Source organism: Acidobacteriota bacterium (genome assembly GCA_040752915.1).
Taxonomy (GTDB): domain Bacteria; phylum Acidobacteriota; class UBA4820; order UBA4820; family DSQY01; genus JBFLVU01.
Genome location: JBFMHB010000006.1, coordinates 1 through 54729, shown reverse-complemented (window position 1 = coordinate 54729; position 54729 = coordinate 1). Strand labels below are relative to the sequence as shown.

Here is a 54729-nt window from a genome sequence, read left to right as displayed (position 1 = left end):
AGGAATTCGAACCGCCGCAGGGAGAAGGAATGAAAAGGTGGATTCCCGTTCTGGCCGTGCTGCTCCTTCTCGTTCGCCCCGTCTGGGCGGCCAGGGTGCTCGTGCTTCCCGCCGATCTGGAGGCCGGACCTACGGGCGCCGAGTGGATCGGGACCGGTCTGGCCTTCGCCCTGGACGAGGCCATGGCCCGGGCAGGGGTTCCGCACGTCCCCCTGGAACACGTGCGGAGCTTGTACGAGCAGGAGGGGCTCGTGGCGTCCCCCCGCTTCTCAACCCCTTCTCGGGTGGCGCTGGCGAGGCAGTTCGGGGCGGACGTTCTCGTGACGGGGTCCTTTCACGTGGAGGGGGAGAGGCTGACCGTGCGGATGGAAGCCTTGGAGGTCCAGGGCGACTTGCGGCGTCTGGGGCGTTGGGAAGTGCTGAAGCCACTCCACGAGCTCCTCGGCCTCACCGAGACCCTCGGAAGGGGACTGTTCGATGTCCTTGGCCGCGAGTGGCCCGCCCTGCCGGACGTGGGACCGCAGGCCTTCGAAAGTTACGTGCGGGGACGCATCGCCGAGGACCTCACCCTGCAGGAAGTTTACCTCCGCAAGGCCCTGGAACTGGCGCCCGGCTACCTCGAGGCCCAGTGCTACTTGGCCATCGTGCTGAAGGAGACGGGGCGCGTTTCGGAGGCCTCCCAATCCCTGGAAAGGCTTTCCCATGCGTCGTTCTCGCGCAGTTATCTCGCCCTGGCCTCCCTCGCCGAGATTCGCCTGGAGGAGGGACGGCTGAAGGAGGCCTGGTCCCTCTTCATGCGCTCGCTCAAGGCCGGGGAATCCCCCGAAGCCCACCTCGGCCTCGCTCGGCTCTACCTCCGCCAGAAGAAGAACGCCGAGGCCCTGAGGGAGCTCAAGGTGGCCGAGTCCTTTGGGACCCATCAGGAGGAGATCGAGTTCTTGAGAAACCGGACCCAAGCGGCACCCGCCGTTCGGGAGCCCCCTCCCCCCTCCCCATGATGCGGTTCGCCGTCCTCACCCTCGGGTGCAAGCTGAACCAGTACGATTCGGCCAAGGTCGCCGCCCGCCTGGCAAGAGCCGGGGCCGTCCCCTCCTCCCCCGAGTCGGCCGAACTCATCCTCGTGAACACCTGCACCGTCACCCACAAGGCCGACCGGGATTCCAGGAAGGCCGTGCGGTCCCTGAAACGGGCCAACCCCGGGGCCCGCCTCGCGGTTTTCGGGTGCGCCTCCCGGCGGACCCCCGCGGCCTTCTCCGGTCTCGCCGGGGTGGATGCGGTCCTTTCGGATGACGAGTCTCTCCTGCGCTTCCTGGATGACTGGAGGCCCGGGGCCTCGGCTTCCGCGCCGTGCGTGCCGCTCTTCCCGGACCGCACGCGGGCCTTCCTCAAGGTGCAGGAGGGCTGCAACCAGCCCTGCTCCTACTGCATCGTCCCGTCGGTGAGGGGGCCGTCCCGCTCCGTGCCGCCCGAGGAGGTCGAGGCCGAATTCGCGGGCCTGTTGGAGGCTGGTTTTCGAGAGGTGGTTCTCACGGGCATCAACACGGGCGAATACGGAAAGGATTTGGGGTGGAAGGGCGGCCTTACCGCTCTCCTGGAGCGCCTGCTGAGGAGGAACGGGGACTTCCGCCTCCGGCTCAATTCGGTGGAGCCGAGGACGGTGACCCCTGGGCTCGTCCGGCTCCTTCGCGCCGAAGGCCGGCTGGCGCGCCACCTCCAGGTCCCTCTCCAGAGCGGCTCCGACGCCGTGCTGGCGGCCATGCGCCGGAATTACAAGGCGGGCTTCTTCGCGGACCTTCTCCAGCGTCTGGCCGAAGAGGTCCCGGGGATCGGCCTGGGCTGTGACGTCCTGTGCGGCTTTCCCAGCGAGACCCGGGAAGACCACGAGGCCACCCTGAGGCTTCTGGAGGGGAGCCCCGTGGCCTTTCTCCACGCCTTCGCCTATTCGCCGCGGCCCGGGACTCCGGCGGCCTCGATCCCCCCCCTCCCTCCCGGAGAGGTGGCGGCTCGGACCCGGGAACTCGTGGCCCTCGGGCGGTCCAAGAGCGAGGCCTTCGCCCGTTCCCAGATGGGCCGGCCCCTCGAAGCCCTCACCCTTGCCTCCGAGTCGGGGCGCGGTCGGGCCCTCACTTCGAACTTCCTCGACGTCTTGCTCGACGGCGCGGCCCCCCCCAATCGCTGGATCACGGTTCGGCTCACCCGGTGGGAAGGCGGCCTTCCCCGGGGGGAAATCCTGGAGGAAAGGGATCTCAGAACCGGGTCCAGAGGGCGCGTCTGAGGACGCCGGGCACGGAGGGGGCATCGGCCCAGCCCCTCAGCCAGTCCTCCCGGCTGCCCCAACCCTGCGCGTAGCCTTCGGCCAGGAGCCCGGGAAAAGCCCTCGGAAACGGAAGGCGCCTCCTCCACGTTTCCTTGAACACCGACCGGCTCAGGCGGTCCAGGTTGTCCCGCCGCGACGGTGCCGAGGGCGGAGGGCCCTCCCGCCGGGAGTGGCGAAAGTCCAGAAAGAGGATCCCCCCCGAGGGGCCCACCATCACGTTTCCCGCGTTCAGGTCCCCGTGGACGAGGCCCAGCCGGTGCAGGCGGGCCAGGGCCTCTCCGGCCGCCTTCCAGGGCGGCGGCGCCTCGCCGTCCAGGAGGTCCGTCAGGGACCGTCCCCCCGTGACCTCCTCGGTGAGAGTGTAAACGGCGAAAAAAGGACCGGAATGGACGTAGCTCCGGGCGGCCGGGCGCGGGCAGAGGCCCGCCCCGGCGGCGAGGTTCGCGTCGGCCCACTCCCTTTGAAAAGGGGTCCTGCGCGCATACCGATCCGGGAGGAAGCGCCTCGAAAGGCCGCCGCGGGCCTCCCGCTTCAGCACGAAAGCCCAGTCGAGAATCCGCGCCAGGCGGGCCGTTCCCCGGCCCCCGGGGAGCGGGGAGGCTTCGTCCCAGAGGAGGGCGAGGCCCTTCTCCGAGAGCGGGCGCTCGAGGCGCTCCCTCCACGCGTCCGACAGGATCAGACTCTCCGCCATGGGCCCAGGATACGTGCCCGCGGCCCGGCGGCACAAGCCGCGAGGACGGGGGTGAGGATATAATCGTGTCGAAGGAGGTAAGGCATGCCCAGGCTGCTGGTGCTCGGCGGCATGGCGGCGGGGATGAGCGCGGCCAGCAAGGTCCGGCGCCTGGATCCCCGGTGGGAAGCGACGGTCCTGGACGCCGGTCCCGACCGCTCCTACGGCGCCTGCGGCCTCCCCTACGTCGTGGGGGGGGTCACGGCCGACATCGAGGACCTCTTCGCCCTGGACCCCGAAGAAATCGCCCGACGGGGGATCGAGGTCCGGCTCCGGCAAAAGGCCCTCGCCCTGGAGGAGGGCCGCAAGCGGGTGGTCGTGGAGGACCTGCCTTCCGGGGCCCGGTCCGAAGAGCCCTACGACGCGCTGCTGATCAGCACGGGGAGCCGGGCCGTCCTCCCCGATCTGAAAGGTCTCCAGGGGGACAACCTCTTCGGCATGCACGATCTCGCAGACGGCCGGCGGCTCCAGTCTTTCCTGGCCGACGCGCGCCCCCGATCCGCCCTGGTCTGGGGGAGCGGGTACATCGGCATCGAAATGGCCGAGAACCTCGCCGCGCGCGGGGTTTCGGTCACGCTCGTCAACCGGTCCCAGCGGGTGCTCAAGACCCTCGTGGAGCCCCTCAAGGCGCGTGTCCTTCAGGAGCTCGAACGCCGCGGGGTGCGAGTGCTTCTCGGGGTAAGGGTGCTGGAAGTGTTGCGGACCGGGGAGCGGATCCTCGGCCTGAGGACCGACCGGGGGGAGCTGTACGCCGACCTGCTCCTCATCGCCACCGGGGTTCGCCCGGCCACGGACTTCCTGGAGGGCTCGCCGGTCCCTCGGGACGGGCGGGGGGCCATCCTCGTGGATGAGGCCTGCGCCACGGGAGTCCACGCCGTGTGGGCCGCCGGGGACTGCTGCGCCGTCCGGCACCTGGTGACGGGACGCCCCGCCTACCTCCCTCTGGGTACCACGGCCAACAAGATGGGCCGGGTGGCGGGAGCCAACATCGCCGGGCGCCGGGAGCGCTTTCCTGGGGTGGTCGGGACGGCCGTCACCCGCGCCTTCGGCCTGGAAGTGGGCCTGACCGGACTGTCCCCCGTCGAGGCCGCCTCGGCGGGATTCGATCCGGCGGAGGCCGTGGTCGAGGCGGGAAGCCGGGCGGGCTACTATCCGGGAGGAGGGGCCGTCACCGTTCAGCTCACCGCGGACCGCCGGACGGGCCGGCTCCTCGGCGGGCAGGTGGCCGGGCCGGAAGGCACGAAGGGCCGCGTGGACACGCTGGCCGCCGCGGTGACGGCCGGGATGCGGGCAGAGGACTTCGCCCTCCTCGACCTTGCCTACGCTCCCCCCTTCGCCCCGGTCTGGGACCCCCTCCTCGTGGCGGCCGGGGTCCTGGTCTCCCGCTTGAAGGGTTGATCCTGCGTGAAGGTCAGCCCAGGGCCGCGTCCAGGGCTCCGGCGGCGAGAAGGCCGACGGCGATGAATCCGTTCGTCGTGAAGAAGGCGGCGTTGAGTCGGGAGAGGTCGCCGGGGCGGACCAGGAGGTGCTCGAAGACCAGCGCGCCGGCCACCAGCGCGACGGCACCGAGGAAGACGATCCCCGCCCCGGCGGTCTTCGCCGCCACCGCCAGGCACAGCACCGTGACCGCGTGAGCCCCGGCGGAAAGCCAGAGCGTTGCCTCGACGCCGCGGCGGGCGGGGAAGGAGTGCAGGCCCACGGAGCGGTCGAAGGCCAGATCCTGGAGCGCGTACAGGAGGTCGAATCCGGCGATCCAAAAGGTCATGGCGCCGCAGAGCCACCAGGAGGGTCCGGAGCCGTGGAGGGTTCCCGTGACGGCGATCCACGCTCCGGGCGCGGAGATGCCGTCTGCGAATCCCAGGACGAGGTGGCACCAGGACGTGAAGCGCTTGGTGAGGGAGTAGCCGAGCAGGACGGCCAGGGCCAGGGGAGAAAGGGCCAGGCAGAGGGGGTTCAGCCTCCAGGCCGAGAGGACGAGGAGCCCCACGGACGCCACCAGGAACCCCCATGCGAAGGGGACCGAAACTTGCCCGGTCACGAGCGGCCAACCGGAGGTCCGGGGGTTCTCGGCGTCGAACCTGCGGTCCACCAAGCGGTTGAAAGTCATGGCCGCGGACCGCGCGCCCACCATGGCGCCGAGGATCCAGAGGAAGGTCCGCCAGCCGGGCCACCCGCCCGCGGCCCACATCATGGACAGGAGGGCGAAGGGGAGGGCGAAGACCGTGTGCTGGAACTTGATCATCTCCAGCACGACGAACAAGCGATGGACGAACCGCCTCAACGGTCGCTCCCCCCCCAGCGGCCGGCGAGGCGCGTTTCGAGTCCCAGGTGATCGAAGATCCGCATGAGGAAGTGGTCCATGAGATCCTCCACGGAGCGCGGGCCCTGGTAGAAAGCGGGCACGAAGGGGGCCACGACGGCGCCCGCCTCGGCCAGCGTCGCGAGGTTCTTCAGGTGAATCACGGAAAGGGGAGTCTCCCGGGGAACCACGATCAGGGTGCGGCGCTCCTTCAGCGCCACCTCGGCGGCCCTGTGGAGAAGGTTGCGTCCCGCACCGGAAGCGACGGCGCCCACGGTGGCCATGCTCGCCGGGATCAGGACCGTCCCGTCGCAGGGGTAGGATCCGGACGCGACGGGGGCGTCCAGGTCTTCCTCTCGATGGAGGAGGAGCCGGCCGTCCCTCCCGGCCCGGTCCACACAGGAGTCAAGGCTCAGGCCCTCCTCCCGATTCAAGACCAGGGAGAAGGCCCGGGAGGGGACGAAATGGACCCTCCGGACACCCGGATGGGCGAGCAGATGGTCGAGGAACCGGAGGGCCAGGCGCGCACCGCTGGCGCCCGAGGCGGCCACGACCAGGACCTTTCCGAGACCGCCCGGAACCACCCTGTCATCCGACACGCGCGCCTCCCGCCCCGCCCGTCAACGGGGGAGCCTTCGAGGGGTATTCTACCCGAAAGGGCCGATCTCGCGGCCCCGAAGGTTGGCGCTCGGCGGAAGAACGGTACGCGCGCGCGCGTTCTAAGGAGCCTTGCAGGGGAGGAACCCATGATCGAGGCGGGCGACCGATGTCCCCCCTTTGAAGTCCCGGATGAGACGGGCGCCGTCCGGACCCTGAAGGACCTGGCCGGTCCCCGGGGACTGGTCCTCTACTTTTATCCAAAGGACAACACGCCCGGCTGCACCCTGGAGGCCCGGGACTTCCGGGACCTCCTCCCCCGCTTCGAGGCCCTCGGCTACCGTGTGGCGGGGGTATCCCGGGACTCGCAGAAGTCGCACTGCGCCTTCATCACGAAGGAGCGTCTTCCGTTTCCCCTGCTCAGTGACGCCGATGGGCGCCTCTCGGAGGCCGTGGGGGCCTGGGGAGAGAAGGTGATGTACGGGAGGCGGAGCAAGGGGATGATCCGCTCCACGCTGGTTCTCGACCCCGGCGGTACCGTCCTGAGAGCCTATCCGAAGGTCTCCGCCACGGGGCACGCCGCCACCGTCCTCGCTCACCTGGAATCCCAGGGGCGCTGACCTCCGCCTTCTCCCCTTTTCGGGCCTTGCCCCCCGCCGCGCGGCCGTCCGTTGACGGTGCGGCGGCCTCTCCCTACAATGGCCCAACGAGGAGGCCGTCGTGACCCAGCCAGCCGAGGGCGTCGGCTCCAACCCGCTGAACCTCGATCCCGAGGATCTGTTTGTCGTGGCCGGCAAATTCGCGGAGCAAGGCCGCTACGAGGAGGCCGTCGCGCTCTACGAGCGGGGCGTCAAGCTCTTCCCCGGCAGCCTCGCCATGAAGATCGGCCTGGGCAAGATGCGCAACCTCCTCAAGGAGAAAGACGAGCACGAGCGCCACCGCCTCATGGCCAAGTTCAAGGAGGAGCGGGGCCGCCAGGATCGTCAGTCCAGCCAGCTCGCCGCCATCGGGGAGATCTTCGAGCGGAAGGGCCAGTCCGAACGAGCCCGGGAATGCTACCGCATCGCGCTCATCCACAATCCCTCCAACGAGTCCGCCCGGTTCAATCTGGCCAAGCTCGACTACCGGAACAACGATTTCTCGGGCAGCATCCGGGAACTGAAGGCCCTCATCGCCATCAACCCCTTTCACGCCGAGGCCCACGCCCTCATGGGGAGGGCCCTCTTCTATCTCAAGAGCTACAAGGCTTCCCTGGCGAGCCTGGTGGACGCGATGATCCTGGACAGCGCCGCCGGGCGCCCGCCCGCGCCGGAACTCCAGGAGAAGTTCAAGTACATCCTCGAAAAGGTGGGGATCCAGAACCGGGCGGCCCGGAGCGAGATCGTCAAGAAGCGCCTGGCCCTGTTCAACCAGTGCGTCCACCAGCTCGACCTGGAGAAGGAGAGCCTCCTGGGGCGGGGGGCCGTCCGCGACATCCACGAGATCACCAAGGCCGCCGCCCCCGACGAAGTCCGCCAGGACCTCCTCCGCCTGGCCCTTCGGCTGAGGGCCTTCGACATCCTGGCCACCCTGGCCGACGAACACCTCTTCGTCGTCGCCAAGGCGGTCAAGGAGATGGCCGTGAAGCCGGGGGATGTCGTCTTCGACGAAAACGACGAAGGGGACGATCTCTTCCTCGTGGAAAAGGGGGAGGTTCGCCTCGTCAAGCAGACCCCCTTCGGAGAGCAGCCGCTGGCCCTCGCCCAGAAGGGGGAATTCTTCGGCGAGATGAACTTCATCGATCCGGCCCACCGGAGCGCCGATGCGCTGGCCAGCACCGAGGGTGTGCTCTTCCGCATCCGCCGGAGCGACCTGGACCCGTTTTTCGAGCTCAAGAAGGAAGTCGCCGTCCACTTCTACTGGCACTTCTGGAAGTCCCTCTCCCGGAGGACCCGAGAGGCCAACAACCTCCTGAAGACCTTCTTCTCCGAGGCCGCCACGGCCCAGAAAGCGGCCTTGAGCCCCGACGAGGCCAGCCGGTCCAAGGCCATCTCCATCGAGCTGGACCGCAAGATCAAGCTCTTGCAGGAGCAGGGTCTTTCGGCCAAGGAACTCCGCCTTCTGGCCGCCTTCTCCACGGAGGAGCTCTACAACCAGGACGAGCTGATCTTCAAGGAGGGGAGCCGCGGAGACAAGCTCTACATCATCCTCGATGGAAAGGTCCGCATCACCAAGCACATCCCGGGGGTGGGCGAGGAGGCCCTCGCCATCCTGGGAAAGGGCGACTTCTTCGGCGAAATGGCCCTGGTGGACAACGAGCCGCGCTCCGCCGATGCCCGTGCCCACGTGAACGGCACGACGGTGCTCACGATCTCCCGGACGGTCCTCAACGAAATCCTGTCCGTGGATGTGGAATCGGCGTACCAGTTCCTCATCATCCTTTGCCGGATCCTCACCCAGCGCCTTCGGGAAATCAACCTCAAGATCATTCAGTGGCGCTTCATGGCCGGCGGCTTTTAGGGGGATCAAGGGCGGGCGCCCGGGGGAGCCGCTCGGGGTCCGACGCCTCGGACTCCCTGAATCCGCCAAAGGATCGGGGCATGCAGCGATGAAGCTCTACTGGTCTCGGGACGTTCGCGAGGCGGATCGGATCGCCATCGAGGAGATGGGAATCCCGTCCCTCCGCCTCATGGAAAACGCGGCCGCGGCCATCGTGGACGCCCTGTACGAGGAGCTTTCTGATCGAATGACGGGTGCGGTGGCCGTCCTCTGCGGCCGGGGCAACAACGGCGGCGACGGGATGGCCGCGGCGAGGCTCCTGAAGGAGCGGGGCGTGGACGCCCGCGTCCTGCTCGCGGCGGAGCCCGACCGCCTCTCCGGGGACGCGCGCGTGCAGTTCGACAAGTTGGAGGCCGCGGGCGTCCCCTGGACGCCCGCTTGGGGAGAGCCGGGTCCGGAGGCCTGCCGAAAAGGTCTCGAAGCCTCCTCCCTCGCCGTGGACGCGCTTCTCGGCACGGGCCTGTCGGGTCCAGCCCGCGGGTCGACGGCCTCCTTGATCGAGACCCTGAACGCATGGGGGGGAACCGTTGCGGCCGTGGATGTCCCCTCCGGCCTGTCGGGAGACGCCCTGGCCCCCTTCGGCCCGACGGTCCGCGCGGACCTGACGCTGACCCTGGCCCTGGCCAAACCGTGCCTCTTCACGCCCGAGGGCTCGCCCCTGTGCGGCACCGTGCGGCGGCTGGACATCGGAATCCCGGAGGAGGCCGTCCGGAGGCTGACCCCCGCCGGAGAGGCGCTGGAGGTCACTTGGGCGGCCTCCTTCGCCCGCCCCCGCCCGTCCTGCGCCCACAAAGGCGACGCCGGGCGGGTCCTCCTCGTCGCGGGGTCCCGGGGGAAGAGCGGGGCCGCGGTCCTCGCCGCGCGCGGGGCGCTCCGGGCGGGGGCCGGCCTGGTCACGGTGGCGACGCCGGCCTCGGTGCAGCCGGTGGTCGCGGCCTCTCTACCGGAGGCCATGACCCTACCCCTGCCCGAAACGGCCGACGGCACCCTCAGCATGGACGCCCTCACGCCGATCCTCGACTTCTGCTCTCAGGCCGACGCGCTGGGGCTGGGACCGGGCGTGGGGGCGACGCCGGAAACGCGGGCCTTGATGGAGGTCCTCTACGCGCAGGCCCGTCTTCCCGCGGTCGTGGACGCCGACGGCATCAACGCCTTTGCCGGCCGGCCGGAGCGCCTTCAGGTCCATGCGGGTCCCCGGGTTCTCACGCCCCACCCCGGAGAAATGGGGCGGGTCCTGGGATTGCCCGCCGCGGACGTGGCGGCTCAACGCTACCGGTTGATCCCCGAAGCCGCCGAGCGGGCGGGAGTGGTTCTCTTGCTCAAAGGCTACCGCAGCCTCCTGGCCGCCCCTGGGAGCCCCTGGCGGCTCAATCTGACGGGCGGACCCCACATGGCGGGGCCGGGCTTCGGCGACGTGCTCACGGGCATCGCGGCGGCCCTCCTGGGGCGGGGAGAGGAAGCCTATGATGCCGCGTCCCTGGCCGCCTGGTGGCACGGCGCGGCGGCCGACCTGGCTTTTCGCAAAATCGGGGGGTACGGCCTGATGGCGTCCGAGTGCGCCGAGGCGTTGCCCCAGGTGGAGGGGTCCCTCCGCTCCCACCGGGGTCTCCGCTGAGTCCTGGAGGGGCGGCCTTGGCGGAAACCCTCCTCCTGCCAACGCTTGCGCAAACCCGGGCCCTGGCCCGGCGAGTGGCCCGCTCCCTGGCCGGACGGGATCTCCTCCTCCTCGAGGGGGACCTGGGAGCGGGAAAGACCACCTTCACTCGGTTCCTGGCGGAGGCTCTCGGCATCGCCCCGTCGTGGGTGTCGAGCCCCTCTTTCACCCTCGTCCAGAGGTACCCCCAGGGGAAGGGCGGCCTGGCCGTGACCCACGTGGACCTCTACCGGTGCAGCCACCCCTCCGACCTGGAATCGCTCGGGCTCGAGGATTCGCTCGCTTCCGCGGACCTCGTGGTCGTGGAGTGGCCCGGGGCCGGAGAGACGCTGTGGAAATCCTCGGGCCGCCCTCTCTGGAGGCTGGCCTTCCATGGAACCGGCAAGGCCCGCTGGGTGGCCGTGGAAGGCCCCAGCCGTCTCAGCCCAGGGACACTCCGATAAGACGGCCCAGGAGGTGAGTCACCAGGGCCACGGTCCCTCCGATGGCCGCCATGCGAAGAGCACCGTACAGGACGCTCCGACCCGTGAAGAAGGCCAGGAGGCCCCCCACGGCCAGGAGGGCCGCCGCGCTGAGCGACGCCGAGACGGCCACCCCCGGGCCCGCTTCCAGGATCAGAAACGGGGCCAGGGGGATGAAGGCGCCGGCCACAAAGGCGAAAAAAGAGCTGGAGGCCGCCGCCCAGGGGGAACCGAGGTCCCCCGGATCGAGGCCCAACTCCTCGCGGGCCAGGGTGTCCAGAGCGGAATGGGGACTCTCGACGATGGCGCGCGAGAGCGCGGCGGCCTGCTCCCTAGGAATTCCCTTGGCGCGGTAAATGAGCTCCAATTCCCGGGCCTCCTCTTCGGGGGAGTTTCGGAGTTCCTCCTCCTCCTTCCGGATCTCGTGTTCGTACAGCTCCCTCTGGGACCTCACGGAGACGTATTCACCGGCGGCCATGGAGAAGGCCCCCGCGAGCATCCCCGCCGCACCCGTCAGAAGCAGTACGCCGCGGCCGGGGCCCGCGCCGGCCACGCCCATGATCAGGGAGAAGTTGGAGACAAGGCCGTCGTTCATCCCGAACACGGCCGCCCTCAGGGAGCCTCCCCGGGAGCTCCGGTGCCAGGTCTCCTGGCGGGCGATGGCCGCGCTTCCGGAGGCCCCGAGGGTCTCGAATACCCGCGCGTGGACCTTCTCCTCACGGTCCATCCCCACGGCCCGGGCGTCCGCCTGATCGGCGTAGCTTCCATCGGCGTTGCGCTCGGCGGCCTCCAGGATGGGCAGGACGCCCGCCGTGCCGAAGCGTCGGGCCAGGAGGAGGAGGAGACGGTCCCGGACGCCGGGGCGGACGGCGGCGGTCTTCACCCCCGCGTCCCTCAATTTCCCTTCCCAGACCTCGGCGTGCCGGGTTTCCACGGCCGCGAGGTCACGGAACAAGGAGGCCCGCTCCGCGTCCTTCTCCGCCTGGGCGAGGGCCTCGTAGACCGCTGCGGCGCGGCGCTCGTCCCGCAGGTTCCTCAGCCATCGGAGCGCGTTCCCCGACCTTGCCTCCTCGTTCTCTTCCGCCATTCCCGCTACCTCCCCGAACCGACATCCTGCCGGAGGCGGCCGAGGCGCGCAAGTCGGGCACCTCTTCCCGGCTGGTTCCCCGCGGCCATCGGAAGCTCTGGAAAGGTTGACAGGGGCGGGCCCGGAGCCCATAATGACCGGGCCTGGGGCGCCGTAGCCAAGCGGTAAGGCAGGGGCCTGCAAAGCCCTCATCACCGGTTCGATTCCGGTCGGCGCCTCCAGTATTTTCTCCTCCCCCCTCCTCCCTTGCATCACGTCCTTCGGGCTAGACGCCCGCATCAGCCCAAGCGTAGAGCCCGGGCAGTCTCCCGCGGAGTGGGCCTTTCGAGGGCGATCCGCCGTATACTGACCGCGGCCGGAGTGGCGGAACGGGCAGACGCTGGGGACTTAAAATCCCCTGGCCGCAAGGCCGTGCGGGTTCGAGCCCCGCCTCCGGCACCAGGAGGATTCTCATGCCGCGAAGGTCAGCCGCCGGACTCCTGTCCGCCGCCCTTTGTCTCGCCCTCTGCGCCTGCGCGCCCCAAAAGCCTCCCACCCTTGAGATCCCGCCCCCGGTCATGCGGGAAGTCCCCCCGAAGGTGGGGCTGGCCCTCGGCGGCGGCGCGGCCCGCGGGTTCGCGGAAATCGGCGTCTTGAGGGTGTTGGAGCAAGAGAAGGTCCCCATCGACCTCGTGGCCGGGACCTCCGTGGGAAGCCTCATCGGTGCGCTTTACGCCGACTCGGGCCGGGTCCTCGACGCCGAGTTCCTTTCGGTGGAAGTCCAGGAGGAGGACCTCTTCGACTACAAGGCCCTGGCCCTGTTCTCGGGCGGCCTGGTGAAGGGGGAGAGGCTGGAGGCGTTTCTGAGCCGCAACTTGCGCCACAAGACCCTGGAGGCCCTGCCGGTTCCCTTCTACCCCGTGGCCGTGGACATCCGGACGGGCCAGGCCGTGGTCTTCGAGCGCGGTTCCGTGGCCCAGGCGGTCCACGCCTCCTGCGCCATCCCCGGGGTCTTCGTGCCGGTGCAGTTCGGGGGAGCGACGTACGTGGACGGGGGCGTCCTGGACCCGGTTCCGGCCGACGTCGCCCGCCAGAAGGGCGCCGAGGTCGTCATCGCCGTGGCCATCCCGGCGGGCCTTCCGTCGGGCGCGCCGCGGAATCCGGTGGAGGTGGCCTTTCACTCGGCCATGATCATGTACCAGGAAATTGGAAGGCTGAGGGCGGCGGAGGCCGACGTGGTCATCCAGCCCGACGTGAAGGGGGTGGCCTTCGACGACTTCAGCCAGAAAAAGCGCCTGATCGAAGCGGGGGAGGCGGCCGCCCGTGCGGCCCTTCCGGCGATTCGGGAGGCCATCGCCCGCAAGACCCGCCGCGTTCCCGTGGAGGCGACGCCATGACCGTTCGAGATCCCAGCGCCCCGCTCCTTCTGGCCGGGCTCCTGACCTTCGCCGGTTGCGCCTCGGTGGTTCGGGAGCCCGAGGCCGACGCCTCCGCCCTGCTCCGGGTGCCCGCCTTTCGTCTGGAAGCGCGGTGCGATCCGGCCGAATTGACCCCTCTTCTCGAGGATCTGGCACGGGTCACCCTCTCCGAGCGTCTCCCGCTGGGGGAGGACCCCCTCGGCGGGCGGATCGAACTTCTCTTTTCGGGACGAACCTCGAGTCCCGAGGTCTCCGCGTCGGCGGACCCGGGAAGGGTCCAGCCGGGGGCGGGTTCCCCCATGGGAGCCGGGACACGCACGGGGATGGACCCCCGGGGAGAAGGGAACCGGCGCTACGCGGACGCCGACCTCCTGCTCGTCCTGAGAGACGGGGAGGGCCGCCGGCTCTACGCCGTTCGAAGCCAGGTTCGCGGGCGGTGGGGTCTCGTGGAGACCCCCGAAGCCGCCGCGAGGCTCTGCCTGAAGCGGGCCGCCGAGGACCTCGTCCGGTTCCTCGATGAGGGCGCGGGGAAGGGGCCAAGGCCATGACCCGCGTGGATCCCGCGGAGGTCGTCCTTCGGCCCTTCCATCTTCTGGACAAGGAGTGGGCCCTGCTCGTGGCGGGGACGGAGCGGCCCAACCCCATGACCGTGTCCTGGGGCGGGTTCGGAACCATCTGGAACCGGCCCACCGTCACCGTCTACGTCCGCCCCACGCGCCACACCTTCGGCCTCCTCGAGGCGGGGCAGGCCTTCACCCTGAACGTCCTGCCCGCCTCGCGCCGGCCCGCCCTGGACCTGTGCGGCACGCGCTCGGGCCGGGACCTCGACAAGTGGAAGGCGGCGGGCCTGGTCCCCGAGCCCTCCTCGGAGGTCCTGGTGCCGCGGATCGCCGGATCCGTCCTTTCCCTCGAGTGCCGGATCATGTCCGCGCTCCAGGTGGATCCGGCCCGTTTCCGGGACCCCTCCATCCAGGGAAACTATCCCGAAAGGGACTACCACACGGCCTATCTGGGCGAAGTGCTCGCGGCGTGGGCGTCGGAGAGGTTCCTCCGGCCATGAGGGGGGAGCCGTGAGGATTCTCCTCGTACTCTCCCATCCCCGCGCGGATTCCTTCAATGCCGCCGTGGCCGCCGCGCTGAGGGGATCCCTGGAGGGCGAGGGCCACGAGGTGGACCTCCTGGACCTGCATGGCGAAGGCTTCCGCCCCGAGATGCGGCCGGAGGATCTGGAGGCGGCCGCCACCGGGCGGTTTGCGCCCGATGTCGCGGCCCTTCAGGCGCGAGTCTCCGCGGCCGCCGGACTGGCCTTCGTCTTTCCGGTGTACTGGTTCGGCCCGCCCGCCATGGTGAAGGGGTTCGTGGACCGCGTGTTCTTCGAAGGCTTCGCCTTTCGGTTTCTTCCCGGAGGCCGGGTGAAGGGGCTTCTCCACCAGGAGAGGGCTCTCGTTCTCTGCACGGCGGGCGCCTCGGCGCTTCTTTATCGGACCTTCGGGTTCCACCGACCCATGCGGAAGGTCCTCGTGGACTGGACGCTCCGCATGTGCGGCGTCCAGACGGTCCGGCTCGAGGTCTTCCACGGGGTCACGGAGGCGTCGGACGCGCGCCGGAAGGGCTATCTTGACGAAGCGAGGAGGCTGGGCCGCGCCTTCTTCGGCGCGGGGCGCTGAGTCCGCTCGCCGCGCTCGGGCTCATCCCACCGGCCGCCGGTATCCAAGGGATCAGAAGCCCCCGGCCGATCCGGGGCGGCCGGCTACCGCGCTTCCGAAGCTTCGGAGCGGCGCGGGACGTGGAAGCCCCGGCCCGATTGGTACCACCCCAGGGTGCGCCCCGTGGCGGCATCCAGCACGAAGCACCGGGTCCACCCGTAGTGGGCCGCCGCGGCGGCCACGTAGGATTCTCGCACCGTGGGAAGAAGGGACTCCCACACCCCCGGCACCACGTGAAGGTCCTGACGCTCCGGGTCGGCCTTCAGGATGAGGTGCGAGGCCTCCACCTCGGCCCAGACCGCCGCCTGGCGGGCCGCCTCTTTCTCCCTCCGGGCCGCGTCCGCGGCGCTCTCTCCCACCAGCGAAGGCGCCAGGGCCGTCCAGAGGAACCACCCCAGCGCCGCGAGGATCAGGAGGCCCACCCCCGCCAGGACGATCTCGCCCCTTCGCGAGAGGTTGAAGCGGGAGAGCTTCCTCCCCCGTCCACGCCTCGGGACTCTGGTCTCTCGTTTCACCGCCCTCACTCCCCGATGATCTTGATCAGGACCCTCTTGGGGCGCCGGCCGTCGAACTCGCCGTAAAAAATCTGCTCCCACGGGCCGAGGTCGAGTTCCCCGCCCGTCACGGCCACCACCACCTCGCGCCCCATCACTTGGCGCTTGAGGTGGGCGTCGGCGTTGTCCTCGCCCGTCCGGTTGTGGAGATACCTCGAAACGGGGGCGTGGGGCGCCAGCTCTTCGAGCCATCGCTCGTAGTCCTGGTGGAGACCGGGCTCGTCGTCGTTGATGAAGACGCTGGCCGTGATGTGCATGGCATTCACGAGGCAGAGGCCCTCGCGGATCCCACTGATCCGCAGGATCTCCCGGATCCGGTCCGTGAGGTTGATGAAGGCCCTCCGGCCCGGGGTTTCCAGGGTGAGCGTTTCCCGGTGGGACTTCACGGCGGCTCCTTTCGCTGCCCGAAGAGGGGAGTGTAGCACGGGCGGTCCTTGACCGGAGGGGAGCCGCACTCCAGAATGGGCGGCGGGGGATGGAGACGATGCCACAGCGGGTCCTCACCGACGGCGAAGTCATCCGAACGGTCCTGGACGGGGACACGGAGGCCTTCGGCGGTCTCGTGGAGCGGTATCAGAAGGGCCTCGTCACGTACATCTTCCACATGGTCCACAACTACGAGGAAGCGCTGGAACTCTCTCAGGAGGTCTTCATCAAGGCCTTCGAGAGCCTCCGAAGGTACGACGGGCAGTACAAGTTCTCCACCTGGCTTTACAAGATCGCGAGCAACCACACGATCGATCACCTCCGCCGGCAGAAGATGAGCACCACCTCCATCCAGGAGAGGCAGGACAACCCGGACCTTCCCGACCTGCACCTGGAGAGCGCAACCTTGAGTCCGCACGATGCGTACAAAAACAAGATGCTGCTGGTGCAGGTCCAGAAGGCGCTCGAGGACCTCCCGCCCTCCTACCGGGAGCTCATCCTCCTGAGGCACTTCAGTTTCCGGTCCTACGAGGAGATGGCCAAGATCACGGGGATGCCCATCGGCACGGTGAAGAACAGGATCTTTCGCGCGAGGCAGATCCTGATGGAACGGCTCCAGGACTTCCGCTGAGGAATGAGGAAGGCGCCATGACGGACCCACGCGAAAACCGCCGCTGCAACAAGATCCTCGCGCTCCTTCCCCGGTTCATCGAGAACGACTTCACGCCCGAGGAGTCGGCGGAGATCCGGGACCATCTCTCCTCCTGCCCCACCTGCCAGACGGAGTACGAATCCATGAGTCGCCTCCTGGACACCCTGGATTCGCTGCCCTCGGTGGGGGTGCCCGCCTCCTTCAAGGACGCGGTCATGCGCCACATCCCGCCCTCGCGCACTCCCCGCAAGCCATGAAGGAGCCTGGCGAGGGGCTCAAGGAGGCCGCCCGCAACCGGCAGGCCTTCTTTCTCTACGAGATCCTGGAGCGTTTCGAGGCGGGGATCGCCCTTCTCGGACCCGAAGTGAAGTCCGTGCGGGCCGGGCGGATCCAGCTCAAGGATGCCTACGCCTCGGTGGAGGGGGGAGAAGCCTGGCTTCACCAGTGCCACATCGCCCCGTACGCCCATCACACCCACCAGTCGCTCACCCCCGTGGATCCGCTGCGGAAAAGGAAGCTCCTGCTCCACAAGAAAGAGATCCTGAAGATGCGCGGGTGGGTGGACCAGAGGGGCCTGACCCTGATTCCCCTGCGGGTATACTTCAAGAGAGGGAAGGTCAAGGTGGAGCTGGGCCTCGGGCGGGGAAAGAAGGCCTACGACAAGCGTGACGCCCTGCGGGAAAAAGACCTGGACCGGGAGCAGTCGAGGGCCCTCCGCGAGCGCGGGTGAGGCATTCCGTCCCCACAGGCCGGGCTGGGGCCCGTCTCGGGAGGCAGGATCCTCCCCTAAAAAGAGAAATCGATTCCCTGGCGGGTGGATGGCCGGTCTGGGGGCGATGGGCCGCGCGCGGGGGGGGGAGATCGCGCCCCCCGTTGGGGGTCGCGCCGGCTTGCCCCCCGGCCTTCGTGGGGAGTGGCCGGGTGGCCCCCCGCCGGGGAGCGGGAGGCCGTCCTGGAAGGGGCCGATCGCGGCAGGTTCGCCGTCCGGGCGCCGTCCGGGGGCCGGCCTTGCGCTTCCCCTTTTCCGGCGCCTGCGTGGCGGCCGCGTGGTAGAATCGCCCTCCGGAGGATGCATGATCACGGCCGTCAAAGGCACGCAGGACCTGGTCTTTCCCGAGATCGCCGCCTGGCAGGCGGTGGAGGAGGCGGCGCGTCGGGTCTTCTCCCGGTACGGATACACGGAGATCCGGACCCCCGTCTTGGAACCCACCGAACTGTTCATCCGGGGCATCGGGGACGAAACGGACATCGTCACCAAGGAGATGTTCACCTTTCCCGACCGGAAGGGCCGAAGCCTGACCTTGCGCCCGGAAAACACGGCGGGCGTGGCTCGGGCCATGGTGGAGCACCGCCTCCACGAATCGCCCCTGCACGCCAGGCTCTATTACATCGGGCCCCAGTTCCGATACGAGCGCCCCCAAAAGGGGCGATACCGGCAGTTCCACCAGATCGGCGTGGAGGTCTTGGGCGACCCCGCCCCCGGAGCGGACGCCGAAGCCATCGCCATGGTCGTGGAATTTCTGGAGGTTGTGGGTGTCCTGGGTGTTCGCGTCCAGGTGAACTCGGTCGGCTGTCCGGTCTGCAGACCCGTCTTCGTGGAGGCCCTCCGGTCCCGTCTGTCGGAGAGCGCCGCAGGCCTGTGCGGGGACTGCCGCCGGCGGCTCGAAACCAACCCCCTCCGCGTGCTGGACTGCAAGGTCCCCTCCTGCCAGCCCATCCTCGACGGGGCGCCTCGGTTTCGCGACCTGCTCTGCGAGGCCTGCTCGGCGCACCATGCCGGCCTTCGGGAGGCCCTGGGGCGCCTCGGCGTCGGTTTCGCCGAAAGAGACCGCCTCGTCCGCGGGCTGGACTATTACACGCGCACCGTTTTCGAGGTCTCTTCGAGCGCTCTCGGGGCCCAGGACGCGCTGCTGGGCGGCGGGAGGTATGACGGCCTTCTGGAACAGCTCGGTGGGCCGGCCCTGCCGGGATTCGGATGGGCGTTGGGCATGGAGCGGCTCCTGCTCGCGCTCCCGAAGCCGGCGGCGCGGCGCGAGCCTTGGACTTACGTGGCCTGGTCGGGTCCGGGAACCTACGGGGCCGCGCTGGATCTGGCGCGGCACCTGAGGGCCGCCGGCGCCGTTGCCGTGATGGAGCACTCGGCGCGTTCCTTCAAGTCCGCCCTCAAACGGGCCGACCGCATGAACGTGCGCTGGGTGGTCCTCGTGGGGGAGGAGGAGCGCCAGAGCGGGGTCTATACGCTCAAGGACCTCGAGACCGGGGAGCAGCAGGCGCTGGCGGCGGAGGCCCTGGCGGAGCGAATCCTGAAGGAGCGGCCATGAACCTGCCCGAACGCACGCACTACGCGGGTGAGATCCGGAAGAGCCACGTGGGCCAGAGCGTCTGCCTCATGGGATGGGTCCGCCGGCGGAGGGATCTGGGAAGCCTCGTCTTCGTGGACCTTCGAGACCGGGAGGGGATCGTCCAGATCGTCTTCTCGGAAGACCTGGACGCGGCGGCCTTCGCGGGCGCCCACGAGCTGAGGCCCGAATTCGTGATCCTGGTGCGGGGGACCGTCCGCCTCCGGGGCGAGCGTGACGTGAATCCCCACATGCAAACGGGGGCCGTGGAGGTGGCGGCCACGTTCCTGGAAGTTCTCGCCGAAGCCGAGACGCCGCCCTTCGCCGTGGAGGACGAAGCCCTCGTGAGCGAGGAGATGCGCCTGCAGTACCGGTACCTGGACCTGAGACGGCCCTTCCAGAACGCGCGGCTCGTGGCCCGCCACCGCCTCACGCGGCGGACCCGGGAGTTCTTGTCGGACCGTGGGTTCATCGAGATCGAGACGCCCTTCCTGACCAAGTCCACCCCCGAGGGCGCCCGGGACTTCCTTGTGCCCTCGCGCCTGAGGCGTGGGTCCTTCTATGCCCTGCCCCAGTCCCCCCAGCTGTTCAAGCAGCTGTGCATGGTCTCCGGCTTCGACCGGTACTTTCAGGTGGTCCGCTGCTTCCGCGACGAGGACCTGAGGGCCGACCGCCAGCTCGAGTTCACCCAGATCGACATCGAGATGTCCTTCGCCACTCAGGAAAGGGTCATGGCCGTGGCCGAGGGGCTCATCCTGGACCTCTTCGAAGAGGTCGGGTGGCCCGCGCCCGCATCGGTCCCGCGTGTTTCCTACCGAGAGGCCATGGAGCGGTACGGTTGCGACAAGCCCGACACGCGCTTCGGCATGGAGCTCAAGACCGTCTCCGGGATCGCCGGGCAGACCTCCTTCGGCGTTTTCCGGTCGGTGCTGGATGCCGGGGGGGTGGTCCGGGGGATCTCCGTGCCCGGGCAGGCCGGACCGAGCCGCAAGCAGCAGGAGGACCTGAACGGCCTCGTGAAGCCTCACGGAGGGAAGGGCGTGGTGACCCTCTGGCGCAAGGGCGGGCAGATCGCCGGACCCGCGCTGAAACACCTGGGCGACGGCCCGGCCGGCGCCCTCCTGGAGGCGGTGGGCGCCGGAGACGGCGACCTGGGGCTTTTCGTCGCGGACGGGTACGATACGGCCTGCGCCTGCCTTTCGGCCCTCCGCCTCCACTTCGCCAAGGCCCTCGGCCTCCTCGAGCCGGACCGCCATGATCTCCTCTGGGTCCACCGGTTTCCCATGTTCGAATGGAGCGCGGAAGAGGGTCGCTGGGCCGCCCGCCACCATCCCTTCACCATGCCCCGGCCCGAGGATTGGGGGATTCTGGAGACCGACCCCGGCGCGGCCGAGGCCCTCGCCTACGACCTCGTCCTCGACGGGAACGAAATCGGGGGAGGATCCATCCGAATCCACCGAGGGGACGTGCAGAGAAGGGTCTTCAAGGTCCTGGGGTTTTCGGAGGAGCAGGCCCAGGAGAAATTCGGGTTCCTCCTGGACGCATTCCGCTTCGGGACCCCGCCCCACGGCGGGATTGCCTTCGGTCTGGATCGCCTGGCCATGATCCTCCTGGGCTGCGAGTCCATCCGGGACGTGATCGCCTTTCCCAAGACCACCTCGGGCCTGTGCCTGATGACGGGCTCTCCGGGAACCGTGGAGGCCGCTCAACTGGACGAACTGGGCGTCCGGCTGCGGCCGGGCGAATGAGGAAGCGGCCCGGCGGGGCCGCGGAAGGAGTCGGACCATGGCGGGAGTCACGAATTCCCATGCCCCGCAGCCGAAACGCCGCGTGACCCTGGGCGTCTCGGCCGGGATCAGCATCTACAAGGCCTGTGACCTGGTGCGCCGGCTCATGGATCGAAACTGCGAGGTCCAGGTCGTTCTGACGTCCCATGCGGCGCGCATGGTGGCGCCGGTGACCTTCCAGGCCCTTTCCGGGCGCCCGGTCATCACCGACCTTTTCGAGGGGGCGGGGGAGCCTTCCATCGCCCACGTCGAGCTGGCCAAGTGGGAAGAACTTCTGGTGGTGGCTCCGGCCACCGCCAATGTCCTGGGCAAATTCGCCCGGGGCATCGCCGACGATTTCCTCACGACCCACTACCTCGCCAACCGCGGAGCGCCCGTCCTTCTGGCCCCGGCCATGAACGGAGCCATGTGGAGGCACCCCGCCGTGCAGGAGAACCTGCGGATCCTGGAACAGCGCGGCCACGCCGTTCTCCAGCCGGGGAAGGGGAGTCTGGCGTGCGGCGATGTGGACGAAGGGCGCCTGCCTGAACCTGCGGCCATCGCCCAGGAGGCGGTTTCCCTTCTGGAGCGGAGGGGGGATATGGCCGGGCTTCGCGTTCTCGTGACCGCCGGCCCCACCCGGGAGGGACTGGATCCCGTGCGGTACCTGTCCAACCGCTCCTCGGGAAAGATGGGCTACGCCGTGGCGCGCGAAGCCCTCCAGCGGGGAGCCTCGGTGGACCTGGTCTCGGGGCCCGTGTCGCTGGACCCGCCGCCCGGGGCGCGCGTGCACTACGTCACCACGGCCGAGGAGATGGGGGAGGCGGTGCGGAGCCGGTTCCCGGAGTGCGACCTCCTCGTGATGGCCGCGGCCGTGGCCGACTACCGTGCGGCCGAAGTCCTGGCGCAGAAGCGGAAGAAGGGGCCCCAGGGCTGGACCGTTCGGCTCGTCAAGACCGCGGACATCCTCGGGGGCCTCCGCAAGATCCGGCGGCCGGGCCAGTTCGTGTGCGGGTTCGCGGCCGAAACGGAGAACGTGAGGGAGAACGCCATCAAGAAGCTCAAGGAGAAGGGGTTGGATCTGGTGGCGGCCAACGACGTGTCCCGGCCGGATTCGGGCTTTGACGCCGACCGGAACGCCCTGATCCTGCTCTGGCCCGATGGGCACGAGGAGCGGATCCGGGAGGCTTCCAAGCCCGAGTGCGCACGGGCCCTTCTCGACGCCATCGTAGAGAGCCGCCGTGGACGATAAGGATCTTCGGGGTCAGCTCCGCCTCCGGGCGGCGTACCTGGCGGGCGAGGGCCTGGGATACGCCCTCACCCGCCCCGGACCCGCGCCGCTCGTGTCGGAAGGACCTCCGACGGAACCTCTCGAGAAACTGCGAATCGGCATGGGGGACTGCCGCCTCTGCCGCCTCTGCGAGAAGAGGACGCGGATCGTGTTCGGGGCGGGAAACCCCAGGGCGCGCCTGCTTTTCGTCGGAGAGGGTCCGGGGGCCGACGAGGACGAACAGGGGATCCCCTTCGTCGGGCGCGCGGGTCAGCTCCTGACCGAGATCATCACCCGGGGGATGGGCCTGAAGCGCGAGGACGTGTACATCGCCAACGTGGTCAAATGTCGCCCCCCGGATAACCGCGTTCCCCTGCCCGATGAAATGGCCGCGTGCATGCCCTTTCTGGAGGCCCAGATCGCCTGCATCCGTCCGGAGGTGATCGTGACGCTGGGCGCCACCGCCGCCCAGGGACTCCTCGGCGAGAAAATGGCGATCACGCGCATTCGAGGGACGTGGCGGAATTTCAAGGGCATCCCCCTCATGCCCACCTACCACCCATCCTACCTTCTGCGCAACCCGGCGGCGAAGGGAGACGTCTGGGGGGACATCAAGCAGGTCATGGCCCGCCTTGGCCTCCCCATTCCGAGGAAGAAGGGCTGATCCGGGAAGCAAGAGACGAACCGGCCCCTCCTGGGGAGCGGCCGGCTCGGTCCGATCCCGCGAAAACGGAACCGGCGGGGGTTTCCCCCCGCCGGTGCGCGTCACCGGGGCGCCGAAATCCGCGAAGCCGGAATGGCAGGGGCCTCGGGAATCGTCCCGGAGCCTGGAAGGGAAGACGGCTGCTTGGCGGTGGTGGAAGAATTCGACGTGCTCTGGCCGTGCGGGGGGGTAGGGACTCGCTTGGACTCGAAGGGGAGGATCCGGCGAACGTAGGAGATGGTCTTGGGCATCCAGTCACCTCAATCGTGCCCGAAGAATATAAGTCCCCGACGGGACTCTGTCAAGGTGAACAAGTCCTTCTAAATCAATTACTTACATTTATGGCCTTGGACGGGGACCTGTGGAAAAGTTTGGAGATTTCCACCACGCCGTCTCGATGTCCGCGGGCCGGTGCCTAAATGTCGTAGTACAGGGCGAACTCGTACGGGTGGGGGCGTAGGGCGATTTCCTCCACCTCGCGATGTCGCTTGTACTCGATCCAGGTGCGGAGGAAATCCTCCGTGAACACGTCCCCTTTGAGGAGAAAGGCGTGGTCCTTCTCGAGGCAATCCAGGGCCTCGGTGAGAGAGCCCGGCATGGTGGGGATCTCCTTGAGCTCCTCCGGCGGCAGGCCGTACAGGTCCTTGTCGAGGGGGGGGCCCGGATCGATCCGGTTCAGGACGCCGTCGAGTCCCGCCATGAGCTGGGCGGCGAGGGCCAGGTAGGGATTGCAGGAAGGGTCGGGGGGCCTGAATTCGATGCGCTTGGCCTTGGGGCTTTCGGTGTACAGGGGGATGCGGATGCTGGCGGAGCGATTCCGGCGGGAGTAGGCCAGGTTCACGGGGGCCTCAAAGCCGGGCACCAGCCGCTTGTACGAATTGGTGGTGGGGGCGATGATGGCCGCCAGCGCCCGGGCGTGCTTGAGGAGCCCCCCGATATAATGGAGAGCCATCTGGGATAGACCCGCGTACCCGTTCCCGGGGAAAAGGGGTTTGGACTCCTTCCAGAGGCTCTGGTGCGTGTGCATTCCCGACCCGTTGTCGCCGAAAAGGGGCTTGGGCATGAAGGTGGCCGTCTTGCCGTGGCGAAGGGCGGCGTTCTTCACGACGTACTTGAACTTCATGAGGTTGTCCGCCGTCTGGACCAGGGTGTCGAATCGGATGTCGATCTCCGACTGTCCCGCCGTGGCGACCTCGTGGTGGTGGGCCTCCACTGTGAGGCCCACCTCCTCCATGAGGCGCACCATCTCCGCCCGAAGATCGTGAAGGGAATCAGTGGGGGGGACCGGGAAATAACCCTCCTTGTAGCGGGGCTTGTACCCCAGGTTGGGCTTCTCGTCCCGGCCCGTGTTCCACCGCCCCTCGGAGGAATCGAGGAAGTAGTAGCCGGAGGAGGCGTTCTGGTCGAAGCGGATATCGTCGAACACGAAGAACTCGGCCTCGCAACCGAAGAAGGCCGTATCCGCGATGCCGGTGGATACCAGGTAGTTCTGGGCTCGGTGGGCGATGTTTCTCGGATCCCGGGTGTACCTCTCCCGCGTCACGGGGTCGAGGACGTCGCAGATGAGGGTGAGCGTGGGCTGGACGAAGAAGGGATCCACGAAGGCGCTGGATGGGTCGGGCACGACGATCATGTCGCTCTCGTGGATCGAGCGCCAGCCGCGGATGGACGAGCCGTCGAAGCCCACGCCCTCGGTGAACGAGTCCTCTGAAAACACCGTGGCCGGCACCGTGAAATGCTGCCACAGGCCCGGAAGGTCCATGAACCTGAGGTCCACCATCCGGATCCCCTTCTCTCGGATCAGCTCCATCACGCCCTTCGCATCCATGGCCTCGGACCCTCCTTCCATCTAGGGGAAACGAAATAACGGGGGCCACTTTACCCACACTCCTCCCCTCCGTCAACAGCGGGAGGAGCCTCTTGTTTTCCTCCTTTCATTGGCGCAGGTCGCCCCGCCGGGATACAATCCGCAGAGCCCCCGACAGGGGCCACTCCGCGAGGGAACCGGTGGACGAGAAACTCACGCCCGCCATGCGCCAGTGGCGGCGGGTAAAGGACCAGCATCCCGGCAAGATCGTCCTCTTCCGTATGGGCGACTTTTACGAGATGTTCGGGGAGGACGCCCGGATCGCCGCGGAGGTCCTCGAGATCGCCCTCACGACCCGCGAAAAGAACAAGGTCGAGCCGATGCCCATGGCCGGCATTCCGTACCACGCCCTGGAGGCCTACCTCGGGCGATTGATCCGGGCGGGGTTCCGGGTGGTCCTGTGCGATCAGGTGGAGGATCCGGCCACCGCCAAGGGGCTGGTGCGGCGGGAGGTGACCCGGGTGGTGACCCCGGGAACGGCCCTGGAAGAAGGCGTCGTGGAGGCGTCCCAGACGGTCCTTTTGGCCGCCTGGTGTCCCGGCGAGGATTTCGTCGGGATGGCGTGGGCGGACCTCTCGTCGGGGGACCTGGTGGTGTGGCTCTCGACCGCATCCGAAGCGCAGGACCGCTTGCGGGCCGTAGGCCCGGCGGAGATCCTCCATCCGGAGGGTTTCCCGGCGCCCGAGGTGCCGGGCGCCGCCGTCACGCCCCTTCCGGCGGCGGTGTTTCACCCCCGGGACCCGCGGGAAGCCCTGTGTCGCCGGTTCGGTCTTCCCGCGGGATTGCCGGGCCTGCCTCCGGAGAGGGAAGCCCTGGGCGCGCTGCACGCGGTCCTGGACTACCTGCAAGACCGCGGAGCCAAGGTGCTCAAGCCTCCGAGGACGGAAGTTCCGGGCACTTCGCTCGTCTTGGACGAGGCCACCCGGCGCAACCTGGAACTCGTGGCGTCGGTCGAAACGGGGGGGCGGAAGGGCACCCTGCTCGAAGCCATGGATGCCACCCTCACCCCCATGGGTTCGCGCCTGCTCCGGGACTGGCTTCTGGCCCCGTCCGCCCAGAGGGATGAGATCCTGCACAGGCAGGGCACCGTTGCCTGTTGGCTTTCCAACCCGCAGAACCTGCGAACCGTGAGGGAGCGGCTCCGCGGCTTTCCGGACCTGGCGCGTGTCACGGCGAGGCTGGGCGCGGGGATCGCCACCCCGAGGGACGCGGCCATGCTGCGCGAGGCGCTTCAGAGGCTTCCGGGCGTAAGGGAATGCCTTGCGGCGGCCGGAGGCGTCCCCGGGGCCCTGAGCCGCGAGGAGTTAACCGGATGGGCGGCTCGGCTCGCCCAGGTCCTCGAAGAATGCCCGCCTCCCCACGCCCGGGAGGGAGGCATTTTCGCGCGGGGGTGGAACGCCGAGCTGGACGCCTTGCGCGATCTGGCCGAAAACGCCCATGCCGCCATCCTGGAGGTGGAGCGCCGGGAGCGGGATCGCACGGGGATCGCCAGCCTGAAGGTCCGCTACAACAAGATCTTCGGCTACTTTCTGGAGGTCAGCCGAGCCAACTTGGGACGGGTGCCCCCGGATTTCGAGCGGCGCCAGACCCTGGTCAACGGGGAGCGTTTCGTGACCTCCGAGCTGAGGGACCTGGAAGCGAGAATCCTGAGCGCGCGGGCAGACCGAGAAGCCCTCGAATCGAAGCTCTGGACGGACCTTCAGGCCGAGCTGGCTGCCGTCCTTCCGGTCTTCCGGGAGGCCGCGGGCGCCCTGGCGAGGGAGGACGTTCTTCAAGGCTTCGCGCACCTGGCGAGGGCGCGCGCCTACACCCGTCCCGAGGTGGTGGACGATCCGGTCCTTCTTCTGGAGGAGAGCCGTCATCCCGTCCTGGAACTCGATTCCCGGCACCAGCCCTTCATTCCCAACCCGGTCCGTCTCGATACAAGTGAGGACCAGATCGTTCTCCTGACCGGACCCAACATGGGGGGGAAGTCCACCTACCTGCGGCAGGCCGCCCTCATCGCGATCATGGCCCAGACGGGATCCTTCGTGCCCGCGAGGAGGGCCGTGACGGGGCTGGCGGACCGTCTCTTCTGCAGGGTGGGAGCCGGGGACAGCCTCCTGCGGGGCCTGTCCACCTTCATGGTGGAAATGACCGAAACGGCCGCCATCCTTCGAAATGCCACCGCCCGGTCCCTGGTGATCCTCGACGAGGTGGGCCGCGGAACCAGCACCTACGACGGGCTGGCCATCGCCTGGGCCGTCGTGGAAGCCCTGCGGGGCGGGGAGGGGGGCGTGGGGTGCCGAACCCTCTTCGCGACCCACTACCACGAACTCACCGAATTGGGGAAGACCCTTCCCGGCGTACGGAACCTCACCATGGGGGTCCGGGAGCATGAAGGGCGGGTCGTTTTCTTGAGGACCGTTGAAGAGGGCGCCGCGGACCGATCCTACGGAATCCACGTGGCCGAGCTGGCCGGGGTTCCAGCCAGGGTCGTGGAGCGGGCCCGGGCCATTCTCTCCCGTCTGGAGGCCCGCCGTGCGGGTCTTTCCCTGGAATCGGCCCCGCCCGGCCGCCCGCGCCAGCCCAACCTCTTCCCCGGTGAGGGTGGCGCCGAGGAGGCCCGCGTCCTCGCGGAGTTGCGCGCCGTAGACGAGGGCACCCTTTCCCCCCTGGAAGCACTCCTGCTGATCCATCGCCTTCGCAAGAAGCTCGGCCTGCCCTCCTGATTGCGCTTTGCGGAACTATTGAATATTCAGCGAATTGCAAGGCTCTGGGGTGCGTCCGGCTCAATAGTGAGCGCGGTAACATCAGATTACTTGACAAGTATGCAGTGCGATATTATATTTTCTCCGTAGCCATCGGCCCTCGCCGGTTTGGGGGCCCGGATTCAAGAAAGGAGGTATCGCAATGACCCTGATGCGTTGGAACCCCTATCGGGAACTGATGACCATGCACGAGCAGCTCAATCGCCTCTTCGACGAGGGCTTCAGTCGGGGAGCTTCGGGCGAAGTGGAGTACGGCGCCTGGGCGCCCGCCGTGGATCTGCGGGAAGAGGACAAGCGCTTCGTGATCGAAGTGGACCTTCCGGGCGTAAAAAAGGAGGACATCGAGATTCAGCTGGAAAACAACCTCCTGACCATCCGCGGGGAGCGGCGCTTCGAGAGCGAAACCAAGAAGGAGCATTACCACCGGATCGAGAGGGCCTACGGAAAGTTCCTCCGCTCCTTCACCCTTCCCACCCGGGTGGACGCCGCGAAAATCAGCGCCACCCAGCGGGACGGAATCCTCGAAGTCGTCGTCCCGAAGGCCGAGGAGTCGCTGCCGAAGAAGATTGAGGTCAAAGGCTGACCCAAGACCTCGGGTGCGCAAAGGGGGGCCATTCAGGCCCCCCTTTCCTTTCGACTCGGCAGGTGTCCCATCTGAACCCGAGGAGGCACCCGGGGCACGTCATCTCTCGGGCCGGAGGAACGCGCGCCCGGTGACCGCGACCTAGGGGACCGCAAGGGAATCGGGAACTCTGGACCCGGGAGCCGGCCAAAGGGCCGGGTCGGACCCCCCGTTCCAGGGAGTTCGCCCGTTCGCCCTGGAGGCCCGGAGCCTCGAGGGCCCATCCCGGGCCCTTCAAAGGAGGGGCGCCTTCGCCCAAGGGCCGTCTTTCCTATGCTATCCTCAGTCTCCTGCAGGGAGGATGCGCCGCGCATGGCTCAAAAGATCCCGCTCACCGTCGCCGAAAAGCAGAAGATCCTCTTTTTGTCCTCCACGCCCGCCCCGGCGCTGTCGGATTGGGGGCGCCGCCACGAGGAGGCCGGTTTCCTGCACGATGCCCTCCTGTACTTCGAGGCCGCCCGGGATCGAGCCTCCCTGGAGCGGCTCGCGCAAACCGCGGTGGAATCCGCCGACCTCCTGCTTCTTCTCAATGCCCACAAGGCCCTGGGCGGGGTCCCACCGGCGAAATCACTCGAGGCCCTGAGGACGAAAGCCGAGGCCCTGGGAAAGCGCCTGGAGGCCGAACGGGCCGCCCAGCTGCTCGTCCCCGGCGATGGCGGGGAGAGTTGAAGACCCCATGATCGAAGTTCGGGACCTGACGCGCAGGTTCGGGCGAACGGAGGCGGTGAGCCATCTCCACTTCCGCATCGAAAAGGGGGACATCGTCGGCTTTCTCGGGCCCAACGGGGCCGGAAAGACGACGACCCTCCGGATGATCACCGGCTTTCTGCCTCCCACCGAAGGAGACGTGGTGGTGGGCGGTCTTTCCTCCCAGGAGGACGGAAAGGCCGTGCGGAGGCAAATCGGGTACCTCCCGGAAAACAACCCCCTTTATGAGGACTTGAGGGTGCGGGAATACCTCGCCTTCCGGGCGGAGCTGAAAGGCGTCCCCCGGCGCCTTCGGGCCCGGCGCATCGGGGAGGTCCTGGAGGCATGCGACGCCCTGGAAGTGAGGGACCGGATCATCGGGGCCTGCTCCAAGGGCTTCCGACAGCGGGTGGGGATCGCCGACGCCCTCCTCGCCGACCCACCGGTCCTCATCCTGGATGAACCCACCGTGGGCCTCGACCCCGCCCAGATCGCCCAGACACGCACCCTCATCAAGGGTCTCAGCGCCGACCACACGGTGCTCCTGTCCACCCACATCCTCCCCGAGGTCGAGGCCATCTGCTCCCGGGCCCTCATCCTCCATCGAGGGCGGCTCCTCTTCGACGGCTCGGTGGAGGGGTTGCGGAAAGGTCTGTCCGGCGGCCATTTGACGTGCACCGTGCGGGCTCCCCGGGCCGAGGCCGAGGTTTGCCTGGCGGAGATCCCGGGAGTGATGCGGGTGCGGACGGTGGCGGAATCGGGAGGGGAAACCCGGCTGGAGCTGGAGACCGATCCCGCTTCCGACGTGCGGGAGGCCATCGTGCGGGCGTGTTCTCTCCGCGGGCTGACCCTCCTTGAGCTGGCGGCCCGGCAGATTTCGCTGGAGGAGGCCTTTCTCTCCATCACGACGGACGAGGCCGCCGGGGAGGTGGAGCCGTGAAGGGTGCATGGGCCATCGCCAAGAAGGAGCTCCGCTCCTATTTCCTCGCTCCGCTCGCCTACGTGGTCATCACCGCCTTTCTGCTTCTCAACGGGTTCTTCTTCTACGCGATCTTGGCCGTACTGAGTCAGCCGGGGGCCTCCTCCACGTCTCCCATGAGCCTTCTCTTCGGCGGCACCGTCTTCTTCTGGATCTTCCTGATCGTGACCGTGCCCGTCATCACCATGCGCCTGGGCGCCGAGGAGCTGAAGAGCGGAACGGTGGAAACGCTCCTGACGGCCCCCGTGACCGACCTCGAGGTGGTTCTCGGGAAGTTCCTCGGGGCGCTTTTCCTCTATGTGGCCGCCTGGCTGCCGACGGGTCTCTACGTCTGGGCCGTGTCCCTCTATTCCGAGGTGGATCCCGGGCCCGTGCTGGGAGGATACCTGGGGACGGTCCTGGTGGGTCTCTTGTTTCTCTCCGTCGGGATCTTCACGACCTTCGTTTCGAAGAACCAGGTGGTGGCCGCCATCCTGGCCTTCGCCCTCCTCCTTCTCCTGCTGCTTCTTTCCCTGATTTCCTACATCATCACCGATCCGTTCTGGAAGGAGGTCTTTTCGTACATGGACCTCTACGCCGCCATGCAGGGCTTCTCCCGGGGAATGGTGGATTCGCGCCCCGTCCTCTACTGCCTGTCCGGAGCGGCCTTCTTCCTGGCCCTGGCTTACCAGGCCCTCCAGGCCCGGCGTTGGAGGTGACCGCATGAGGGCCCGGCTTCTGAAGCAGACCAACTGGGGGGTGGTGCTCGCGGTGCTCGCGGGGCTCCTTCTCATGGTGAACTATCTTTCGGCGCGCCATTACCGGAGGTGGGATCTCACCGCCTCGCGCTCCTTCTCCCTGTCGGACCAGGCCCGCAAGGTCCTCGCCGACCTCCAGACTCCCCTCCGCGTGGTGGTGTTCCTGTCTCCCGCCGACGAACTCTTCGGACGCGTCACGGATCTTCTCGAGGCCTTTCGGGAGGTCTCTCCCCGCATCCAGGTGGAAACCATCGACCCCGATCGCGACCGGGCTCGCGTGCAGGCGCTGGCCCAGCAGTACAAGGTCAACGTGGCCAACGTGGTGGTCTTCGAGGCCGGGGATCGGTCACGGCACGTGGAAAAGGACCAGATGGTCGAGTACGACTTCTCGGGCCTCCAGGAAGGCGCACCGGCGAGGATCAAGGCCTTCAAAGCGGAGCAGGCCTTCGTGAACGCCATCCTCGAGGTGCAGAATCCTCACCAGCCCGTGGTCTATTTCACGTCCGGCCACGGAGAGAGAGGCCTGGGAGGGCGCGGGGAGGGCATCGGAATCCTCCGGGACCGCCTCGAAAAGGAGGGGGCGCACGTCCGCGAGTGGATCGGGTTGGGGAAGGCCCAGGTTCCGGTGGACGCCGACGCCTTGGTGGTCGCCGGGCCCCAAGGGGCTTTTCTGCCTCAGGAGGCCGAGGCGCTGGACGCCTATCTTCGAAAGGGAGGCAGGGCCCTGTTCCTCCTGGACCCCGTCCTGGAAGGGAAACCCCCGTCTTTCGCGCCCACGGGCCTCGAGGGGGTTCTGGAACGGTGGGGGGTCGTCCTGACGAACGATGTGGTCCTCGATCCCGCCGCCGCGGTCCCCCAGATGGGGCCGCAAACCTTCTTCGCCGCCCGCTTCGGGGAGCACGTGACCGTTCAGGACCTGGCGAGGAACCGGTTCCTCGTCCTCTTCGGCCTTGCACGGTCCCTGGAAGTCGGTTCCCCCCGGGAGGCGGGCTATGTCGTCACCCGCCTGATCAGTTCCTCCCCCTCCAGCTGGGGGCTGACGCGCCTGGAGGGTCTGGAGGGGGAATTGGCCAAGGGAGCCGGCGATCCGCAGGGCCCCCTTCCGCTCGCCCTGGCGGTGGCCTCCGAAGAGCCTTCCAGGAAAGCCAGGATCGTGGTCGCGGGAGACTCGGATGTGGCCACCGACGGCCTGATGGGCGCGGGCTTCGGAAACCAGCTGTTCTGTATGAACGCCGTCCATTGGCTGCTGGAGCAGGAGAGCCGCATCGCCATTCCGCCCAAGTCCTCCGTCGAGACGCACCTGGACCTCACGGCCTCTCAAGCCAACGTCCTGCTCCTCCTTTTCGTGGTGGTGCTCCCCGCCAGCGTGGCGGGATTGGGCGGATGGGTCTTCCTGCAGCGCCGAAGGTGAGCCCGTGAAGCGATCCACCTGGGTGCTCGCCATCCTGGCCGCCGCCATCCTGGCCGCCATCCTCCTTTGGGAAAGAGACCGGCCCACCACCGCCGAATCGGAGGCGGGAAGGGGCCGGATCCTGGGCGGCCTTCGCGCGGAGGATGTGCGGGGCGTGGACCGATCGGGCTACCAGCCCCTGTCCCTCGTGCGCACGGACCCAGATGGAGATTCGGACGGCTCGGACGGTCCGGCGGAGGGGTGGAAACTCACCGCTCCCGTGGAGGATCCGGCGGACGGCTACGCCGTGAGCGGGTTCGTAGAGAGACTGCTGGCCGCGCGTGGTCTGCGTGCCGTGGACGAGGGCGCGAGGCCCGAGGACCTGGGGCTCAAACCGCCGAGGGCCACCTGGACGCTGCGGACGGCGAGCGGGGTCCGCGTCCTGGAGGTGGGTCTCCCCGCGCCCCTGGGCGAGGGGCTTTACGTCCGCGCCGAGGGCAAGTCCTGGGTATTGGAGTCCGGCATGGAGGAAACGCTCCTGCGGCCCGCCTCGGCCTTCCGGCTCCGGGATCTCCTCCCCGTGGGATCCCACGAGGTGGAACGGGTGACGGTCCGCCACCGCGACGGCCGGACCCTCTCCTTTCGGCGGGAGCCCGCCGGAGGCTGGACCGTGACGGAGCCCTACTCCGACTGGGGCGCCTCGGAAACGATCCTGACGCTCCTCGACGACCTGTGCCTCTGCCCCGTAATGGACTTTCCCGAGCTGCCGCCGGAGGAGACGGCCCGGGAATTCGATTCCCCTCGGACCAGAATCGAGGTTCACGGCGGCGGGAAGGCGTATGCTGTGGAGCTCGGCGGCCCGGCGCCCGGGGGCGAAGCCGCCGAACGGAGGGTCCTGGCGCGGTGCACGGGACGCTCAGGCGTCCTGGCCGTTTCCCTCAACTCCCTGAAATCCCTGGACCAGCCCCCGGAAACCTTCCGGTCCCTGGAGGTCCTCCGGCGCTCCGTCTTCGAGTGCGATGAGGTCCTGGTGTCCGGAGACGCGACCGTTCGGATCGTCCGGGACGACGGAGCGGGATGGCGCTTCGCCGAGCCCTCCCCGCCCCCCCCGGGCGGCGACGCGCCCTCGCTGGCCGGCGCCTTGACGGCCCTGAAAGGCATCCGGGTGTCGGATCCCGCGGAAGGCGCGCCCGCCCCGAAGGGACGAGCGGTCACGGTCGTCCTGCGGGGGGACGTCTTCGAGGAGCGGGTTCAGGTCTGGAGGGATGCCGGAGCCACCTTCGCACGGCCCGCGGGGCGGCCCGTGCGTGTCGAATTGGACCCGGCGGGGTGGGCCAAGGTGGAAGCCGCCCTCGGGAAGGCCTCCCTCGGGTCGGAGGGGAAGCGCCCATGAAGATTCGACCTGCTCGGGCCCGCCGGGGCGACGTCCCCCCGGCGTGGGTGTTCGTGGCTCTTGGAGGGGTCCTCTTCGCCGCCGGCGCCCTCGCGGTCTCGCTGCTCCCCGAGCGGTTTCACCCCCAGTGCGGCTTCCACGCCGTATCGGGGCACCCGTGCCCCACCTGCGGGGCCACGCGAAGCGTCCTCCTTCTCGCGCGTCTGCGCCCCCTCGACGCGTTTCGGACCAACCCCCTGTTTGCTTCGGCCGTGGCGGTGGTTCTCCTGTGGATCGGGGCTGGGGTTGCAGCCCGGCTCGCGGGGCGAAACCTGTACGTGGAGGTGGGGGCCCGGGAGGAGAAGTGGTGGTGGTTCGCCCTCCTGGGGGCGTTCCTGGTCAACTGGGTGTATCTGTGGCGGGCGGGCGTGTAGCGGGGCCCTCTTCCGGCGGCTACAATGGACCCCGCACGGAGCGTTGAACGCCGATGGCGATTCCGGACTGGCGCGGCAAACGAGTCATCGTTCTGGGGGACCTGATCCTCGATCGGTTCGTGTACGGTGAGGTGCATCGCATCTCGCCCGAAGCGCCCATCCCCGTGGTGGAGGTCCGGGACGAACGGGCCATGCCCGGAGGAGCCGCCAACGTGGCTTCGAACGTGAGAGCGCTGGGCGGCGGGGCCGCCGTCTTCGGGGTCGTGGGGGACGATGAATCCGGCGACCACCTGGTCTCTCTCCTCCGGTCGGATGGGGTGGAGGTCTCGGGCCTTCTGAGAGACCCGGGACGGTGCACCACGGTAAAGACCCGCATTGTCGCCCATCGCCAACAGGTGGTCCGGGTGGACCGGGAGGTCCGCACGGCCGTTTCCGACGGACTGAGAAGCGCCCTCCTGGCCCGGCTCGAGGATCTTCTTCCCCGCAGCGGGGCCCTTGTGGTCTCCGATTACGCCAAGGGGCTCTTCTGCCCGTCGTTTCTGAACAGCCTGGGGGAGCTGGCCCGGAGGGCGGGGGTCCCGTACCTCGTGGATCCGAAACCCATCCACTTTCCCTATCCGGGGGCCACCGTTCTGACGCCCAACCGCCAGGAGGCGGCGGAGCTCTTGGGGCGTCCCTTTACGGTCGATGAGATCCCGAAGGCCGCCGCGGACCTCCTCGGGAGGACCGACTGGGGAGCGATCCTGTTCACGCTGGGCCCCGAAGGGATGGCCCTCGCCGAGCGCAACCGCCCCCTCGTTCAGATCCCCGCGAGGGTCCGGGAAGTCTTCGACGTGACCGGGGCGGGGGACACGGTCGTAGCGGCCCTGGCCCTCGGGCTTGCGGCGGGCCTTCCCCTGGAGGGGGCCGCACGCCTGGCCAACCTGGCGGCGGGTGTCGTGGTGGGCAAGGTCGGGACGGCCGTGTGTTCTCCGGCGGAGCTCGAAGCCGCGCTGGCTGCGGCGCCCCCATGAACGGTGCGCCGAGGATTTCGCCCGATCCCGTCCGGCGGGAGGGGAACGACGTGGCGCGCATGTTCGGCGCCATCGCCCCCACCTACGACCGGTTGAACCACCTTCTCTCGCTCCACGTGGACCGCCTCTGGCGCCGGAGGGCCGTGAAATCCCTTGCGGCGAGGCCCGGGAGCTGCGTTGTGGATGTGTGCACGGGGACGGGAGACCTTGCGTTGGCCCTCCTGCGCCGGGTGGACTTGAAGCTGGTGGGGGTGGACTTCAGCCTCCCCATGCTGCAGAAGGCCGGGGCGAAGCGAGGGGGCGGACGCCTGCGTCGGGTGCAGGGGGATGCCCTGGATCTGCCCTTGAGGACAGGGGCGGTGGATGGCGCCATGGTGGCCTTCGGCGTCCGGAACTTCCAGGATTTGGATCGGGGGCTAAAGGAACTGGCGCGCGTTCTGCGGCCCGGTGGACGGCTCGTGATCCTGGAATTCTCCGTACCGAGGGGACGCATTTTCGCCCCCCTCTTCCGCTTCTACTTCGTGCGGGTGCTTCCCTGGGTGGGGCGTTGGGTGAGCGGCGTGGAGGGTCCCTACGGATACCTTCCCGCTTCGGTGGGCCTGTTTCCCACCCACGATGCCTTCCGCGAACGACTGGAGGAGGCCGGGTTCTCGGTGGAGTCCCAAAGCCCGCTGACGGGGGGAATCGCGATGCTGCACGTGGCGGTGAGGAATCCTGGAGAAGGAGAATGAGCCGGATCCTGGCGGTGGACTGGGGCGAGCGGCGGATCGGACTGGCCGTATCCGATGAAACACGAACCCTGGCGAGGCCCCTTCCGACCCTCCACGTGAAGGGGGTTCGGGAGGGACAGGCGGGCGTGGCGGCTCAGGTCGTCGCCCAGGGGGCCGTCCGCGTGGTTCTGGGCCGGCCCCTTCACATGGACGGCCGGAGCAGCGCGCTCGAGGAAAAGGTGACCGCCTTCGCCGCCGCCCTGGCCCGCAGGTTGCCCTCCGTGGACCTGGTCTTCTGGGACGAGCGGCTCACCAGCGTGGAGGCCGCCTCCATGCTCAGGGAGCGTGGAGAGCGCGTGGGTCGGAACAAGGGACGCCTGGACCAGGTGGCGGCGGCCCTTCTCCTTCAGTCCTACCTGGATGCGGGGTGCCCGTGAGGCGCCTGGGGAAGGGAATCGGCGCCGCGATTCTGGCGTCCATCGCCGCAGGGGGCGCGGCCGTCTCGTTCCTGGCCTGGGACTGGCATCGGCCCTATCGGCGCGCGGCGGGGGAGGTCCGGGTCGCCGTCTCCAGGGGCGACCGGGCCGGGGACGTCGTGGAGGCCCTCCACGAAAAGGGCCTCGTGAGCAACCGGGTCTCCTTCAAGCTCGCCTTCGTCCTCTACGGCAACCCGCGCAAGCTCCGGCCGGGAACCTACCGATTTGACCGGCCCCTGTCGCCTCTCGAGATCATCGGAAAACTGAACCGGGGAGAGGTGGAGCTGACCCGGGTGACGATCCCCGAGGGGTTGAGGGCCGACGAAGTGATCGAACTCCTCGCCAAGGGCGGGCTCGGCTCCGAAGATGCGTTCCGACGGGCCGTCCAGGATCCTCGCCCCATCCTGGACCTGGACCCGAGGGCCCTGGACCTGGAAGGCTACCTCTTTCCCGAAACCTATCTGCTGGATCCCGGATTGAGCGAGAAGGCCGTGGTCCTCGTCCTGGTCCGCTCCTTCCGTTCCTGGTGGGCCTCGGCCGCAGGTCCGGGGCGGGATCGGGGCCTCAGGGAGGTCGTGACCCTCGCCTCCCTGGTGGAGGAGGAGACCGCCTCCGCTCCCGAACGTCCGCTCATCGCCGGCGTCTTCGAGAACCGGCTCCGGCTGGGCATGGCCCTGCAGACCGATCCTTCGGTGGTGTACGCGCTGAGCCTGGCCGGCCGCTACTCGGGAACCCTCCGCCGGGAGGACCTCGCCTTTGAAAGTCCGTACAACACCTATCGGCACGCGGGGTTGCCGCCCGGCCCCATCTGCAGTCCGGGGCGTGCGTCCCTGGAGGCCGTTCTGAGTCCCCAGGCCTCCCCGTACCTCTACTTCGTGAGCCGAAACGACGGCACCCACGCCTTCTCTCGCACTCTGGAGGAGCACAACCGGTGGGTGGCGCGGACCCGCCGGGGGCGGTCGGCCGGGGGCCGTTGATGGACGGGATCCGGTTCGTTCTGGTGCGAAGCCGTTCGCCGGGCAACGTGGGGGCCGTGGCCCGGGCCATGAAGAACTTTGGCTTGTGGGACCTCGTTCTCGTGGATCCCCGCCTTCACCGGAGCGGAGATGCTCCCGACGCCCCCCCCTACTTCGAAACCGAGTCCCGGCGCATGGCCTGGCACGCAACGGATCTTCTGGAAAGGGCACGTGCGGTGGGCACCCTCGGGGAAGCCGTCGCCGAATGCTCGATCGTCCTCGCCACGGCGCCGCGGGGCGCGCCGCGGATGGACAACATGGACCCCGAGCGGGCCGCGGAGAGCCTGGCCGCTTCGGCCTCCCGCGGCGCGGCCCTCGTCTTCGGCTCCGAATCCTCGGGTCTGACGCGCGAAGAACTCTCCCTGTGTTCGGGCGTGGTGGTGATCCCCACGGACCCCTCCTACCGGGACCTCAACGTAGCCCAGAGCGCGGTGATCCTGGCCTACCTCATCCAAAAGGCCCTGGTCGGGGCCAGGCCGGCCCCTCCCGCGTCCGCCGAGGTCTCCACCCACGCGGATCGGGAAAGGCTGGCGTCCATGGTCCTGGAAGTCGGCCGGCGATCGGGATTTTTGATCCGGGGCGATGAGCCCGCCGGGCGGGAGCTGAGGGCCCTCATCCACCGTGTGGGGTTGAACCGCCGGGACACGGAGATCCTGCGGAGCCTGTTCCGAAGGATTCGAGGGCGGCGGGTGGGCGACGATCCGGCCGAATCGGAGGGCGGAGGCCACCAGACCTAGGCCGAGCGGAAAAGAGAGGGAGCGTCCATCTCCGGGGGGCGGGGAAGCCCGAGGTGCTCCAGGAGCGTGGGAGCCACCGAGGCGAGGCCGAAGTCCCCGTCCCTTCGGAGCTCCACCGGGTTGTTCGAAAGCCAGAGAAAGGGGACCGGGTTCGTCGTGTGGGCCGTGTGGATGTGGACTCCATCCGGCTCGCGCATGGTCTCCAGGTTTCCGTGGTCCGCCGTGAGGGCCACGGCGCCGCCCAGGTCAAGAACCTTCTCCAGCACGCGGCCCATGCACCGGTCCACCGTCCGCGCCGCCTCGCAGGCGGCCTCGAAATCCCCCGTGTGGCCCACCATGTCTGGGTTGGCGAAGTTCAGGAGGAGAAAGTCGTACCCGCGGTCCAGAGCGGAGAGGAGAGCTTCGGTCACCCCGGGCGCGCTCATGGAGGGCTGCAAGTCGTAGGTGGCGATCTTCGGGGACGGAACCAGGATGCGGTCCTCGCCGGGAAACGGCGCCTCCCGGCCCCCACTGAAGAAGAAGGTCACGTGGGCGTACTTTTCGGTCTCGGCGATGCGCAACTGGCGCAGTCCGGCATTGGCCAACACCTCCCCGAGCGTGTTGGACGGGATGTCCCGCTCGAAGGCCACCGGGAATGGGAAGTCCCTGTGGTATCGGGTCAGGGTGGAAAAGGCGCTCAAGCGGGGCGGCGCGGTCCGAGGGAAATCGGAGAAACCGGGTTCGGCCAGGGCCCTGCACAACTGGCGGGCGCGGTCCGCGCGAAAGTTGAAGAAGAAGACGGCGTCCCCGTCCCGGATGGTTCCGTAAGGACAGGGCAAAACGATGGGCCGGATGAACTCGTCCGTGACGCCCGATGCGTAACTGGCGCGGACGGCCCCTTCGGCGTCCTCCCAGCGGCTTCCCTCCCCGAGGGTGTAGGCGCGGTACGCCACTTCGGTGCGCTCCCAGCGCCGGTCACGGTCCATGGCGTAATACCGCCCCGTGACCGTGGCGAGGGCCCCGATCCCCTCCGCCTCCAGGAACCTGCGAACCTCGGCGATATGGCCGAGCCCGCTCGTCGGAGGCACGTCCCGGCCGTCGGTGATGGCGTGGATGGCGACGCGGTCCGTGCCCTCGCGGCCCGCAAGGGTCACGAGGGCCTTCAGGTGGTCCACATGGCTGTGGACGCCTCCGTCGGACACGAGTCCCACCAAATGCAGGGTGCCCCCCCGGGAGGCCCGGCAGACATCCTTCAGGACCGGGTTCCGAAAAAAGCTCCCGTCCCGGATGGCCCGGCTGATGCGCGGGAGATCCTGATAGATCACCCGTCCCGCGCCCAGGGTGAGGTGGCCCACCTCGGAATTTCCGATCTGCCCCTCGGGAAGGCCCACCGCCTCCCCCGAGGCGCGCAAGGGGCGCCAGGGGAAGCGCTCGAGCCAAGCCGGAAAGTTCCGCAGGCCCGAACGGGTCACGGCGTTGAAGGCCTGGTCCTCGGCCAGTCCCCATCCGTCGAGGACGGCCAGCAGGAGGGGGCCCCGGGTCAGGCGTGCCATGGGACCCCTTGATAAAACACCGGGCTGGGTTCGTGGATCTCTTGGAGGAGTTCGTCCCGGAAGTTCGGCGAAAGGGTGTCCCAGCGCTGGCAGGTGGGGCAGAAATCCCGCCATTCGGGCGATACCTGACCGCACCCCGAGCACGTGTAGTTGAGTTCGAAGGGGTTGAGAACTCGGATCACTTCGCGGTAATGGGAACAGGCCTTGGGCGCGTCGCCCTTTCGCTCCCGAATGCGCCCCAGGTAGTATTCGAGGAGCCCGGACTGGCGGACGTTTCCTTGGATTTCCCGGAACAGGGTTTCGGCCCGGTCCAGCACTTCCAGCTTGTAGTAGAAGCGGCCGAGGAGAAATTTGGGAAGCACCTTCCGGTCCGTCGTCTGGATGAGGTTCTGGTACTGGCGAACGGCGCCCTCCGGGTCCCCCTTGTCCAGAAAGAGCTGCTCCATGGCCAGCAGGCACATGGGGGAGGCGTTCTTTCGGTACCCGTCCAGGTACACTTCGACGGCCGTCTCCTCCTGTCCGCTCAACAGGTACGCCTCGGCCAGCTTGAGATAGGTCGCCTGGAAGGCCGGGAACTTGCGGCGCAGCTTCTCCAACTGAGTCACCGCATCCTTGTACTTCTCCTGGTTCAACAGGTCGGCCCCGATCTGGTACATGAGGCCGGCGGTGAAGGGGGCGTCGTCGGCCCGCTCTTCCTCCAGGACCCGGGCGCTCCCGATGTGCTCCTGGATCTCGAGCGCCTTTTTCCAGTTGGTCTCCCGGATGTACAGAGTTCGGAGCAGGCGAAGCGCCTTCAGGGCCCGGCGGGGCTGGATGCGCAGAATCGAGGCGAGATGGCGCTTGGCTTCCTCGTGGTCCTGAAGAAGCAGGGCGTCCTCGGTGAGCGCGTAGAGAGTGGCCACGTCATCGGGGCGGATCGACAGGGCCTGCCTGTGAAAGGAAAGCGCCTCCTGGGGCCTCCCGGCGGCCCTCAGCGCGTCCCCCAGCTTGAGGAGGGCCGGCAGGTATTCGGGAGACGTCTCCAGCGCTCGCTGGAAATGTGTGATGGCCTCGAGGGGGCGGCTTCCCAAGGCCGCGTCAAGACCCTTGAGGTAGTACTCCTCCGCGGCCCGTTCGTTTTGGCGCCTCAAACCCTCGATCCAGCGCCGCACCCACTGGACGACCCCCGTACCGGCCAGCCAGAGGGTGAAGGCGATGAAGCCCGCGAGAAAGGCCAGCGCGAGGACCCAGGCCGTGGGGACTTCCACTCCGAGGAGATTGAAGGGCTGGGCGAGGACGGGCCCGTTGAGGGACACGACCCCCACCATCAGGGCCATGGTAAGGATCAGGAATCCTGTAACGAGCGCGGTCTTCAGGCGCATGACGCCCCTTCACTCGATGAGTCCGCGATCTTGAAGGTCCTGGCACGCCACGCAGTGGCGGGCCCAGGGCACGGCTTCCAGACGCTTCTTCTGGATCGGCTCGCCGCAATTCTTGCACTCCCCGAACCCCCCCGTCCGGATCTCGCGAAGGGCCTCGTCGATGAGGCGCATGGTTCGGCGGTCCGCGTCCGACAGGGAGTACCAAAACTCCTTGTTGTAGTTGACCGATGCCTCGTCCGCCGAGTCCAGGGCGCCGTCCGCGCCCGCGTCGCCGCTCCTCATGAGTTTGTCCTGGTAGGCCTTTTGGAGCTCCCTTCGCTTGTCCTGGAGCCGTTTTTCGAAGTGCTTCAGGGTCCTCTTGTCCATGGCGACTCCTCCGGTCTCCTATTTGGCGTAGGCCCTTCCCGTGGAGGCGGCGAAGGCTCTGTAGATCTGCTCCGTGAGGACGAGCAGGGCCATCTCGTGCGGCAGGGTCATGGGGGAGAGGGAAAGGACCCGTTCGGAGGCACGAAGAACGCTCTCGTCGAGGCCGTGGGGTCCGCCCACCAGGAACGACACCCTCTTCCCCCGATCCTTGTATTCTCCGAGCAGGCGGGCGAAGGCGGGACTGTCCAGGAGACGGCCACCGGCGTCGAGGGCCACCCGAGCGGTGTCCTCCGAAGCCCGCTCCACAAGGCGTCGTCCCTCCTCGCGGCGGACTTGGCGCGGCTCCACCCGCCTCGAAGCGGGGACGGCGTCCATGCGCAGGCGCCACTCCCCCCCCACCATGGAGACGTAGCGGGATACCCCTCTCGCGATGTTCGCATCGGCGATCCGGCCCACGTGAACCACCCGTATCTCCCACATACCTAAACCGGCCTATCTTACCCTAAGTTTCGGAGCGCCTCAAATGGGCCCACAGAGCCTTGCGGCTGATTCCCAGCCACCGCGCGGCCCGGGTCCGGTTCCCGGAGGTCCGAGCCAGGACGAAGCGGATGTACGCATCCTTCAATTCCTCCAAAGTCAGCCTCCTCCGGAGGGCGTCCGCGGCTGGAGGCTCGGCCATCCAGAATTCGGCGGGCAGGTCCTCGGGAACGAGGAGCGTTCCTCCGGAGAGCGCCAGGCCCTCCATGCACCGCGCCAGCTCCCGGAGGTTTCCGGGCCAGGGCCGTTTGGACAGCGCCTCGATGAGGGAGGGGGCCATTTCGGGGACGGAGCGTCCCGACTGGCGGCAAGCCGCCCGGAGAAAATGGCGGGCCAGGAGCGGGATGTCCCCGGTCCTCTCCCCCAGGGCGGGAAGGTGGATTCGAAGGACGTCCAGCCGGAAGAGCAAGTCCTGCCGCAACTGCCCTCGGGCAACCAGCAGTTCCGGGGGCTCCGAGAAGGCCGCGAGAACCCTCGCCTGGCAGGTCAACCGGCGCCCCCCCCCGATTCGCTGGAAGGGGCTTCCCTCAAGGATTCGGAGAAGGGCCGCCTGCTTGTCCGGCGCGAGCCACTCCACCCCGGAAAGGCAGAGGGTCCCCGTTCCAGATTCCTCGAAGATGCCCGCGCGGGGGGCCACGCCCGTTGCGGCCCCCCTCTCCACTCCGAAAAACTCCGCCTCCAGGAGCGAGGAGGGCACTCCGGGGGCGTGCCATTCGGTGAAGGTGCCTGGCTTGGGGAGTCGCAGATCGTGGATGTAGCGGGCCAGGCGGCTCTTTCCGCTCCCCGTGGGTCCCACCAGGAGGACGGGCCCCGGTGCGGAGGCGGCCTTCTCGGCGAGGGCCAGGGCGGCCCGAAAGGCGGGATCCCTGCCGAGGGGGCGCCGGGAGGGTCTCATGGGGAGATCCGGGGGGCGTCCATCCAGATGCGTTCCAGGTCGTAGTATCCGCGCTTTTCGGACAGGAAGAGGTGGACGATGAAGTGTCCGTAATCCATGAGCACCCACTGGGCCGCGGTCACCCCCTCCACGTGGTGGGGTTTCAAGCCGGCCTTCGCCTTCAGGACCTCCGCAAGGTCCCTGGCCATGGCCTGCACCTGCCGGGTGTTGGTTCCATGGGCCAGGATGAAGTAGTCCGTCATGGTGGTCAGGGGGCGGAGATCGAGGATCACCGGCTCCCCGGCCTTTCCGTCCTCCAGGCACTCCACCACCAGCTTCAGGATCTCCATGTCCTCTCGTGTCAAGAACGCCTCCCACGGACCATGCGCGGGCGCAAGGTCTCGTACAGCCCCTCACGGACAATGTAGCGGGCGACCGGGGCCGGCGCCCACCCCTTCAGGCTCTCTCCCCGGGCCGCGCGGGCCCGGACCTCGGTGGAGCTGATCTCCGACGGCCGGACGTCCGCCACCAGCACGCGCTCTCTCCAGGTGGAGGGAACGGATGCGCGGAGGTCCACGCCGGGGCGGGGAACCGCCACGAGGCGGCACGTCTCCAGGAGAAAGCGATGGCGCCACCAGCGCGGAAAGGAGGCCAGGCTGTCGGCCCCGAGCACGAGGAAGATCTCGGCCTCGGGCACCCTGTTCATCAGGAGTTCAACCGTGTCGGCCGTGTACGAGGTCCCCCCTCGCTCCAGTTCCGCCGTCTCCAAGCTCCAATCGGTTCTTCCCGACAGGGCGAGGGCCACCATGGCCGCCCGGTGGTACCCGGACGCCTCCGGCGGCCGGAGCTTGAGCGGCTGGCGGGAGCAGGGGACGAAAAGTACGGAATCGAGCCGCGCCCGGCTCTGGGCGATGCGAGCCACGCGGAGATGGCCGAAATGAGGGGGATCGAAGGTGCCCCCCAGGAGACCCAGCCTCACGGCTCGTCCTCCGTGAGAAGTCGAAAGGCGCGCCCCAAAAGGGCTTCCAGGCCCTCGTGCGTGGCGGCGGAAATCCGGTGGTAGGGCCACCCGCGGTCCTGCGCGTAGGCGCGCAGCGCCGCCTCCCCCTCGGAGTCCGGATGGAGATCCGCCTTCGTCCCCACCAAGATTACGGGCTTCCGGTCCAGCCCCGCGCCGTAGGCTTTCAGCTCCTTCTCGACGGTTTGGACGCGGTCGGCGGGTGGAGAAACGGGGTCCGCGAGGTCCACCAGGTGGAGAAGGACCTGGGTCCGCTCCACGTGCTTGAGAAACTGGTCCCCGAGGCCCAGCCCCTGGTGGGCTCCCTCGATCAGACCGGGAATGTCCGCCACGACGAAGGAGCGGTGCCGGGTCCACTCCACGACGCCCAGGATGGGCGAGAGCGTGGTGAATGGATAGGGCGCGATCTTCGGGCGGGCGTTGGACACGGCCGAGAGAAAGGTGGACTTTCCCGCATTGGGAAGGCCCACGAGCCCCACGTCCGCCAGGAGCTTGAGTTCGAGGCGGAGCCATCGCGCTTCGCCCTCCCCGCCGGGCTCGAACTCTCGGGGGGCCTGGTGGGTGGATGTCTTGAAGCGCGCGTTGCCGCGGCCGGCCTTCCCGCCTTGGGCCGCCACGAACCGCTGGCCGCGCTCCACCAGGTCGCACAACAGAAGGCCGTCCTCCTCGGAATAGACGGCCGTTCCCAGAGGGACGTGGATCAGCAGGTCCTTCCCCCGGCGTCCGGTCTTGAGAGCACCCTGCCCGTGGGCGCCTTTTTCGGCCTGGAATTTGCGCTTGTATCGAAAGGCAATCAGGGTGCGGACCTGCGGTTTGGCCACGAGAATCACGTGTCCCCCGCGGCCCCCGTCCCCGCCGTCGGGACCACCCCTGGGTACGAATTTTTCCCTTCGGAAGCTAACGCAACCCGATCCGCCGCGCCCCGCTTCTACGAATATTCTGGCGGAATCGAGAAACATGCCCCGGAGTTCAGGGCGTCAAGATGTCGACGAACAACCCCAGACGGCCACGGTGGCGGAAGGAGACCACGCCGTCCGCCAAGGCGAAAAGGGTGTCGTCCGTGCCCCGGCCAACCTGGATCCCAGGCTTGTACGGGGTCCCGCGCTGCCGGACGAGGATCGTCCCGGCCTTGACGGTCTGGCCGCCGAAACGCTTCACGCCCAGGCGCTGGGCGTTGCTGTCCCGTCCGTTGCGGGAACTTCCCTGGCCTTTCTTGTGAGCCATGGTCCTATCTCCCTCAGTCCTTGCCGATGGCGAGGATTTCTACCTGCGTGAACGGCTGGCGGTGACCGTAGATCTTCTTGTACTGTTTGCGGCGCTTCTTGTGGAACACGAGGACCTTCCGGAACTTGCCCTCGCCCAGCACCTTTCCGCTCACCCGGTAGGACCCGGCCTCGGCCGCGGTCCACACGCTTTCTCCGTCCACCACGAGGAGGGGCTTAAAGGAGACTTCCGCCCCCTCTTCGACGCCGAGGCGCTCGAGCTTCACCCTGTCTCCAGCGGTCACCCTATGCTGTTTTCCACCGCTCTCAATGATCGCGTACATCCGCACCTCCGGATCGACCGAACTCGTATATTAAACCTAACCCCTTGTCCTGTCAAGCTCTTGCGCCTGGAAAGGGGGGGCGCGAGACGCGGGCCGGGCTCAGCGCTTCGCCCAGCGGGTGGAGGGCGCCTCGGGAGGCGGCCACCCGGAGGGCGTCCAGGGTCCAGGGCGGGAACCCCGGCTCCGGGTCGGACAGGATGGACCGGACCGTCTCGTCGAGGGAGGGTGGGCTGGGTTCTCGGAGGGATGGGGAGGCGGCCGAAACCACCGCCTCCGAGAGGGCCAGGAGGGATCCCATGGGAGAAAACCCGCGGGCGCCCAGGGGATAGCCCCCCCCACCCAGACGTTCGTGGTGCTCCTCCAGGATCCTCGCCGTCCAGGGAAGCCCCAACATCTCCGCGAGGCGGACCCCCTCCTGAACGTGGCGCGCGAGACGGGCTATGTGTCTTGGCAGGGGGGGACGATGCCGGCAAAGGAGGGACCAGGAGATTCTGAGCTTGCCGATGTCATGCAAGAGCGCCGCGCTGCGGAGCGGGCCCGAGACCACCTCTCCCGGCTCGAAGGGCTGGCGAATGCTGCGTCCACCGATGGTTTCGAGGAGGGCGCGGCAGAGGGTCTCCACGTGTCGGGAGTGCCCGGGCAGGAGGTAGCGATCCCTCGCCTCCGATTGTTCCGCCAGCGACAGGATCCAGGACCCCTCCCGATCCAGGTCGTCCAGGATGGACTGTTCCTGGAACCCCCCGTGGCGCTGGGTGTGGAGGTGGCCGAGCATGCGCACCAGGTCTTCCACGAGACGGCGCTTGGAGGCGGTCTTCCGCCAATACCGGAGGGCGGCGAAGGACCTCTTCAGATGGTCGAGGGCCCCGGCATGGTCCCCGCGGGCCATCTCGATTCGTGCGAGGAGCCAGTGGGCTTCGGGAAGGAACCCTCTGGAGAGATGGACGGAAAACCCCGGGTCGCGGAGGAGGCCCAGGATGCCGAGGGCCAGGGTGGAGGCGGAGTCGAGGCGGCCTCGCTCGAGGGCGAGTTCGGCCAGGCTGAGCTGGCAGCGCAGGCGCACCTGGAGCGAAGTCGAGAGCGCCTGCGCCGTCCGGATTTCGCGCTCGGCGCGGTCCAGGTCGCTGCCGATCGTTCCTCCTTCGCGCGCCTCCTGGAGGATCGCGTCCGCCAGGCCGATGCGTCGCAAGGCCGCCAGTTCCCCCGCCGTGGAGCGGTCCCAGGCCATCGTGAGGTCCGCATCCGGGGTGCCCAGGGAGAGGCTGTGCCCATAGGCTCGGGCGGCTTGGTCGAACCTCCCTCGGCACGCCTGGAGGGCAGCGTGGGCGGCCGCCCATGCCCCCTGCGCCGGATGGGACGCGGGGAGGGTCTTGCACCGCGCTCTGGCCACCCGAAGCCGTTCGAGGGCCTCCTCCAGCTCGTCCGCCTCCGCGTGGGTGCGCGCCAGCCAGATGGCGCAGTACGCGCGGGCTTCTCGGCGAGGGCCAAGGGCCGGGTGTTCATCCAGGGCCTCGAAGACCTCCTCGGCCCCCGTTTCATCTCCCCGTTCGTAGAGAAGGCAGGCGTATCGAAACGCGCCTTCCGGAAAAGCCCCCTCCAGGCGTGGATTTCTCAGTTCCTCCAGGAGGTCCGCCGTCGTCGCCTCCACCCTCTTCCAGGTGTCGGCCGGCGCCGTCGGCAAGGCGGGCAGGGAAACCAGCCACTCTCCCAAGGGGGTAGCTGGGTCCACGGCACTCAAAGGGTTCGGCCTCATGAAGCGATTATAAACCCGTCGTCCCGCGTTCTCCCGGTTTGACCCGGTCCTGGACCGCCTCTAGAATGGGACGAAGATGAGCGGCGACCCCCTGCTGTCCGTTTCGGGATTGTCGAAGCGCCTCTCGGGACGGGCCGTCCTGCGGGAGGTGAACCTGAACCTCCTTCCGGGCCAGCTCACCCTTCTCCTGGGACCCAACGGGGCAGGAAAGACCACCCTCACGAGAATTCTCACCACCCTTTCCAGGCCGGGCCGGGGCGTCCTGACCTTTCGGGGATCGCGCACGACCGAGAGCACCCGCGTCCGGCTCCGGGCCGAACTGGGGTACATCTCCCACCAGACCTTCCTTTACGCCCACCTCACGGCCGAGGAGAACCTGCTCTTTTTCGCGCGGCTCTACGGTGTCCCTGATCCCGCCTCCCGAGCGGCGGCTCTTCTGGAGGAAGTGGGTCTGGCCGGGGTCAAGGACCGGGTGGTGGGCACCTTCTCGCGCGGGATGCAGCAGCGCCTGTCCCTGGCCCGGGTCCTCCTGCCGGATCCTTCCCTCCTGATCCTGGACGAGCCGTACGCGGGCCTGGACCCCGAAGGCAGTCGCAGGCTGACGGGATTGATGGCCTCCCTGAAGGCCCGGCACCGGGCCCTGCTTCTCGTCACGCACGAGATGGAAGACTGTCTTCCCATTGCGGACCGGGTGGTCATCCTGCACAGGGGGGCGGTGGCCTGGGAGGGGCCCGCCGAAGGCCTCACCGTCGAGGGGTTGAAGGCGCGTTATTTCGAAACCACGGGCGAGGGAGGCCCCTCGTGAGGTTCATCAAGGTGGTGGCTGTCCTCTTTTTGAAGGACTTCCGAGAGGAGCTCCGGCGGAAGGAGGATGTGGCGGCCTCCTTCCTTTTCGCACTCCTGTCGCTCGTTCTTTTCGCGTTCGCCCTGGACCCGACGCGGGTGGACCTCAACGAGACGGGAAGCGGGCTTCTCTGGCTGGTGGTCCTCTTCGCCGGCAGCCTCTTCATGAGCGGGTCCTTCCGGAAGGAGACGGAAAACGGGACGCTCTACGCCCTCCTTCTCAGCCCCTGCGACCGTGGGGCTCTGTACGTCGGCAAGTTCCTGCTCAACTTTCTCTTCCTCCTGGCCCTCGAGGCCCTCCTCCTCCTCTTCGCCTACCTTCTTCTCGACTTCCGGGTATCCGACGGCCTGCCGGCTCTGGGCGCCGTCTGGGCCCTGGTGACCTTCGGCTACGCGGCCGTGGGCACCTTGTTCTCCGCCCTCCTGGCCCAGGTCCGGGGAGGGCACGTGATCTTCCCCATCCTCCTCTTCCCCATCCTCGTTCCCCTGGTCATCGCGGCGGCGACCTTGACGGAGCAGGCGCTTTCCCCCGGCTTTTCCTGGGGGAACCAGTGGTTGAGGCTCGTGGGGCTCTTTGATATCCTTTTTTTCACGGCATCCGTCTTCCTGTTCGAGTTCGCCGTGGAGGAGTGAGCGCGTGCCCCATCGACGCTGGAGCATCCTATTGTGGTCCCTTGCCCTGGCCGCCAATTCGGCGGCCCTCTACATGGTGTTTCTTTACGCCCCGGTGGAAGTACAGATGGGGGCGGTTCAAAAAATCTTCTATTACCACGTTCCCTCGGCCATCGCCTGCTACGTCCTCCTGTTCCTCGCCTTCCTCTTCAGCGCCCTCTACCTGTGGAGGGAGGAGCCGCTGTATGACCACCTGGCCCACTCGGCCGCGGAAGTGGGGTGGGTCTTCATCACCCTGGTCCTGGTGACGGGCCCCATCTGGGGTCACTCGGCCTGGGGGAAGTGGTGGGTGTGGGAGCCTCGCCTCACCTCGTTCTTGATTCTCTGGCTCACCTACAGCGCCTACTTCCTGCTCCGCCTCTTCAGCCGAGGGGATGCCCGCGCGGCCAAGATCGCGGCCGTGGTGGCCATCGTCGCGTTCTTCGACGTGCCGATCGTGCACAAGGCCATCAGCTGGTGGGGCTCCATCGTCCATCCCCGCAAGGTCGTACTGGAGCCGGCCATGCGTTGGACCTTTTTCGCCGGATTGGCCTCGGTCTTTCTCCTGGCGGCGGCCCTCTTCCTCACCCGTTTCGACATCCAGCGGGCGGAGGCGTTGAGGGCCGAAAAGGAGGAATGGGCGTGATCGTCCAGAAGGTGTTGCTCCTCTCGCTTGGGGCCGCGGGAACGCCGGACACGCGGGGAAGCCTGTACTTGGGGTACGGGGCCGTGGCGGCCGTGCTGATCCTGTACGGAGCCTACCTGTTCGCCCGGTGGCGCCGTATCCGGTGAAGGGGGGGCCATGGCGGCCGAAAGTGCTCCGATCGTCACCCTCCTGACGGACTTCGGTTTGCAGGACCCCTGGGTTGGCTCCCTCAAAGGGGTTTTGTGGTCCATCCAGCCGGCCTTCCGGATCGTGGACCTCTGCCACGAGGTGCCGCCCCACGATATCTTCTCCGGGGCGTTCACCCTCTACAGGTCCTATCGAGATTTCCCTCCCTGGACGATCCACCTCTGCGTCGTGGATCCCGGGGTGGGCACCTCCCGGAGACCGATTCTCGTGGTCACGGATGACCGCTATTTCATCGGCCCGGACAACGGGATCTTCTCCTTCGTCTACCAGTTCGAAGCGGCCTTCAAGGTGGTCCACATCACCGCGGACCACTACTTCCGGAAAAAGATCGGCCAGACCTTCCACGGCCGGGACGTCTTCGCGCCCATTGCCGGATGGCTCTCCAAGGGGATCGACTCCTCCCGCTTCGGGGACCCGGTGGACGATTTCGTCCGTCTCCCCGTGCCGGTGGACCGGCGGGTGGGCGAATCCCTCGTGAAGGGGGAAGTCTGCGGCGTGGACCGCTTTGGGAACCTCCTGACCAACGTGCGGGCCGAGACCCTGGCCGAATTGGCCTCCGTCTCGGGACGGACGAGGTTCAAGGTCCTCGTGGCGGGCCAGGAGGTGCCCCTCGTGGACTCCGGAGGCTACTCGCAGGAGGCCCCGCTATTCGCCCTCGTGGGGTCCTCGGGCCTCCTCGAGGTGGCCGCGTCCCAGCGGTCCGCCGCCGCGATGCTGGGAATCGAAGGCCGCGGAAAAGAAGTCGGAGTGATGGCCGTTTGAAGCCTTCCGCCGGCGATTTCCTCGCCGCCGTCCTTCCGGTCTGTTTCCGCCCCTACTCTCCGAAGATCTCGGTGCGCCTCGTGACGGGAAAGAAGGGGAACCGGGCGGCCAGGGCCTCCGTGCCTCCCTCCTCGCGATCCAGGAGGGCCATGACGGCCACCACCTCCAGACCGAATTCTTGAGCCTTTTCAATGGCCTTGAGCGTGGACCCTCCGGTGGTCACCACGTCGTCCACGATGATGACCCGCTGGCCGGGTTTCACGGGCCCCTCGATCCACTGCATGGTGCCGTGGCCCTTGGGCTCCTTCCGCACGATGAAGGCGTCGAGCGGAGTCGGACCGCCGTGGGACAGGGCCGCCACGGCCGCCACGATGGGATCGGCGCCCAGGGTCATTCCCCCGATGGCTTCGGCCCGGATCCCCTCACGGGCGATCACCTCCAGAAAGCAGGTGGCCGTGACGCGGGCCCCTTCACTGGTCAGGGTCGTCAGCTTGGAGTCGAAGTAGTACTTGCTGCGTCGACCCGAGGCGAGGAGAAAGTCCCCGATTTTCAGGGACTTCGTCTTGAGAAGTTCCTTGAGCCGTTCACGATGGGCCATGCATCACTCCCGGTCGAAAGGGCGGGGCGGCGGGCGGATCCCGGCCCCTCCGGGTTCGCCCCCCAACACGTCCCGCCGGAACCGTTCCAGGTGGGACCCCTCCCAGGTGAGTTTGCCACAGCAGGCGCAGCACGAGAACCGGCGATGGGTCAAAAAAGTGTAGGGCGGCACCCGGCCCAGGACCTCCCTGCGATCCACGTCGAGCATCGGAGCGCCGCAGTCCAGGCACAGCGGCGGGGAGTTTTCCGGAAGCGGGCCAAGGGCCTTGACCACGTTCCGAAGCTGTTCCGCGGGGGAGTCCGAGGAGGGGTCCAGGGCACGCACCCCCCGTCGGGCGGATCGGGCCAGGAGGGGGCGGTCCCGGGTCAGAAGTACCGCCCCCGTGCGTCGGGCCTCCTCGAGAAGCCAGTCGTCTGAGGCGTCCCGGGCATAGCCGGTGGGCACGCCCAGGAGCCGGAGGTACCGGGCCAGCTTCCCCACCATGGCGTCGCACAGGGTCCTCCAGGGAGGCGGGGGTGTGTCGCCCAGCCACGCGGCCGCTTCAGGGCCGTAAGCTCCGCCCGGAAGGTGGACCACGAGATCGGGAAGGTGAAAACACGCGACGGGTCCAGGGACGGCCTGGACCAGCGCGAGGTAGGGTTCGGAGCCGGGGCCGTGGCGCACGGCCCTCACGAGGCGGGGGTGGAGACCTCCGGCCTGAAGGGCGGAGGTCCATGCGGGAAGGTCGGAAAAGGGACAACAGAGGCAGAAGCGGCCGCGGGGTGTCAGGTTCCGGCGGGCCGCCGACACGATTTCCATGGGGTCGGCGGACCCCTGCTGACGCGCGCGCGCCCGTGCGGGATCGGGGTGGGCCCGGCCCGAACGCACGGGGAAGTAGGGCGGATTGGAGACGACGAGAGAGAAGGCCCCCCCCGTCAACGTTCCTGGACACCGGAGGTCCCCGTTGACCACCAAAGACCGGTCGGACCACCCGTTCTCCTCGAAGTTCCGGGCGGCCAGGCGGGCCATCTCGAGGTCGATCTCCACCCCCACCAGTCGGCGCGGGTGGTGGCGGTGTCCGAGGAGGAGGAGGAGGATCCCGGTGCCCGTTCCGAGGTCGAGCACGTCCTCCCCCTCCCGGACCCAGGCGAATCCGGAGAGGAGGACCGAATCCACAGTGAAGCGAAACCCCCGGGCGGGCTGATGCACCCGGAGCGCGCCCCGAAGGAAGGGAGTGACGGTGGTGTCCATCACCGGGGGCGGCGGGCGGCTTTGCCCCCGGCTACCGGTTTCCGCTTCGCCGGGGCCTCCTCCGCCCGGTTGATGACCGCCGCGGCGTAACCCGCCGAAAAGCCCGCATCCACATTGACCACCACGAGACCCGGCACGCAGGACGCGAGCATGGCAAAGAGGGGAGTCTTGCCGGAATCCTGGACGCCGTACCCGATGGAGGTGGGCACCCCGATGACGAGGGCGCCCGTGAGCCCCGCCACCACGGAAGGGAGCGCACCTTCCATGCCCGCCACCGCCACCACCGCCCTGGCCTTCCCGAGGGAGGGGAGAAGGGCGGTCACCCGGTGAAGTCCCGCCACCCCCACGTCGGGGTGCAGTTCGGCCCGCGCTCCCAAATACCGGGCGGTGAGAAAGGCCTCCTCGGCCACGGGGGCATCGCTCGACCCCCCCGAAACCACCACGACGGAGCCCTCTCCTTCCCCGGGGGCGGGACCCAGATACCCGAGCCGCGAACGCGGATGGTAGACGAAGCCCGGAACCGCCCTTTTCACGGCGCGGGCCTTCGCTCCATCCAGGCGGGTCACGAGGGCCGGGACCGACCGCTCTCGAAAGGACTGGAGGATCCGAGCCACCTCGCCGGCGGTCTTGCCCTCGCCGAAGATCGCCTCGGGGAATCCTCGGCGGAGCAGGCGATGGTGATCGATGCGGGCGAACCCCAGGTCCTCGTAGGGGAGGTGGGAGACCCGAGAAAGGGCCTCCTCCGGGGTCATCGCCCCTTTGCGGACCGCTTCGAAAACCTCCAACCAACGATCACGGTTCATGGCATTCCAATACGAGCACGGTCAAGTCGTCGGCCTGCCGCGCCTCGCCCTGGAAGCGGGCCACATCATCGAGGATCAGTCCCACCATGTCCTCGGCCGCCAGGTGTCCCCGGCCGGCTACCCGCTCCTGGAGCCTGTCCAGACCGTACTCTTCGCAATCCCGATTCATGGCTTCGGTGACCCCGTCCGTGTACAGGAGAAGCTTCTCGCCGGGACGAATCGTCATCCGGACGTCCTTCAGGCTCGAAAGGAAGGCCTCGTCGGGCATGAGGCCCAGCACGAGCCCGCGCGGGGTAAGCACCCTGGCCTCGCCGGGCCTGACCAGGAGCGGCGGATTGTGACCCGCCGACACGAGGCGGACCTCCCGGGAGTCCGGGTCGAGGATCACGGCGATGAGCGTGAGGAAGATGCCGGGCTCGGACTGAGACCGGAAGAGGCGGTTCAGACGTCGGAGAATCTCGAGGTGTCCGCTTTCGCTCAGCGTGATCGCGTGGAGGAGGCCCTTGGTCATGGTCATGTAGAAGGCCGCCTTGACGCCCTTGCCCGATATGTCCCCGAGGAGCAGGAGCCACTTCCCTCCGGGAAGGGGAAGGAAATCGAAGTAGTCCCCGCCCACTTCCATGGCCGGCACGCAGGCCGTGGCCAGGGAGAAGCCCGGAATGGCGGGGCGCACCTTCGGGAGGAAGCGCTCCTGCAGGCCCTTGGCGATTTCCAACTCGCGGGCGAACCGCTCCCGCTCCCTGAGGCGGATGAGGTACTCCGGCTCGTAGGCCCGTATCCCCGCCGCGGGTCTTCCGAAGAGGGCCACGTAGGCCAGGCCCGCCACCCCCGCCACGAGAAGGCCGGCGCCGACCCAACCCTGGACAAGGATCGATGGGGCATGGGCCGTCAAGAGCAGGGTCACGTTCGAAAAGGCCGCCGGCAGGTACAGAACGATCAGGGCCGCCACGATCCCGCTCGACTCCATCCCCAGGAAGAAGGCGAGGCCCGTCAAGAAGGCCGCTCCGTAGCCGATGAGCGGAGGGCCGTAGGGGAGGAGGGGTTCGACGGCCAGGGCGAAGAGGGCCGAGAAGACGGCCCCCGCCGGAAGGCCCGAAAGGCGGGAACGGACCAGGGGGTAGATCACGCCGAGGAAGGCCGCGGCGAGGAGAAAGGCGGCAGGCAGAGGGCCCAGGAGGGCGTTGCCAACGAGCCCCCCGGGAAAGCGCAAATTGGAGAAGTTGAGGCTCACGGGCATGAAGGTGATCAAGGGAGAGTTCAAGCCGAGGGCGGCCGCGTGGATCAGGCACGGGATGGCCAGGAGGATGAGCCCCAGGGAGCCGGCCCAGAGCAGGTCCCTCGCCGTTTCCCGGACGGTCATGTGGCCGTCCAGGAGGAGGTCGGCGCAGCGCAGTTTCTCGCCGAAGGACTGGCGGAGAAAGGACTCCACGACGGTCCAGAGAAGGCCGAAGAGAAGTGCCGAGAGGAGACTCACGAGGGCGGCTCCGAGCAGGGTTTCCAACAGCCCGCCCGAAGGAGAACTCACGATGCGCAGGAAGGTGAGCATTCCCGCGATGAGGGCCACCTTTTGGGCGTGCCGCAGGTCCACCTCGTCCCGCCGGAGCTTCTGAATGAGGAAGAAGAGAGTGGCAAGGGCCAGGAAGAACCACACGCCTCCTGAAAGGAGCGGCGCGATGAGATTTTTTAGCAGGCCGGGCTGTTCCGGCTCCGCCAGAAGGGGCCTCTTCTCGAAGCTGGTGAGAAAGCCCGACTGCAGCTGGACGGAATAATGGTAGGAGAGTCCCGGGAGCCCTCTGGTGGGTTGTTTCCAGCCGAAATCGAAGGTCTGGCGCCCCTCCTCTTCGCCCGTGCGGGTCGAGGTCAGCGTGAGCTGGCCCACGTCCACCCCCAACACGCGCAGAAGGCGCTGGGCCGCCTCCAGAGCTTCCTCCGGCTGGAGTTTCTGCGGCGCCCGGTCCTTCTTGGGAGGGATCGACAGCGCCAGGATCTGGCCGCCGCTGGACACCTCGGCTTCCAGGAGGGGAGGGCGGGGCTGGAGAGGGTTGAGGTTCTTCCACGGCTCCCGGGCGTACACGCGGTACCCCCACCGCTGGATGGGGACTTCCTTGCTGGTCCAATAGGACGTGGCGCGGAACCCGAAGAGCTCCTGCATCCGCCTCAGGCTGTCCGTGTCGGAGTTCTGGGTCAGGCGGACCTCCAAGGGGCCGGAGGTTTCCAGGAGCCGCGTGGACGTGGCGAGGACCTTTTCCCGGACCGTGGACTCGTCAAACCGGTCCAATCCGAGGGGCGCGTTTACGTCGGGGCTGACGCGGAGGGAGTAGGCCGCCGCGGCGGCCAGGGCCAGAAGTCCCCAAATCCAGGTTCGCCTTCCGCGCTCCCATCGCTCCATGGCGGCCAGCATAGGACACCCCTTTCGGGGGCGCAACGGCGGCCGGTCCATCGTGGACTCCCGGCTCGATGGCCCCTACATTACTGGCGAGCGCCCGGTGGACTTCGGCCAGGACGGTTCGGGGAGGCAGTTCTCCCGCTTGGAGGGCGTGGAATGGAGCATCGGTCGGCGAGAAGGGTCGCGCCTCCGCAGGCCCTCCGGGCCCGGCTGAAGGCGGGGGTTCCCGTGCGGGTACTTGATGTTTCCTCGAGAGGGGTTCAGCTGGAAGTGCCCCTTTCGCTTCCCGTCCGAAGCTCCTGCGAGATCCGGTTCCTCCTGGACCAGGGGGAG

At 68.2% G+C, this 54729-nt stretch carries 59 protein-coding genes and 2 tRNA genes (1 of these 61 only partly in view); 39 read left to right on the top strand and 22 right to left on the bottom strand.

Annotated features, from left to right (window positions below; translation table 11 throughout):
• The 3 genes in view from AB1824_02310 to AB1824_02300 are tightly spaced (each overlapping or abutting the next) and all read left to right on the top strand, a layout consistent with a single transcriptional unit that may run on beyond the window.
• Nucleotides 1-33, top strand: partial view of a replication-associated recombination protein A gene (locus AB1824_02310; protein ID MEW5763785.1) — the 3' end only. The gene continues 1302 nt to the left of window position 1, outside the view; the window shows 33 of its 1335 coding nt (coding positions 1303-1335); its start codon lies off the left edge, out of view; it ends in the stop codon at nt 31-33.
• Nucleotides 30-998: a hypothetical protein gene (locus tag AB1824_02305; GenBank protein ID MEW5763784.1), complete on the top strand. Its 969-nt coding sequence runs from the start codon at nt 30-32 to the stop codon at nt 996-998. Before AB1824_02310 ends, AB1824_02305 begins: the two co-directional genes overlap by 4 nt.
• Nucleotides 995-2275 carry a MiaB/RimO family radical SAM methylthiotransferase gene (locus tag AB1824_02300; GenBank protein ID MEW5763783.1) on the top strand — a complete coding sequence of 427 codons (1281 nt, stop codon included), beginning with the start codon at nt 995-997 and terminating at the stop codon, nt 2273-2275. The genes AB1824_02305 and AB1824_02300 overlap by 4 nt, the downstream gene beginning before the upstream one ends.
• On the opposite strand, the gene AB1824_02295 is transcribed toward AB1824_02300, so the two are convergent.
• Nucleotides 2247-3008, bottom strand: a complete 762-nt coding sequence (locus tag AB1824_02295; GenBank protein MEW5763782.1) for a lipopolysaccharide kinase InaA family protein — start codon at nt 3006-3008, stop codon at nt 2247-2249. The two genes, AB1824_02300 and AB1824_02295, sit on opposite strands and share 29 nt — an antisense overlap.
• A gap of 84 nt (nt 3009-3092) precedes the next feature.
• Here AB1824_02295 and AB1824_02290 point away from each other — a divergent pair, with 84 nt between their 5' ends.
• Nucleotides 3093-4445 carry an FAD-dependent oxidoreductase gene (locus AB1824_02290; GenBank protein MEW5763781.1) on the top strand — a complete coding sequence of 451 codons (1353 nt, stop codon included), beginning with the start codon at nt 3093-3095 and terminating at the stop codon, nt 4443-4445.
• Nucleotides 4446-4458: 13 nt separating this feature from the next.
• Here AB1824_02290 and AB1824_02285 read toward each other — a convergent pair whose 3' ends face one another.
• Complete coding sequence (locus AB1824_02285) at nt 4459-5328, bottom strand: UbiA-like polyprenyltransferase (GenBank protein ID MEW5763780.1); 870 nt, start codon at nt 5326-5328, stop codon at nt 4459-4461.
• Entirely contained in the window at nt 5325-5945 is a 621-nt protein-coding gene (locus AB1824_02280; protein ID MEW5763779.1) for a UbiX family flavin prenyltransferase, read from the bottom strand. The genes AB1824_02285 and AB1824_02280 overlap by 4 nt, the downstream gene beginning before the upstream one ends.
• A gap of 147 nt (nt 5946-6092) precedes the next feature.
• On the opposite strand from AB1824_02280, the gene AB1824_02275 reads away from it, so the two are divergent.
• The 4 genes from AB1824_02275 (at nt 6093) to tsaE (ending at nt 10578) form a co-directional block, all read left to right on the top strand.
• On the top strand, nt 6093-6563 hold the full coding sequence (locus AB1824_02275) for a peroxiredoxin (protein ID MEW5763778.1): 471 nt from the start codon (nt 6093-6095) through the stop codon (nt 6561-6563).
• 100 nt (nt 6564-6663) lie between these two features.
• Nucleotides 6664-8442 (top strand): cyclic nucleotide-binding domain-containing protein, encoded by a 1779-nt coding sequence (locus tag AB1824_02270; GenBank protein ID MEW5763777.1) that lies wholly within the window; start codon nt 6664-6666, stop codon nt 8440-8442.
• Between the two features lie 88 nt (nt 8443-8530).
• Nucleotides 8531-10096 (top strand): NAD(P)H-hydrate dehydratase, encoded by a 1566-nt coding sequence (locus AB1824_02265; protein MEW5763776.1) that lies wholly within the window; start codon nt 8531-8533, stop codon nt 10094-10096.
• 17 nt (nt 10097-10113) lie between these two features.
• A complete protein-coding gene (tsaE, locus tag AB1824_02260) occupies nt 10114-10578 on the top strand; it encodes a tRNA (adenosine(37)-N6)-threonylcarbamoyltransferase complex ATPase subunit type 1 TsaE (GenBank protein MEW5763775.1) in 465 nt (154 codons plus the stop codon).
• Here the strand turns inward: tsaE and AB1824_02255 are convergent.
• Complete coding sequence (locus AB1824_02255) at nt 10556-11683, bottom strand: VIT1/CCC1 transporter family protein (GenBank protein ID MEW5763774.1); 1128 nt, start codon at nt 11681-11683, stop codon at nt 10556-10558. The genes tsaE and AB1824_02255 overlap by 23 nt on opposite strands.
• A gap of 147 nt (nt 11684-11830) precedes the next feature.
• On the opposite strand from AB1824_02255, the gene AB1824_02250 reads away from it, so the two are divergent.
• From AB1824_02250 to AB1824_02225, 6 genes are all read left to right on the top strand, one after another.
• A tRNA-Cys gene (locus AB1824_02250) sits at nt 11831-11904 on the top strand.
• Nucleotides 11905-12037: 133 nt separating this feature from the next.
• A tRNA-Leu gene (locus tag AB1824_02245) sits at nt 12038-12124 on the top strand.
• Nucleotides 12125-12135: 11 nt separating this feature from the next.
• Nucleotides 12136-13059 carry a patatin-like phospholipase family protein gene (locus tag AB1824_02240; protein ID MEW5763773.1) on the top strand — a complete coding sequence of 308 codons (924 nt, stop codon included), beginning with the start codon at nt 12136-12138 and terminating at the stop codon, nt 13057-13059.
• Nucleotides 13056-13628, top strand: a complete 573-nt coding sequence (locus AB1824_02235; GenBank protein MEW5763772.1) for a hypothetical protein — start codon at nt 13056-13058, stop codon at nt 13626-13628. Before AB1824_02240 ends, AB1824_02235 begins: the two co-directional genes overlap by 4 nt.
• Entirely contained in the window at nt 13625-14140 is a 516-nt protein-coding gene (locus AB1824_02230; GenBank protein MEW5763771.1) for a flavin reductase family protein, read from the top strand. Before AB1824_02235 ends, AB1824_02230 begins: the two co-directional genes overlap by 4 nt.
• A gap of 10 nt (nt 14141-14150) precedes the next feature.
• Nucleotides 14151-14747, top strand: coding sequence for an NAD(P)H-dependent oxidoreductase (locus AB1824_02225; protein MEW5763770.1), 597 nt, complete (start codon nt 14151-14153; stop codon nt 14745-14747).
• A gap of 83 nt (nt 14748-14830) precedes the next feature.
• Here the strand turns inward: AB1824_02225 and AB1824_02220 are convergent, their stop codons facing one another.
• Nucleotides 14831-15301: a hypothetical protein gene (locus AB1824_02220; protein MEW5763769.1), complete on the bottom strand. Its 471-nt coding sequence runs from the start codon at nt 15299-15301 to the stop codon at nt 14831-14833.
• Between the two features lie 5 nt (nt 15302-15306).
• A complete protein-coding gene (locus AB1824_02215) occupies nt 15307-15726 on the bottom strand; it encodes a secondary thiamine-phosphate synthase enzyme YjbQ (protein ID MEW5763768.1) in 420 nt (139 codons plus the stop codon).
• 98 nt (nt 15727-15824) lie between these two features.
• Between AB1824_02215 and AB1824_02210 the strand changes: the two genes are divergently transcribed.
• The 7 genes from AB1824_02210 to AB1824_02180 all read left to right on the top strand — a co-directional run bounded on the left by AB1824_02210 (nt 15825) and on the right by AB1824_02180 (nt 22457).
• Nucleotides 15825-16397: a sigma-70 family RNA polymerase sigma factor gene (locus AB1824_02210; GenBank protein ID MEW5763767.1), complete on the top strand. Its 573-nt coding sequence runs from the start codon at nt 15825-15827 to the stop codon at nt 16395-16397.
• A 17-nt stretch (nt 16398-16414) separates the two neighbouring features.
• Nucleotides 16415-16675: a zf-HC2 domain-containing protein gene (locus AB1824_02205; GenBank protein ID MEW5763766.1), complete on the top strand. Its 261-nt coding sequence runs from the start codon at nt 16415-16417 to the stop codon at nt 16673-16675.
• The gene (smpB, locus tag AB1824_02200; protein ID MEW5763765.1) at nt 16672-17148 is read left to right on the top strand and encodes an SsrA-binding protein SmpB; all 477 of its coding nucleotides are present in this window, start codon (nt 16672-16674) and stop codon (nt 17146-17148) included. Before AB1824_02205 ends, smpB begins: the two co-directional genes overlap by 4 nt.
• Nucleotides 17149-17491: 343 nt before the next feature.
• Nucleotides 17492-18739: a histidine--tRNA ligase gene (gene hisS / locus AB1824_02195; GenBank protein ID MEW5763764.1), complete on the top strand. Its 1248-nt coding sequence runs from the start codon at nt 17492-17494 to the stop codon at nt 18737-18739.
• Nucleotides 18736-20505: an aspartate--tRNA ligase gene (aspS, locus tag AB1824_02190; protein ID MEW5763763.1), complete on the top strand. Its 1770-nt coding sequence runs from the start codon at nt 18736-18738 to the stop codon at nt 20503-20505. Before hisS ends, aspS begins: the two co-directional genes overlap by 4 nt.
• A gap of 37 nt (nt 20506-20542) precedes the next feature.
• A complete protein-coding gene (gene coaBC / locus AB1824_02185; protein MEW5763762.1) occupies nt 20543-21775 on the top strand; it encodes a bifunctional phosphopantothenoylcysteine decarboxylase/phosphopantothenate--cysteine ligase CoaBC in 1233 nt (410 codons plus the stop codon).
• Complete coding sequence (locus AB1824_02180) at nt 21765-22457, top strand: uracil-DNA glycosylase (protein ID MEW5763761.1); 693 nt, start codon at nt 21765-21767, stop codon at nt 22455-22457. Before coaBC ends, AB1824_02180 begins: the two co-directional genes overlap by 11 nt.
• Before the next feature lie 454 nt (nt 22458-22911).
• On the opposite strand, the gene glnA is transcribed toward AB1824_02180, so the two are convergent.
• Nucleotides 22912-24324, bottom strand: coding sequence for a type I glutamate--ammonia ligase (gene glnA / locus AB1824_02175; GenBank protein ID MEW5763760.1), 1413 nt, complete (start codon nt 24322-24324; stop codon nt 22912-22914).
• Between the two features lie 179 nt (nt 24325-24503).
• On the opposite strand from glnA, the gene mutS reads away from it, so the two are divergent.
• From mutS to AB1824_02110, 13 genes are all read left to right on the top strand, one after another.
• Entirely contained in the window at nt 24504-27074 is a 2571-nt protein-coding gene (mutS, locus tag AB1824_02170) for a DNA mismatch repair protein MutS (protein MEW5763759.1), read from the top strand.
• A gap of 181 nt (nt 27075-27255) precedes the next feature.
• Complete coding sequence (locus tag AB1824_02165) at nt 27256-27696, top strand: Hsp20/alpha crystallin family protein (GenBank protein ID MEW5763758.1); 441 nt, start codon at nt 27256-27258, stop codon at nt 27694-27696.
• A 351-nt stretch (nt 27697-28047) separates the two neighbouring features.
• Entirely contained in the window at nt 28048-28404 is a 357-nt protein-coding gene (locus AB1824_02160) for a hypothetical protein (protein MEW5763757.1), read from the top strand.
• Between the two features lie 7 nt (nt 28405-28411).
• On the top strand, nt 28412-29362 hold the full coding sequence (locus tag AB1824_02155; protein MEW5763756.1) for an ATP-binding cassette domain-containing protein: 951 nt from the start codon (nt 28412-28414) through the stop codon (nt 29360-29362).
• Nucleotides 29359-30099: an ABC transporter permease gene (locus AB1824_02150; GenBank protein ID MEW5763755.1), complete on the top strand. Its 741-nt coding sequence runs from the start codon at nt 29359-29361 to the stop codon at nt 30097-30099. Before AB1824_02155 ends, AB1824_02150 begins: the two co-directional genes overlap by 4 nt.
• 4 nt (nt 30100-30103) lie before the next feature.
• The gene (locus tag AB1824_02145) at nt 30104-31549 is read left to right on the top strand and encodes a GldG family protein (GenBank protein MEW5763754.1); all 1446 of its coding nucleotides are present in this window, start codon (nt 30104-30106) and stop codon (nt 31547-31549) included.
• A gap of 4 nt (nt 31550-31553) precedes the next feature.
• Nucleotides 31554-32921, top strand: coding sequence for a DUF4340 domain-containing protein (locus AB1824_02140; GenBank protein MEW5763753.1), 1368 nt, complete (start codon nt 31554-31556; stop codon nt 32919-32921).
• Nucleotides 32918-33334, top strand: coding sequence for a DUF2752 domain-containing protein (locus AB1824_02135; GenBank protein MEW5763752.1), 417 nt, complete (start codon nt 32918-32920; stop codon nt 33332-33334). The genes AB1824_02140 and AB1824_02135 overlap by 4 nt, the downstream gene beginning before the upstream one ends.
• Before the next feature lie 53 nt (nt 33335-33387).
• Nucleotides 33388-34347, top strand: coding sequence for a D-glycero-beta-D-manno-heptose-7-phosphate kinase (gene rfaE1, locus AB1824_02130; protein MEW5763751.1), 960 nt, complete (start codon nt 33388-33390; stop codon nt 34345-34347).
• A gap of 50 nt (nt 34348-34397) precedes the next feature.
• Nucleotides 34398-35078 carry a ubiquinone/menaquinone biosynthesis methyltransferase gene (locus tag AB1824_02125; GenBank protein ID MEW5763750.1) on the top strand — a complete coding sequence of 227 codons (681 nt, stop codon included), beginning with the start codon at nt 34398-34400 and terminating at the stop codon, nt 35076-35078.
• On the top strand, nt 35075-35494 hold the full coding sequence (ruvX, locus tag AB1824_02120) for a Holliday junction resolvase RuvX (protein MEW5763749.1): 420 nt from the start codon (nt 35075-35077) through the stop codon (nt 35492-35494). The genes AB1824_02125 and ruvX overlap by 4 nt, the downstream gene beginning before the upstream one ends.
• Complete coding sequence (mltG, locus tag AB1824_02115) at nt 35491-36510, top strand: endolytic transglycosylase MltG (protein ID MEW5763748.1); 1020 nt, start codon at nt 35491-35493, stop codon at nt 36508-36510. Before ruvX ends, mltG begins: the two co-directional genes overlap by 4 nt.
• Nucleotides 36510-37286, top strand: coding sequence for a TrmH family RNA methyltransferase (locus AB1824_02110; GenBank protein MEW5763747.1), 777 nt, complete (start codon nt 36510-36512; stop codon nt 37284-37286). The genes mltG and AB1824_02110 overlap by 1 nt, the downstream gene beginning before the upstream one ends.
• Here AB1824_02110 and gpmI read toward each other — a convergent pair.
• Genes gpmI through AB1824_02055 form a run of 11 tightly spaced genes read right to left on the bottom strand, consistent with a single transcriptional unit; the run spans nt 37283 to nt 46246 of the window.
• Nucleotides 37283-38818: a 2,3-bisphosphoglycerate-independent phosphoglycerate mutase gene (gene gpmI / locus AB1824_02105; protein MEW5763746.1), complete on the bottom strand. Its 1536-nt coding sequence runs from the start codon at nt 38816-38818 to the stop codon at nt 37283-37285. The two genes, AB1824_02110 and gpmI, sit on opposite strands and share 4 nt — an antisense overlap.
• Nucleotides 38806-40179, bottom strand: a complete 1374-nt coding sequence (locus tag AB1824_02100) for a tetratricopeptide repeat protein (protein ID MEW5763745.1) — start codon at nt 40177-40179, stop codon at nt 38806-38808. The genes gpmI and AB1824_02100 overlap by 13 nt, the downstream gene beginning before the upstream one ends.
• Before the next feature lie 9 nt (nt 40180-40188).
• Nucleotides 40189-40545: a TraR/DksA family transcriptional regulator gene (locus AB1824_02095; GenBank protein ID MEW5763744.1), complete on the bottom strand. Its 357-nt coding sequence runs from the start codon at nt 40543-40545 to the stop codon at nt 40189-40191.
• Between the two features lie 18 nt (nt 40546-40563).
• Nucleotides 40564-41010: a 23S rRNA (pseudouridine(1915)-N(3))-methyltransferase RlmH gene (locus tag AB1824_02090; GenBank protein MEW5763743.1), complete on the bottom strand. Its 447-nt coding sequence runs from the start codon at nt 41008-41010 to the stop codon at nt 40564-40566.
• A gap of 37 nt (nt 41011-41047) precedes the next feature.
• Nucleotides 41048-41977, bottom strand: a complete 930-nt coding sequence (locus AB1824_02085; protein MEW5763742.1) for a sigma 54-interacting transcriptional regulator — start codon at nt 41975-41977, stop codon at nt 41048-41050.
• The gene (gene rsfS, locus AB1824_02080; protein MEW5763741.1) at nt 41974-42321 is read right to left on the bottom strand and encodes a ribosome silencing factor; all 348 of its coding nucleotides are present in this window, start codon (nt 42319-42321) and stop codon (nt 41974-41976) included. The genes AB1824_02085 and rsfS overlap by 4 nt, the downstream gene beginning before the upstream one ends.
• Entirely contained in the window at nt 42318-42935 is a 618-nt protein-coding gene (gene nadD / locus AB1824_02075; protein ID MEW5763740.1) for a nicotinate-nucleotide adenylyltransferase, read from the bottom strand. The genes rsfS and nadD overlap by 4 nt, the downstream gene beginning before the upstream one ends.
• Nucleotides 42932-43933 carry a GTPase ObgE gene (gene obgE, locus AB1824_02070; protein ID MEW5763739.1) on the bottom strand — a complete coding sequence of 334 codons (1002 nt, stop codon included), beginning with the start codon at nt 43931-43933 and terminating at the stop codon, nt 42932-42934. The genes nadD and obgE overlap by 4 nt, the downstream gene beginning before the upstream one ends.
• A gap of 10 nt (nt 43934-43943) precedes the next feature.
• Complete coding sequence (rpmA, locus tag AB1824_02065; protein ID MEW5763738.1) at nt 43944-44198, bottom strand: 50S ribosomal protein L27; 255 nt, start codon at nt 44196-44198, stop codon at nt 43944-43946.
• Between the two features lie 13 nt (nt 44199-44211).
• Nucleotides 44212-44520 carry a 50S ribosomal protein L21 gene (gene rplU, locus AB1824_02060; GenBank protein MEW5763737.1) on the bottom strand — a complete coding sequence of 103 codons (309 nt, stop codon included), beginning with the start codon at nt 44518-44520 and terminating at the stop codon, nt 44212-44214.
• Nucleotides 44521-44572: 52 nt separating this feature from the next.
• On the bottom strand, nt 44573-46246 hold the full coding sequence (locus AB1824_02055) for an HD domain-containing protein (protein ID MEW5763736.1): 1674 nt from the start codon (nt 46244-46246) through the stop codon (nt 44573-44575).
• A 100-nt stretch (nt 46247-46346) separates the two neighbouring features.
• Between AB1824_02055 and ccmA the strand changes: the two genes are divergently transcribed.
• Genes ccmA through AB1824_02030 form a run of 5 tightly spaced genes read left to right on the top strand, consistent with a single transcriptional unit; the run spans nt 46347 to nt 49379 of the window.
• Entirely contained in the window at nt 46347-47075 is a 729-nt protein-coding gene (gene ccmA, locus AB1824_02050) for a heme ABC exporter ATP-binding protein CcmA (GenBank protein ID MEW5763735.1), read from the top strand.
• Entirely contained in the window at nt 47072-47746 is a 675-nt protein-coding gene (locus tag AB1824_02045; GenBank protein ID MEW5763734.1) for a heme exporter protein CcmB, read from the top strand. The genes ccmA and AB1824_02045 overlap by 4 nt, the downstream gene beginning before the upstream one ends.
• A 4-nt stretch (nt 47747-47750) precedes the next feature.
• Nucleotides 47751-48410, top strand: a complete 660-nt coding sequence (ccsA, locus tag AB1824_02040) for a cytochrome c biogenesis protein CcsA (GenBank protein MEW5763733.1) — start codon at nt 47751-47753, stop codon at nt 48408-48410.
• A complete protein-coding gene (locus AB1824_02035; protein MEW5763732.1) occupies nt 48401-48556 on the top strand; it encodes a hypothetical protein in 156 nt (51 codons plus the stop codon). The genes ccsA and AB1824_02035 overlap by 10 nt, the downstream gene beginning before the upstream one ends.
• A gap of 10 nt (nt 48557-48566) precedes the next feature.
• Nucleotides 48567-49379 (top strand): SAM-dependent chlorinase/fluorinase, encoded by an 813-nt coding sequence (locus AB1824_02030; protein ID MEW5763731.1) that lies wholly within the window; start codon nt 48567-48569, stop codon nt 49377-49379.
• A 52-nt stretch (nt 49380-49431) separates the two neighbouring features.
• Here AB1824_02030 and pyrE read toward each other — a convergent pair whose 3' ends face one another.
• The 4 genes from pyrE to AB1824_02010 are packed head-to-tail and all read right to left on the bottom strand — an operon-like array spanning nt 49432 to nt 54411.
• Nucleotides 49432-49977, bottom strand: a complete 546-nt coding sequence (gene pyrE / locus AB1824_02025) for an orotate phosphoribosyltransferase (protein ID MEW5763730.1) — start codon at nt 49975-49977, stop codon at nt 49432-49434.
• 3 nt (nt 49978-49980) lie between these two features.
• A complete protein-coding gene (locus AB1824_02020) occupies nt 49981-51165 on the bottom strand; it encodes a Mut7-C RNAse domain-containing protein (protein MEW5763729.1) in 1185 nt (394 codons plus the stop codon).
• Nucleotides 51166-51206: 41 nt separating this feature from the next.
• Nucleotides 51207-52010, bottom strand: a complete 804-nt coding sequence (gene larB / locus AB1824_02015) for a nickel pincer cofactor biosynthesis protein LarB (GenBank protein MEW5763728.1) — start codon at nt 52008-52010, stop codon at nt 51207-51209.
• Nucleotides 52000-54411, bottom strand: coding sequence for a PP2C family protein-serine/threonine phosphatase (locus AB1824_02010; GenBank protein MEW5763727.1), 2412 nt, complete (start codon nt 54409-54411; stop codon nt 52000-52002). Before AB1824_02010 ends, larB begins: the two co-directional genes overlap by 11 nt.
• Between the last annotated feature and the right edge of the window lie 318 nt (nt 54412-54729).

Bases quoted from the DNA above. Each gene is read 5' to 3' on its own strand.
- AB1824_02305 (MEW5763784.1), top strand. From the start codon at position 30: ATGAAAAGGTGGATTCCCGTTCTGGCCGTGCTGCTCCTTCTCGTTCGC.
- AB1824_02300 (MEW5763783.1), top strand. From the start codon at position 995: ATGATGCGGTTCGCCGTCCTCACCCTCGGGTGCAAGCTGAACCAGTAC.
- AB1824_02295 (MEW5763782.1), bottom strand. From the start codon at position 3,008: ATGGCGGAGAGTCTGATCCTGTCGGACGCGTGGAGGGAGCGCCTCGAG.
- AB1824_02290 (MEW5763781.1), top strand. From the start codon at position 3,093: ATGCCCAGGCTGCTGGTGCTCGGCGGCATGGCGGCGGGGATGAGCGCG.
- AB1824_02275 (MEW5763778.1), top strand. From the start codon at position 6,093: ATGATCGAGGCGGGCGACCGATGTCCCCCCTTTGAAGTCCCGGATGAG.
- AB1824_02265 (MEW5763776.1), top strand. From the start codon at position 8,531: ATGAAGCTCTACTGGTCTCGGGACGTTCGCGAGGCGGATCGGATCGCC.
- AB1824_02255 (MEW5763774.1), bottom strand. From the start codon at position 11,683: ATGGCGGAAGAGAACGAGGAGGCAAGGTCGGGGAACGCGCTCCGATGG.
- AB1824_02240 (MEW5763773.1), top strand. From the start codon at position 12,136: ATGCCGCGAAGGTCAGCCGCCGGACTCCTGTCCGCCGCCCTTTGTCTC.
- AB1824_02235 (MEW5763772.1), top strand. From the start codon at position 13,056: ATGACCGTTCGAGATCCCAGCGCCCCGCTCCTTCTGGCCGGGCTCCTG.
- AB1824_02230 (MEW5763771.1), top strand. From the start codon at position 13,625: ATGACCCGCGTGGATCCCGCGGAGGTCGTCCTTCGGCCCTTCCATCTT.
- AB1824_02210 (MEW5763767.1), top strand. From the start codon at position 15,825: ATGCCACAGCGGGTCCTCACCGACGGCGAAGTCATCCGAACGGTCCTG.
- AB1824_02205 (MEW5763766.1), top strand. From the start codon at position 16,415: ATGACGGACCCACGCGAAAACCGCCGCTGCAACAAGATCCTCGCGCTC.
- smpB (MEW5763765.1), top strand. From the start codon at position 16,672: ATGAAGGAGCCTGGCGAGGGGCTCAAGGAGGCCGCCCGCAACCGGCAG.
- hisS (MEW5763764.1), top strand. From the start codon at position 17,492: ATGATCACGGCCGTCAAAGGCACGCAGGACCTGGTCTTTCCCGAGATC.
- aspS (MEW5763763.1), top strand. From the start codon at position 18,736: ATGAACCTGCCCGAACGCACGCACTACGCGGGTGAGATCCGGAAGAGC.
- coaBC (MEW5763762.1), top strand. From the start codon at position 20,543: ATGGCGGGAGTCACGAATTCCCATGCCCCGCAGCCGAAACGCCGCGTG.
- glnA (MEW5763760.1), bottom strand. From the start codon at position 24,324: ATGGATGCGAAGGGCGTGATGGAGCTGATCCGAGAGAAGGGGATCCGG.
- AB1824_02165 (MEW5763758.1), top strand. From the start codon at position 27,256: ATGACCCTGATGCGTTGGAACCCCTATCGGGAACTGATGACCATGCAC.
- AB1824_02160 (MEW5763757.1), top strand. From the start codon at position 28,048: ATGGCTCAAAAGATCCCGCTCACCGTCGCCGAAAAGCAGAAGATCCTC.
- AB1824_02155 (MEW5763756.1), top strand. From the start codon at position 28,412: ATGATCGAAGTTCGGGACCTGACGCGCAGGTTCGGGCGAACGGAGGCG.
- AB1824_02145 (MEW5763754.1), top strand. From the start codon at position 30,104: ATGAGGGCCCGGCTTCTGAAGCAGACCAACTGGGGGGTGGTGCTCGCG.
- AB1824_02135 (MEW5763752.1), top strand. From the start codon at position 32,918: ATGAAGATTCGACCTGCTCGGGCCCGCCGGGGCGACGTCCCCCCGGCG.
- rfaE1 (MEW5763751.1), top strand. From the start codon at position 33,388: ATGGCGATTCCGGACTGGCGCGGCAAACGAGTCATCGTTCTGGGGGAC.
- ruvX (MEW5763749.1), top strand. From the start codon at position 35,075: ATGAGCCGGATCCTGGCGGTGGACTGGGGCGAGCGGCGGATCGGACTG.
- AB1824_02110 (MEW5763747.1), top strand. From the start codon at position 36,510: ATGGACGGGATCCGGTTCGTTCTGGTGCGAAGCCGTTCGCCGGGCAAC.
- gpmI (MEW5763746.1), bottom strand. From the start codon at position 38,818: ATGGCACGCCTGACCCGGGGCCCCCTCCTGCTGGCCGTCCTCGACGGA.
- AB1824_02100 (MEW5763745.1), bottom strand. From the start codon at position 40,179: ATGCGCCTGAAGACCGCGCTCGTTACAGGATTCCTGATCCTTACCATG.
- AB1824_02095 (MEW5763744.1), bottom strand. From the start codon at position 40,545: ATGGACAAGAGGACCCTGAAGCACTTCGAAAAACGGCTCCAGGACAAG.
- AB1824_02085 (MEW5763742.1), bottom strand. From the start codon at position 41,977: ATGAGACCCTCCCGGCGCCCCCTCGGCAGGGATCCCGCCTTTCGGGCC.
- obgE (MEW5763739.1), bottom strand. From the start codon at position 43,933: ATGTTTCTCGATTCCGCCAGAATATTCGTAGAAGCGGGGCGCGGCGGA.
- rpmA (MEW5763738.1), bottom strand. From the start codon at position 44,198: ATGGCTCACAAGAAAGGCCAGGGAAGTTCCCGCAACGGACGGGACAGC.
- rplU (MEW5763737.1), bottom strand. From the start codon at position 44,520: ATGTACGCGATCATTGAGAGCGGTGGAAAACAGCATAGGGTGACCGCT.
- ccmA (MEW5763735.1), top strand. From the start codon at position 46,347: ATGAGCGGCGACCCCCTGCTGTCCGTTTCGGGATTGTCGAAGCGCCTC.
- AB1824_02035 (MEW5763732.1), top strand. From the start codon at position 48,401: ATGGGCGTGATCGTCCAGAAGGTGTTGCTCCTCTCGCTTGGGGCCGCG.
- AB1824_02030 (MEW5763731.1), top strand. From the start codon at position 48,567: ATGGCGGCCGAAAGTGCTCCGATCGTCACCCTCCTGACGGACTTCGGT.
- pyrE (MEW5763730.1), bottom strand. From the start codon at position 49,977: ATGGCCCATCGTGAACGGCTCAAGGAACTTCTCAAGACGAAGTCCCTG.
- larB (MEW5763728.1), bottom strand. From the start codon at position 52,010: ATGAACCGTGATCGTTGGTTGGAGGTTTTCGAAGCGGTCCGCAAAGGG.
- AB1824_02010 (MEW5763727.1), bottom strand. From the start codon at position 54,411: ATGCTGGCCGCCATGGAGCGATGGGAGCGCGGAAGGCGAACCTGGATT.